52 protein-coding genes and 1 pseudogene (1 of these 53 only partly in view) are annotated in these 56,789 nt (G+C 64.9%); 28 read left to right on the forward strand and 25 right to left on the reverse strand.

The features are described from left to right. Window positions 1-312: 312 nt before the first annotated feature. The 4 genes from AC5V87_RS37970 to AC5V87_RS37985 form a co-directional block, all read right to left on the reverse strand. The gene (locus AC5V87_RS37970; protein ID WP_456842064.1) at window positions 313-1,239 is read right to left on the reverse strand and encodes a haloalkane dehalogenase; all 927 of its coding nucleotides are present in this window, start codon (window positions 1,237-1,239) and stop codon (window positions 313-315) included. Further along, on the reverse strand, window positions 1,236-1,826 hold the full coding sequence (locus AC5V87_RS37975; RefSeq protein WP_456842063.1) for a TetR/AcrR family transcriptional regulator: 591 nt from the start codon (window positions 1,824-1,826) through the stop codon (window positions 1,236-1,238). The genes AC5V87_RS37970 and AC5V87_RS37975 overlap by 4 nt, the downstream gene beginning before the upstream one ends. A 119-nt stretch (window positions 1,827-1,945) precedes the next feature. Then, window positions 1,946-2,242 (reverse strand): hypothetical protein, encoded by a 297-nt coding sequence (locus AC5V87_RS37980; RefSeq protein ID WP_495369511.1) that lies wholly within the window; start codon window positions 2,240-2,242, stop codon window positions 1,946-1,948. Between the two features lie 2 nt (window positions 2,243-2,244). Continuing rightward, a complete protein-coding gene (locus tag AC5V87_RS37985; protein ID WP_456842061.1) occupies window positions 2,245-3,639 on the reverse strand; it encodes an OmpA family protein in 1,395 nt (464 codons plus the stop codon). Between the two features lie 165 nt (window positions 3,640-3,804). Here AC5V87_RS37985 and AC5V87_RS37990 point away from each other — a divergent pair, with 165 nt between their 5' ends. Then, the gene (locus tag AC5V87_RS37990; protein WP_495369512.1) at window positions 3,805-4,863 is read left to right on the forward strand and encodes a polysaccharide deacetylase family protein; all 1,059 of its coding nucleotides are present in this window, start codon (window positions 3,805-3,807) and stop codon (window positions 4,861-4,863) included. Between the two features lie 140 nt (window positions 4,864-5,003). Then, on the forward strand, window positions 5,004-5,813 hold the full coding sequence (locus AC5V87_RS37995; RefSeq protein ID WP_495369513.1) for an SDR family oxidoreductase: 810 nt from the start codon (window positions 5,004-5,006) through the stop codon (window positions 5,811-5,813). 92 nt (window positions 5,814-5,905) lie between these two features. On the opposite strand, the gene AC5V87_RS38000 is transcribed toward AC5V87_RS37995, so the two are convergent. From AC5V87_RS38000 to AC5V87_RS38010, 3 genes are all read right to left on the reverse strand, one after another. After that, window positions 5,906-6,661, reverse strand: coding sequence for a VOC family protein (locus tag AC5V87_RS38000; protein WP_456842059.1), 756 nt, complete (start codon window positions 6,659-6,661; stop codon window positions 5,906-5,908). After that, window positions 6,658-7,446, reverse strand: coding sequence for an enoyl-CoA hydratase (locus tag AC5V87_RS38005; RefSeq protein ID WP_092220437.1), 789 nt, complete (start codon window positions 7,444-7,446; stop codon window positions 6,658-6,660). Before AC5V87_RS38005 ends, AC5V87_RS38000 begins: the two co-directional genes overlap by 4 nt. 139 nt (window positions 7,447-7,585) lie before the next feature. Beyond that, window positions 7,586-8,794: an ABC transporter substrate-binding protein gene (locus AC5V87_RS38010; RefSeq protein ID WP_495369514.1), complete on the reverse strand. Its 1,209-nt coding sequence runs from the start codon at window positions 8,792-8,794 to the stop codon at window positions 7,586-7,588. A 290-nt stretch (window positions 8,795-9,084) separates the two neighbouring features. Here AC5V87_RS38010 and AC5V87_RS38015 point away from each other — a divergent pair, with 290 nt between their 5' ends. After that, a complete protein-coding gene (locus AC5V87_RS38015; RefSeq protein ID WP_495369515.1) occupies window positions 9,085-9,945 on the forward strand; it encodes a thermonuclease family protein in 861 nt (286 codons plus the stop codon). Window positions 9,946-10,076: 131 nt separating this feature from the next. Next, complete coding sequence (locus tag AC5V87_RS38020; RefSeq protein ID WP_495369516.1) at window positions 10,077-11,468, forward strand: M48 family metalloprotease; 1,392 nt, start codon at window positions 10,077-10,079, stop codon at window positions 11,466-11,468. An 84-nt stretch (window positions 11,469-11,552) separates the two neighbouring features. Here the strand turns inward: AC5V87_RS38020 and AC5V87_RS38025 are convergent, their stop codons facing one another. Further along, complete coding sequence (locus AC5V87_RS38025; RefSeq protein ID WP_495369517.1) at window positions 11,553-12,881, reverse strand: MFS transporter; 1,329 nt, start codon at window positions 12,879-12,881, stop codon at window positions 11,553-11,555. Window positions 12,882-13,061: 180 nt separating this feature from the next. Here AC5V87_RS38025 and cyoA point away from each other — a divergent pair, with 180 nt between their 5' ends. The 7 genes from cyoA to AC5V87_RS38060 are packed head-to-tail and all read left to right on the forward strand — an operon-like array spanning window position 13,062 to window position 19,969. After that, on the forward strand, window positions 13,062-14,222 hold the full coding sequence (gene cyoA / locus AC5V87_RS38030; protein ID WP_495369518.1) for a ubiquinol oxidase subunit II: 1,161 nt from the start codon (window positions 13,062-13,064) through the stop codon (window positions 14,220-14,222). Window positions 14,223-14,233: 11 nt separating this feature from the next. Beyond that, on the forward strand, window positions 14,234-16,231 hold the full coding sequence (cyoB, locus tag AC5V87_RS38035) for a cytochrome o ubiquinol oxidase subunit I (RefSeq protein WP_495369519.1): 1,998 nt from the start codon (window positions 14,234-14,236) through the stop codon (window positions 16,229-16,231). Next, on the forward strand, window positions 16,232-16,861 hold the full coding sequence (gene cyoC / locus AC5V87_RS38040) for a cytochrome o ubiquinol oxidase subunit III (RefSeq protein ID WP_456842052.1): 630 nt from the start codon (window positions 16,232-16,234) through the stop codon (window positions 16,859-16,861). Next, complete coding sequence (cyoD, locus tag AC5V87_RS38045; RefSeq protein ID WP_456842051.1) at window positions 16,858-17,238, forward strand: cytochrome o ubiquinol oxidase subunit IV; 381 nt, start codon at window positions 16,858-16,860, stop codon at window positions 17,236-17,238. Before cyoC ends, cyoD begins: the two co-directional genes overlap by 4 nt. Beyond that, entirely contained in the window at window positions 17,235-18,083 is an 849-nt protein-coding gene (locus AC5V87_RS38050) for an SURF1 family protein (protein WP_495369520.1), read from the forward strand. The genes cyoD and AC5V87_RS38050 overlap by 4 nt, the downstream gene beginning before the upstream one ends. Beyond that, window positions 18,055-19,446: an ATP-binding protein gene (locus AC5V87_RS38055; RefSeq protein WP_495369521.1), complete on the forward strand. Its 1,392-nt coding sequence runs from the start codon at window positions 18,055-18,057 to the stop codon at window positions 19,444-19,446. The genes AC5V87_RS38050 and AC5V87_RS38055 overlap by 29 nt, the downstream gene beginning before the upstream one ends. After that, a complete protein-coding gene (locus AC5V87_RS38060) occupies window positions 19,436-19,969 on the forward strand; it encodes a response regulator transcription factor (RefSeq protein WP_027565016.1) in 534 nt (177 codons plus the stop codon). Before AC5V87_RS38055 ends, AC5V87_RS38060 begins: the two co-directional genes overlap by 11 nt. A 306-nt stretch (window positions 19,970-20,275) precedes the next feature. On the opposite strand, the gene AC5V87_RS38065 is transcribed toward AC5V87_RS38060, so the two are convergent. The 5 genes from AC5V87_RS38065 to AC5V87_RS38085 all read right to left on the reverse strand — a co-directional run bounded on the left by AC5V87_RS38065 (window position 20,276) and on the right by AC5V87_RS38085 (window position 27,141). Continuing rightward, window positions 20,276-21,091, reverse strand: a complete 816-nt coding sequence (locus AC5V87_RS38065; protein WP_495369522.1) for a CarD family transcriptional regulator — start codon at window positions 21,089-21,091, stop codon at window positions 20,276-20,278. Between the two features lie 345 nt (window positions 21,092-21,436). Then, the gene (gene fdxA / locus AC5V87_RS38070; RefSeq protein ID WP_456842047.1) at window positions 21,437-21,775 is read right to left on the reverse strand and encodes a ferredoxin FdxA; all 339 of its coding nucleotides are present in this window, start codon (window positions 21,773-21,775) and stop codon (window positions 21,437-21,439) included. A gap of 133 nt (window positions 21,776-21,908) precedes the next feature. After that, window positions 21,909-22,139 carry a S4 domain-containing protein gene (locus AC5V87_RS38075; protein ID WP_495369523.1) on the reverse strand — a complete coding sequence of 77 codons (231 nt, stop codon included), beginning with the start codon at window positions 22,137-22,139 and terminating at the stop codon, window positions 21,909-21,911. 111 nt (window positions 22,140-22,250) lie between these two features. After that, window positions 22,251-25,625, reverse strand: a complete 3,375-nt coding sequence (locus tag AC5V87_RS38080; protein WP_495369524.1) for a helicase-related protein — start codon at window positions 25,623-25,625, stop codon at window positions 22,251-22,253. A gap of 655 nt (window positions 25,626-26,280) precedes the next feature. After that, entirely contained in the window at window positions 26,281-27,141 is an 861-nt protein-coding gene (locus AC5V87_RS38085) for a DUF3108 domain-containing protein (protein ID WP_456843509.1), read from the reverse strand. Between the two features lie 467 nt (window positions 27,142-27,608). On the opposite strand from AC5V87_RS38085, the gene rpmB reads away from it, so the two are divergent. From rpmB to ftsZ, 7 genes and pseudogenes are all read left to right on the forward strand, one after another. Continuing rightward, on the forward strand, window positions 27,609-27,917 hold the full coding sequence (gene rpmB, locus AC5V87_RS38090) for a 50S ribosomal protein L28 (RefSeq protein WP_495369525.1): 309 nt from the start codon (window positions 27,609-27,611) through the stop codon (window positions 27,915-27,917). Between the two features lie 328 nt (window positions 27,918-28,245). Then, window positions 28,246-28,581, forward strand: coding sequence for a hypothetical protein (locus tag AC5V87_RS38095; RefSeq protein WP_495369526.1), 336 nt, complete (start codon window positions 28,246-28,248; stop codon window positions 28,579-28,581). Between the two features lie 300 nt (window positions 28,582-28,881). Further along, window positions 28,882-29,313 carry a hypothetical protein gene (locus AC5V87_RS38100; protein ID WP_495369527.1) on the forward strand — a complete coding sequence of 144 codons (432 nt, stop codon included), beginning with the start codon at window positions 28,882-28,884 and terminating at the stop codon, window positions 29,311-29,313. Continuing rightward, window positions 29,313-30,146 carry a DUF3800 domain-containing protein gene (locus tag AC5V87_RS38105; protein ID WP_495369528.1) on the forward strand — a complete coding sequence of 278 codons (834 nt, stop codon included), beginning with the start codon at window positions 29,313-29,315 and terminating at the stop codon, window positions 30,144-30,146. The genes AC5V87_RS38100 and AC5V87_RS38105 overlap by 1 nt, the downstream gene beginning before the upstream one ends. Window positions 30,147-30,432: 286 nt before the next feature. Next, window positions 30,433-30,624, forward strand: a pseudogene (locus AC5V87_RS38110) (phospholipase effector Tle1 domain-containing protein); the annotation flags it as partial. A 91-nt stretch (window positions 30,625-30,715) separates the two neighbouring features. After that, window positions 30,716-31,327 (forward strand): hypothetical protein, encoded by a 612-nt coding sequence (locus tag AC5V87_RS38115; RefSeq protein ID WP_495369529.1) that lies wholly within the window; start codon window positions 30,716-30,718, stop codon window positions 31,325-31,327. Window positions 31,328-31,377: 50 nt separating this feature from the next. Then, complete coding sequence (ftsZ, locus tag AC5V87_RS38120) at window positions 31,378-32,637, forward strand: cell division protein FtsZ (protein WP_495369530.1); 1,260 nt, start codon at window positions 31,378-31,380, stop codon at window positions 32,635-32,637. 386 nt (window positions 32,638-33,023) lie between these two features. On the opposite strand, the gene AC5V87_RS38125 is transcribed toward ftsZ, so the two are convergent. Then, window positions 33,024-33,680, reverse strand: coding sequence for a nucleotide exchange factor GrpE (locus AC5V87_RS38125; RefSeq protein ID WP_495369531.1), 657 nt, complete (start codon window positions 33,678-33,680; stop codon window positions 33,024-33,026). A 162-nt stretch (window positions 33,681-33,842) separates the two neighbouring features. Between AC5V87_RS38125 and AC5V87_RS38130 the strand changes: the two genes are divergently transcribed. Continuing rightward, window positions 33,843-35,174: a T6SS phospholipase effector Tle1-like catalytic domain-containing protein gene (locus AC5V87_RS38130; protein WP_495369532.1), complete on the forward strand. Its 1,332-nt coding sequence runs from the start codon at window positions 33,843-33,845 to the stop codon at window positions 35,172-35,174. A gap of 176 nt (window positions 35,175-35,350) precedes the next feature. Beyond that, window positions 35,351-35,596, forward strand: a complete 246-nt coding sequence (locus tag AC5V87_RS38135; RefSeq protein ID WP_235541726.1) for a PilZ domain-containing protein — start codon at window positions 35,351-35,353, stop codon at window positions 35,594-35,596. A 184-nt stretch (window positions 35,597-35,780) separates the two neighbouring features. On the opposite strand, the gene AC5V87_RS38140 is transcribed toward AC5V87_RS38135, so the two are convergent. From AC5V87_RS38140 to cobS, 5 genes are all read right to left on the reverse strand, one after another. Beyond that, window positions 35,781-36,188: a hypothetical protein gene (locus tag AC5V87_RS38140; protein WP_456842039.1), complete on the reverse strand. Its 408-nt coding sequence runs from the start codon at window positions 36,186-36,188 to the stop codon at window positions 35,781-35,783. Window positions 36,189-36,421: 233 nt separating this feature from the next. After that, window positions 36,422-37,534, reverse strand: a complete 1,113-nt coding sequence (locus AC5V87_RS38145) for an NADH:flavin oxidoreductase/NADH oxidase (protein ID WP_495369533.1) — start codon at window positions 37,532-37,534, stop codon at window positions 36,422-36,424. A 160-nt stretch (window positions 37,535-37,694) separates the two neighbouring features. Further along, complete coding sequence (locus AC5V87_RS38150; protein ID WP_495369534.1) at window positions 37,695-38,768, reverse strand: esterase-like activity of phytase family protein; 1,074 nt, start codon at window positions 38,766-38,768, stop codon at window positions 37,695-37,697. After that, complete coding sequence (gene cobT / locus AC5V87_RS38155) at window positions 38,765-40,669, reverse strand: cobaltochelatase subunit CobT (RefSeq protein WP_495369535.1); 1,905 nt, start codon at window positions 40,667-40,669, stop codon at window positions 38,765-38,767. Before cobT ends, AC5V87_RS38150 begins: the two co-directional genes overlap by 4 nt. Window positions 40,670-40,905: 236 nt before the next feature. Further along, a complete protein-coding gene (gene cobS, locus AC5V87_RS38160) occupies window positions 40,906-41,904 on the reverse strand; it encodes a cobaltochelatase subunit CobS (protein WP_018643488.1) in 999 nt (332 codons plus the stop codon). Between the two features lie 310 nt (window positions 41,905-42,214). On the opposite strand from cobS, the gene AC5V87_RS38165 reads away from it, so the two are divergent. Beyond that, on the forward strand, window positions 42,215-42,874 hold the full coding sequence (locus AC5V87_RS38165; protein WP_456842035.1) for a DedA family protein: 660 nt from the start codon (window positions 42,215-42,217) through the stop codon (window positions 42,872-42,874). 215 nt (window positions 42,875-43,089) lie between these two features. Here the strand turns inward: AC5V87_RS38165 and AC5V87_RS38170 are convergent, their stop codons facing one another. Further along, complete coding sequence (locus AC5V87_RS38170; protein ID WP_495369536.1) at window positions 43,090-44,319, reverse strand: citrate synthase; 1,230 nt, start codon at window positions 44,317-44,319, stop codon at window positions 43,090-43,092. An 84-nt stretch (window positions 44,320-44,403) separates the two neighbouring features. Between AC5V87_RS38170 and AC5V87_RS38175 the strand changes: the two genes are divergently transcribed. Further along, a complete protein-coding gene (locus AC5V87_RS38175) occupies window positions 44,404-45,498 on the forward strand; it encodes a citrate synthase/methylcitrate synthase (RefSeq protein WP_456842033.1) in 1,095 nt (364 codons plus the stop codon). Window positions 45,499-45,663: 165 nt separating this feature from the next. Further along, on the forward strand, window positions 45,664-46,719 hold the full coding sequence (locus AC5V87_RS38180) for a sensor histidine kinase (protein WP_495369537.1): 1,056 nt from the start codon (window positions 45,664-45,666) through the stop codon (window positions 46,717-46,719). A gap of 84 nt (window positions 46,720-46,803) precedes the next feature. On the opposite strand, the gene AC5V87_RS38185 is transcribed toward AC5V87_RS38180, so the two are convergent. Beyond that, window positions 46,804-47,439, reverse strand: coding sequence for a J domain-containing protein (locus tag AC5V87_RS38185; protein WP_456842031.1), 636 nt, complete (start codon window positions 47,437-47,439; stop codon window positions 46,804-46,806). Window positions 47,440-47,577: 138 nt separating this feature from the next. Between AC5V87_RS38185 and AC5V87_RS38190 the strand changes: the two genes are divergently transcribed. Further along, complete coding sequence (locus tag AC5V87_RS38190; protein WP_456843508.1) at window positions 47,578-47,847, forward strand: BolA family protein; 270 nt, start codon at window positions 47,578-47,580, stop codon at window positions 47,845-47,847. 58 nt (window positions 47,848-47,905) lie between these two features. On the opposite strand, the gene AC5V87_RS38195 is transcribed toward AC5V87_RS38190, so the two are convergent. Genes AC5V87_RS38195 through AC5V87_RS38205 form a run of 3 tightly spaced genes read right to left on the reverse strand, consistent with a single transcriptional unit; the run spans window position 47,906 to window position 51,009 of the window. Continuing rightward, a complete protein-coding gene (locus tag AC5V87_RS38195; RefSeq protein ID WP_456842030.1) occupies window positions 47,906-49,210 on the reverse strand; it encodes an HlyC/CorC family transporter in 1,305 nt (434 codons plus the stop codon). Between the two features lie 30 nt (window positions 49,211-49,240). Continuing rightward, window positions 49,241-50,389, reverse strand: coding sequence for a 3-dehydroquinate synthase (gene aroB, locus AC5V87_RS38200; RefSeq protein WP_495369538.1), 1,149 nt, complete (start codon window positions 50,387-50,389; stop codon window positions 49,241-49,243). Continuing rightward, a complete protein-coding gene (locus AC5V87_RS38205) occupies window positions 50,386-51,009 on the reverse strand; it encodes a shikimate kinase (protein ID WP_495369539.1) in 624 nt (207 codons plus the stop codon). Before AC5V87_RS38205 ends, aroB begins: the two co-directional genes overlap by 4 nt. Window positions 51,010-51,170: 161 nt before the next feature. Here AC5V87_RS38205 and AC5V87_RS38210 point away from each other — a divergent pair, with 161 nt between their 5' ends. The 4 genes from AC5V87_RS38210 to AC5V87_RS38225 all read left to right on the forward strand — a co-directional run bounded on the left by AC5V87_RS38210 (window position 51,171) and on the right by AC5V87_RS38225 (window position 55,642). Further along, the gene (locus AC5V87_RS38210) at window positions 51,171-51,317 is read left to right on the forward strand and encodes a hypothetical protein (RefSeq protein WP_014439243.1); all 147 of its coding nucleotides are present in this window, start codon (window positions 51,171-51,173) and stop codon (window positions 51,315-51,317) included. 17 nt (window positions 51,318-51,334) lie between these two features. Continuing rightward, the gene (gene xerD, locus AC5V87_RS38215; RefSeq protein WP_495369540.1) at window positions 51,335-52,321 is read left to right on the forward strand and encodes a site-specific tyrosine recombinase XerD; all 987 of its coding nucleotides are present in this window, start codon (window positions 51,335-51,337) and stop codon (window positions 52,319-52,321) included. Window positions 52,322-52,578: 257 nt separating this feature from the next. Next, window positions 52,579-53,541 carry an acetyl-CoA carboxylase carboxyltransferase subunit alpha gene (locus AC5V87_RS38220; protein WP_456842026.1) on the forward strand — a complete coding sequence of 321 codons (963 nt, stop codon included), beginning with the start codon at window positions 52,579-52,581 and terminating at the stop codon, window positions 53,539-53,541. A gap of 541 nt (window positions 53,542-54,082) precedes the next feature. After that, window positions 54,083-55,642 carry a L,D-transpeptidase family protein gene (locus AC5V87_RS38225; RefSeq protein ID WP_495369541.1) on the forward strand — a complete coding sequence of 520 codons (1,560 nt, stop codon included), beginning with the start codon at window positions 54,083-54,085 and terminating at the stop codon, window positions 55,640-55,642. A 215-nt stretch (window positions 55,643-55,857) separates the two neighbouring features. On the opposite strand, the gene secA is transcribed toward AC5V87_RS38225, so the two are convergent. Then, window positions 55,858-56,789, reverse strand: partial view of a preprotein translocase subunit SecA gene (gene secA / locus AC5V87_RS38230; protein ID WP_495369542.1) — the end only. It continues 1,909 nt past the right edge of the window; the window shows 932 of its 2,841 coding nt (coding positions 1,910-2,841); the start codon falls outside the window, past its right edge; it ends in the stop codon at window positions 55,858-55,860.

Genomic DNA, 56,789 nt, shown 5'->3' on the forward strand with positions numbered 1-56,789 from the left:
GTCCTGCCATGGAGGCGAGCTTTCAGACGCGGAGCTACACTAGCTGGCTTCGCAAGCGCACATGACGTCAGAGCTTTCTGGGAGCGCCTATGCTTCCACGGCGTCATGGCCGGGCTTGCCCCGGCCACCCACGCCTGCCTTCGGCGCGAAGAACGTGGATACCCGGGCCTTCGCCTCGCCGAAGCGGCTTCGGCCGCGCAGGCGGGACAAGCCCGGGTATGACGAGCCGCCGCCAAAGCGGCGCGCTTGTCCATCAGTCTAGCCGTAGGGACAGCAGTAGACGTTGGTCACTTCAGGCCTCTCGCCCCTCCCTCAAGCCGCGAGCTGCGGACGCATCGCCTCGATACCGGCGATCCAGCCTGCGACGGAGCGGCCGATCGCCTCGGGGTGATCTTCCTGGAGAAAATGCAATCCCGCGCCCAGCTGGACCAAGGAGCAATGCTTCAACGAGGCCGCAAACCGCTCGGCAAATTCCGGCGCAACGAGCGCACCGGGCTGAGCTGCAAACAGCAGCTTTGGGTATGATGATGCGGCCAGCGCCGCATGCGCGGATTGAAGCGTCGCATAGACATCGGCCGGCTCGCCCGCGATCGGCAGCTCGCGCGGGAAGGCGAGAATGGGGCGGCGGCTTTCCGGCGTCGGGAATGGCGCGCGATAGGGCGCCATTTCGTCCTCGCGCAGCTTGCGCACGATGCCGCCGGGCAGCACGCGCTCGACGAACGCATTGGCCTCGAGGATCATCGCCTCGCCTTCACCGGGCGTCCTGAACTTGCGAAACACGGCCCTCGCCGCCTCCGCATGATCCTGCTCCTCCGGCGCATCGGTGTGGTGGAAATCCTGCCAGGTCGGCATCGGGCGGATGAACTCCATGAAGGCAAGTCCGCGCACGAACTCCGGCCGGCGCGCGGCGAGATGAAATGCGAGCGCGGTGCCCCAGTCCTGCGCGACGAGATAGGCCGAGGAGATGCCGAGCTCGTCGATCAAGGCGTCGAGATAGCGGACGTGATCGGAGAAGCGATAGGCGATGTCGGGCTTGCCGGACTGGCCGAAGCCGATGAGGTCGGGCGCGATGCAATGCGCGAGCGGCGATACCAGCGGCAAAATATTGCGCCAGATGTGCGAGGAGGTGGGATTGCCGTGCAGGAACAGCGCGACCGGCGCGCCTGCCGCGCCTGCCTCGCGATAGGCCATGTTGCTCCCCAGGACGGACGCTGTGCGAATCTCGGTCTGCTTGGTCATGTCAGCTCCTTGAACACGGTTTGGAATGCGATGGTCTTGAATCGCTCGAGCGCTTTGGGATTGCGGTCGACCTTCATGCGCAGAATGGCGCCCTGCCAGGATGCGAGCAGGAAATCGGCAAGCTCTGCGGGCTCGAAATCCGAGGCGATCTCGCCGCTGGTCTGGGCATCCCTGATGCAGGCCGCGAACGGCACGCGCCATTCGGCAAAGATCTCGGCAAGACGAGCGCGTAGCAGCTCGCTGCTGCCGGTCGCCTCCAGGCTGAGATCGCCGATCAGGCAACCGCGGCCGTAGCCGTCGGCCTCGAGCCGGCCGGTGATGATGTCGAGATAGCGCTTCAGCCGCGCGCGCGGAGTCAGCGAGGTGTCCTCGAGCGCCTCGGCGACCAATCCCCTGGTGATGCCGAAATAGCGGTCGAGCACCTCGGAGGCGAATGCCTCCTTCGAGCGGAAATGGTTGGTGAATGATCCCTGCGGCGCGCCCGCCGCAGCGGTGACGTCGCGCACGCTAGTGCCATGATAGCCGGTCCGGAACATGACTTTCAGGCCGGCATCGAGAATGGCGTCTTTGAGTGAAGGCTTCGGCATGGGCCGTATAATACGTACGTACGTATTGTTGTCAAGCGCGAACTTGTCTTTTCGCAGCCCTTGGCGATCAGACCATTATCGGAGTGTGAGATCGGCCCGCTGCCGGACCCGCGGGCTCATCAGGCCGCAGGCATGCTCCGCGACACCACGCGGTCGCGCAGCCAGGCGCCGATGGTGCAGCCGACGAGATAGCAGGCAAACATGATCAGGCCGAGATCGAGCCAATAGCCGAAGCGGCCGGGGACCACATGCGTGAACGAGGCCGCAACCAGGGCTGCGGCAAGCACGGCGAGCCAGCGCGCGGTCACTTTCGAAGTGCCGTTGCCGCGCTGGACCACCGAGATCCAGCCCATGCAAAAGCCGAGCAGCAGCGAGCCGACCAGCCAACCCATGTGGAATGAGACGAGATAGGGCATCGTCACCTCACCAGAAATTCGATGCGGCGGTTCTGCGCCTTGCCGTCGTCGGTGTCGTTGCCGGCAAGGGGCTGCGTGGCGCCATAGCCGACCGCGGTGAAGCGGGTGGCGGGCAGGCCAGCCTTGACCAGATAGTCGATCACTGCCTGCGCGCGCTTCTCCGAGAGAGCCTGGTTGAAGGAATCCTCGCCGTCGGCATCGGTATGCCCGGCGACCTCGATGTCGGTGGTGGGGCAGCGCAGCGCAGTCTCGATGAGGTGATCGAGAATGCCGGCGGAATCCGGATCAATATCGGCGCGCTTCGTGGCGAAACGGATTTTGCCCTTGTTCAGGAGCTCGGTGAACAATTGCTGGCACACGGTGCCATCGACCGGGCCCGCGGCGGGCTTCACGGTGATCTCGGGCTTGTACTGCCAGTTCTTCGGAAAGTCCTTGCCGAGCCCGGCACGGATGTCGTTGGCGGCGCCTTCATAGAGCGCATCCCCCGACAGCTTCACCTCGCGATCGGAGACGACGAGCGTGCCGGTCGACAGCCGCGACAGCGCGCCGAGCGCGGCGACCACGGCAGTGTTGAACGAGCCGGGCGCGCCGATGCTGGCCTTGAGATTGTCGACCACCTTCTCGCCGAAGAATTTGCGCGACGCGCTGGTCGCGATCGCCGCATGCACGTTGTTGTCGGGCACGTAGCCGGTCAGCGTCACGGTCGCTGCGACCGGGTCCTTGTAGGCCTGGAAGATGTAAGGCGGCGCCTTGATATCGTTCGCCGCGACAGAGAAGCCCTCGGGCAGGTTCTTCAGCGCGGCGGCGATCGCCTCGCGGCCGCCGAGCTCGCGCGCCATACCAGACAGGCTGACCTTGGTGTCGGAGATCGTGATCTTGCCGTCCTTGAGCTTGCCGATCTGGTCGAGCAGCAACATCGCGGCCGCCTCGAACCGCGGCGGCGCCCCGCGCGCCAGGGCCATCTGATCGGCGACCTCGACCCCATTGACCTCCTTGCGGGCGGCCTCGGTCAGCCGCTGCTTCATCGACGGCAGCGGCGCGGAGCCCGACAGTGTCACCCGCACCACGTCGCGTTCGGCGTTCCACACGAAGGGCTTTGCTTCGGGAACAAGGCGGGTGAGGTCGTCGACCAGGCGCACGCCGGGAACCATCTCGACCGCCATCACGGCGTCGCGGCGCCCTTCCTCGGAAAACGCTTCCGCAGCCAAGCTGACGTCGCGACCGTCCACCGTGATCCGGGTCTTGTCCAGGACGGTGTCCTTGAGCGCCGCCGAGCTGCGGGACGAGAGGTCCGCCTCGACCGGCAAGGTATTATTCCAGGCCGCAAATCCCCACATGACGGCCAGGGGGATGAGCCCCGGCCACCATTTGCTGGCCCACCTGAAAAGCTTCTGCATTCGACGACCCGAACTCTGGAACCGGAGACAAAACAAACCCTTGGCGGGCTGTCAAACCGGAAATGGCGCCTTTCCGAAGGCCCTGCCGGACAATTGGAATAACTTTTTCTTCAAGGGTCCCACCCTAAGTTGAGGGCGGAATGCCCGGGGGTCGCCCAGCCTGCAATGAAACAACTCCGCAATAACGTCATCCGCGCCGGGCTGGGAGCACTCTATTTCAGCGGGGCGCACCACCTGTTGCGTCCGCTTCTGTCGGGCGTGGGCGCCATATTCATGCTGCACCACGTGCGGCCGGCCCGCGAGGGCGCGTTCCAGCCGAACCGGCATCTCGAAGTCACCCCCGAATTCCTGCGCGCCACGTTGTGCCATCTGCGCTCGCGCGACATCGACATCGTCAGCATGGACGAGCTGCATGAGCGGCTGCGGCAGGGCCGGTTCGACCGCCGCTTCGCCGCCTTCACGCTCGACGACGGCTATCGCGACAATGTGGACTATGCGCTGCCGGTGCTGCGCGAATTTGACGCGCCATTGGCCGTCTATGTCGCCAGCGATTTCGCGGAAGGATTGGGACAGCTGTGGTGGGCGGCGCTGGAGGCCGTCATCGCCAAGGCCGAGCAGATCGACGTCAGAATCGGCAAAGCCGCACTGCGCCTCGATGCGAGCACGCCCGCCGCGAAGCAGGCGGCGTTCGACCGCCTGCATGACTGGCTGCGCGCGCTGCCGGACGAGCACGATCTCAGGCGCGAGATCGAGCAGCTCTGCACGACATACGGCGTCGACATGAAGGCGCTTTGCCGCAGCCTGTGCCTCACCTGGGACGAGGTGAAGGCGTTTGCCGCCGATCCCCTGGTCACGATCGGCGCCCACACCATCAGCCATTGCAATCTCGCCAAGCAGGCAGAGGACCTTGCCGCGCAGGAGATGGCGGTGAGCCGCGCGCGGATCGAGCAGGCCCTGGGGCGCCCCGTGCTGCATTTCGCCTATCCCTATGGCGACCGCGAGGCGGCCGGGATGCGCGAATTCGCCCTTGCCGCATCCGCCGGCTTCAAGACCGCAGTGACGACGCGTCCCGGCATGCTGTTCGCCGAGAACGCCGACCACATGACCGCGCTGCCGCGCGTCTCGCTCAACGGCAATTACCAGGACACGCGGATCCTGCCGGTGCTGACCTCGGGTGCCGCGACCGCGATGTGGAACGGCTTTCGCCGGATCGCGGCGGCGTAGCTGCTCCATTGCGCACTAGGCGGGGACGACACCTAGTGAGTTTGAACCGGCCTCGCGCAACACGCTCAGCTCGGTGTCGCGCCTTTCTTGACTCCCCTCGCCTCCACGCCCACAACGAGCACCAACCCTAGGGAGGCACCATGTTCAACGACCTGTTCTCGCTCAAAGGCCGCATCGCGCTCGTCACCGGCGGCTCGCGCGGCATCGGCAAGATGATTGCGGCGGGCTTTCTCAGCGCCGGCGCGGCGAAGGTCTACATCACCGCGCGCAAGGCCGGGCCTTGCGAGGAGACTGCCAAGGAACTCTCCGCACGCTATGGCGGCGAATGCATCGCGCTGCCGATCGACATCTCGGCGGTCGCCGGCGCCGAGCTGCTCGCCGGCGAATTCAAGAAGCGCGAACCGAAGCTCGACATCCTCGTCAACAATGCCGGTGCCGCCTGGGGCGCCGAGTTCGACGAATTTCCGGAGAGCGGCTGGGACAAGGTGATGAACCTCAACGTCAAGGCGCCGTTCTTCCTGACCAAGGCGCTGGCCGCGCCGTTGCGCGCGGCGGCTTCCGCCGAGCGGCCGGCGAAGGTGATCAACATCGCCTCGATCGACGGCATCTTCGTCAACCCGATGGAGACCTATTCCTACGCCGCAAGCAAGGCCGGGCTGATCCATCTGACCCGGCGCATGGCGGTGAAGCTGATCTCCGACCACGTCGTCGTCACGGCGATCGCGCCCGGCCCCTTCCAGTCTGACATGAACCGCGCCGCGCGCGACCATGGCGACGAGGTCGCAACCCGCGTGCCCGCTGGGCGAATCGGCACCGACGAGGACATGGCGGGCGCCGCGATCTATCTCGCCTCGCGCGCGGGAGATTACGTGGTGGGCGCGACCATCGCGGTCGACGGCGGCATCGTCTATGCCAACCCCGGGATCAAGGGGAGCGGGTGGGATAGCTGAGGGGCTGCGGCATGTGCAGATTCCAGTTGCCGTTCTGGCGCCATCTCGTCATGGCCCGGGCATGACGACACAACGAGAAACTTCGCAGGTGATCAAGCAACAAGCCGGAAGGTCACCCCGCCCAGCAAAAACTCGTTGCCCGCAACGGCGAGCCCCTTCGCCTTGGCCGCATGCAACGCGCTTGCGACGTCGACCACCCGGAACTCCAGCGCGCTCATGATCTCGCTCCCGCCCTTCACGAAGCGAAAGGTGGCGTTGGGCAGCTTCAACTCGGCGTTGCCAGCCGCAACGCCGATGATCTTGCTCCAATGCTCCGCGAGCCCCTGCGGGTCCGGGCTCTGCATCTCCACCGCAGTCAGCGCCTGAGTCACATCCTTGCGGATGAACTTTTGCCAATCCGGCCCGGCGGGCGGGTACGGACCTAGAATGTCGTCGCTGCCTTGGGTGTGGTTGAACTCGATGAAGGCGGCGCGGCAGTCGCGAGGGTGGAGCTGGACGCCGTGATAGGGCGCGTGGTCAATGACGTTTGCGGTGCGCACGCCCATGGCGTTCGCATTGCGGCCGCGCTCATCCGGATCGTCGCAGCAGAAGATCGCCATGTAGCCGCCGCGGCCGCCGGTCTTCTCGATGAAGCGGCCTGCCGCGGTGCCGTTCTTGAACGGCGCCACCACCTCCAGCAGGATCGTGTCGACCGGGAGCAGCGCGTTCTCAAGGCCGTATTTGGCGACGTTGCCGTCGCGATAGCAGACCGAAAGGCCCATGATCTCCGCGATATGGGAGATCACGGGCGCAAGCTGCGGCGCGACCAGGCAGATCTGCCGCAGCCGCATATAGGGCGCCGCGGTCATGCGCCCTTGAAGGTCGGCTTGCGCTTCTCGACGAAGGCCTTTGCGGCCTCCTTGTGATCCTCTGTGTCGCCGCAGCGGGTATGATGGATCGCTTCGCCGTCGAAGCAATCTTCCAGCGCCAGATGCTCGGCATTGTTGATGTTGCGCTTGATGAAGCCGAGCGCGATCGAGGGGCCCTGCGCCAGCGATAACGCGAGCTCGTGCGCCGCCGTGTCGATCTCGGCGTCGGGCACGACCTTCGTCACCATGCCGATCGCATGCGCTTCCTTCGCGGTCAGCACCGGCGACATCAGATAGAGCTCGCGCGCCCGCGCGCTGCCGAGCAACTGGGTCAGGAAATAGGTGCCGCCGTAATCCCCGGAGAAGCCCACCTTTGCAAAGGCCGTCGTGATCTTGCAGGACTCGCTGGCAATGCGCAGGTCGCAGGACAACGCCATCGACAGACCTGCGCCGGCCGCGGCGCCGTCGAGCTGCGCCACCACGGGTTTCGGCATCTGGTGCAGGATGCGCGAGACCTCCATGCCGCGCCGCAGATTCGCCAGCTTCTGCTCGAACGGCAGCGGCGCGCGACCTGCCGCCATCGATTTGACGTCGCCGCCGACGCAGAACGAGCCGCCCGCGCCCTTGAACAGCACCGCACGCACCTCGGGATCATCGGCCGCGCGCCGCGCCGCCTCGACGAGGCCGGCCACCATCTCGGGGTTGAGCGCGTTCTTCCGCTCCGGGCGATTCATCGTGATGGTGAGCAGTCCGCCTTCGAGCTTTTGCAGGACCATGTCGTTCATGGGACGTCTTCCTTGTTGCTATGTACTTCGTTCGGGGGCTCGCGAAGCGAGAACTCTGGTGCGCAATTGCGCACCTGAGAACCTCGAGATCCCGGGCTCGCTCCGCGCCCGGGATGGTGTCGTGACTTACGTCACGCCGTCACTTCTTCACCAGCGGGCAGCGCGACTGCTCCAGCGACTGGAACGCCTCGCTGCCCGGCACGGTGGCGAGCAGCTTGTAATCGTCCCAGCGGCCCTTGGACTCCGACGGCTTCTTCACCTCGAACAGGTACATGTCGTGCACCATGCGGCCGTCCTCGCGGATCTTGCCGTTATGTGCGAAGAAGTCGTTGATCGGCGTCTCCTTCATCACCTTCATGACCGCGGCGGCGTCGGTCGTACCCGCCGCCTTCACCGCCTTCAGATAATGCGTGACGGAGGAATAGACGCCGGCCTGTGCCGAAGTCGGCGGCCGCTTGACGCGCTCTTGAAAGCGTTTCGAGAAAGCGCGCGTCTCGTCGTTCATGTCCCAGTAAAAGGCCTCGGCCAGCAGGAGGCCCTGCGCGGTCTCGAGCCCGATCGAATCGATGTCGGTGACGAAGGCGAGCAGCGGCGACAGTTTCTGGCCGCCCTTGGTTATGCCGAATTCGGCGGCCTGCTTGATCGCGTTGACAGTGTCGCCGCCGGCGTTGGCGAGGCCGATCACCTTGGCCTTGGAGGACTGCGCCTGGAGCAGGAACGACGAGAAGTCCGACGTGTTGAGCGGATGGCGCACGCTGCCGAGCACCTTGCCGCCGGTCTTGGTCACGACGGCGCTGGTGTCCTTCTCCAGGTCCTGACCGAAGGCATAGTCGGCGGTGAGGAAGAACCAGGTGTCGAGGCCCGACTTCACGGTCGCAAGGCCGGTCACATTGGCCTGGCCGAACGTGTCGAACACGTAGTGGATGGTGTACGGACCGCAGGCCTCGTTGGTGAGACGGATCGAGCCGGGGCCGTTGAACATGATGATCTTGCCTCGCGCCTTCGCGATCTCGCCGGCGGCGAGCGCAGTCGCGGAGGCCGCGACGTCGTAGATCATCTCGACGCCCTGATTGTCGATCATGTCGCGCGCGATGTTGGCGGACAGATCGGCCTTGTTGAGATGGTCGGCCGCCAACACCTGGATCTTGCGTCCCAGCACCTCGCCGCCGAAATCCTCCACCGCCATCTTGGCCGCGGTCTCGCTGCCAGGGCCGGTGATGTCGGCATAAAGGCTCGACATATCGAGGATGCCGCCGATCTTGAGCGGGGGCTTGTCCTGGGCTTGCGCGGCGGCGCTCGCACTCAGGGCAAACGCGGCGGCAAAAATGTGCGCCCAAACGTGCTTCATGGAAAGGACCTCCCGTTATCGCGCCGTTGCTCTGATGGCGGCTTGGTTATTGATGTTGCCGCGATCATGCCGCATGCGCGACAGCGCAGCAAGCGCGGCCGCTACGCAGCTTTCGTGACGGCACGCGTTTTCCGCAAAGCGGAATGGTCGGAAGACGCAAGACGTTGCCGCGTTGTTGTTTGCGAGCGAGCGTGAGGCAATGACATAGCATCGCGCGCCTGCCGTAGGGTGAGCAGAGGCGCTCTTCGCGCCGTGCCCACCAAGCGGCGCATCGAACCAAAGACGTGGGCATGCTTCGCTTTGCCCACTCTACGAGTGCCCCTTCGCCATTCACTACGTTTGAGTTAAGGTCACCGCGTAACGCAATCTCTCCGGGTCACGTGACGCGACTGCTTCATCTCATCGTCGCATTTTTTCTCGTCGCGGGTGACACGGCGTTCGCCGCGCCATGCCAATTCGACACGCAGGGCGAGGGCCGCGTCGCGGGAATCACCGATGCACGCAGCGTGCGTCTCGACGACGGACGCGAAGTGCGCCTCACCGGGATCGAGGCGACCGCAACGACCAGGCAGGCGCTGACATCGCTGCTCACCGGCCGCGACGTGATCCTGCGCGGCAGTGACGACACGCCCGACCGCTATGGCCGGCAAGGTGCACTGGTGTTCATCGGCGAGAGCGAGGTCTCCGTGCAGGCCATGCTGCTCGCCCAGGGCGACGCTCTCGTCTCCGGCGAGATCACGGACAAGGACTGCGCGGCGGCCCTGACGGCGTCGGAGGCCGCCGCCCGGCGCCAAAAAATGGGCAGCTGGGCTGACCCGTCGGCCATAAAAAACGCGGAAAGTTCGGACGATATTTTGGCCGGGATCGGGCGCTTTATGGTGGTCGAAGGCAAAGTCCTGTCGGTCCGGCAAGCTGGGGCAATGACCTACCTCAACTTCGGGCGGAACTGGACACGCGGCTTCGCCGTGACTATTTCAAAGCGCGTGTTACCAACCTTTGAGGGCGCGGGGATCTCCCTTAAGTCCCTGGAGAATCGACGGATTCGAGTCAGGGGCTGGATTGAGGGGACGACGGGGCCGCGTATCGATGTGCGTCTCTTGGGACAGGTTGAATTGCTGGGCGCAAACGAGCCTACTGGGGTAAGGCCTTAACGGCCGGGCACGGGTTAATCGACGTGAATGGGGTGCTAGAACGGCACGGACGAGGTGATTGCCGCCGCCTGCGGGCTGCGCCGGCCGCGCTTTGCCTGGCGCTGGGCGGGCTCCTCGCTGGTTGCGGCGACATGAATCGGTTCCAGACCGCAGCCGCGCCGCCGACGGTCGCCCTGCCCAAGCCGAAGCCGGCCGTCGCGCAGACCCCCGCCACCGAGAAGGAGCACGAGCGCATCCTGGCGAGCTATGGCGGCACCTATGACGACCCCAAGCTCGAGGCGCTCGTCAGCAAGACTGTCGACCGGCTGGTCGCGGCGTCCGACCGACCCGACCAGGGCTACAAGGTCACCATCCTCAATTCCGGCGCGGTCAACGCCTTCGCGCTGCCGAACGGACAGCTTTATGTCACGCGCGGCCTGCTTGCGCTTGCGAGCGACACCTCGGAATTGTCCTCCGTGCTCAGCCACGAGATGGCGCATGTGCTGTCCAAGCACGCCGCCATGCGCGAGGACCAGGCGCGCCAGGCCGCGATCGTCACCCGTGTCGTCACCGACATGAGCAACGATCCCGATCTCACCGCGCTCGCCCTCGCCAAGACCAAGCTCACCATGGCGAGCTTCTCGCGCAACCAGGAGTTCGAGGCCGACGGCATCGGCGTCGGCATTTCCGCCAAGGCGCATTTCGATCCCTATGGTGCCGCGCGCTTCCTCTCGGCGATGGAGCGCAATGCCGAGCTGAAGGCCGGCAAGACCTCGCTCGATCCGCGCGCGCAGGATTTCACTTCATCGCATCCGGCTACCCCGGAGCGCGTGCAGAACGCGCAGGCCATCGCGCGGCAATATTCGGCACCCGAGGGCTCCGAGCGCGAGCGCGAGAGCTATCTCGCCGCGATCGACAACCTCGTCTACGGCGAGGACCCGAGCGAAGGCTTCGTTCGCGGCCGCAGATTCCTGCATCCCAAGCTCGGCTTCACCTTCCAGGCGCCTGATAATTTCACGCTCGACAACACCGCGCAGGCGGTGATCGGCGTACGCGACGGCGGCTCGCAGGCGATGCGCTTCGACGTCGTGCGCGTGCCGGCCGAGCAGTCGCTCGGCGACTACCTCAATTCCGGCTGGATGGAGGGCGTCGAGAAGGCTTCGACCGAGGACATCACGATCAACGGTTTTCCGGCCTCCTCCGTCACCGCGAAGGGCGACCAGTGGCAGTTCAAGGTCTACGCACTGCGCTTCGGCAGCGACGTCTACCGCTTCATCTTCGCGGCCCGGCAGAAATCGACCGAGAGCGAGCGCAACGCGCGCGAGACCGTCAACTCATTCCGCCGCCTGACGCTCGACGAGATCCAGGCTGCGCGCCCGCTGCGCATCAAGGTCATCACCGTGCAGCCGGGCGACACCGTGGAATCGCTGTCCCACCGCATGGCCGGCGTCGATCATCCGGCCGAACGCTTCCGCGTGCTGAACGGCCTCGACCGCACCGCGCAGGTGAAGGTCCGCGACCGCGTGAAGATCGTCGCGGATTGACCGGCGCTAAGCGCGCGTCATCTCGGGGCGCGCTACGCGAACCCCGATATCGAGCCACAAGTAGCTATGCGTTCCGCGCGCCGATCAGCGGCCCGCGTCCATATCGCCGGCCTCGCGCTGGCCGCTGAGCCAGAGCGCGAGCAAGGTCCAGAATGCGCCGGACAGCAGATACGCACCCGAGGCGATGACGCCGAGATTGGTGGCGAGCAGCAGCGCGACCAGCGGCGCAAAGCCCGCGCCGAACAGCCAGGCCATATCCGAGGTCAGCGCCGAGGCGGTGTAGCGATAGGCCTGGCGGAAATTCGAGGCGATCGCACCCGAGGACTGGCCGAACGACAGGCCGAGCAGGATGAAGCCGATCACCATGTAGATGGTCTCGCCGAACGCGCCGGCGTCGAGCAGCTGCGGGGCAAAGCCGCTGTAGATCGCGATCGCGATCGCCGAACCCATCAAGAGCGACTTGCGGCCAACACGGTCGGCGATGATGCCGGAGACCACGATCGCGGCGACGCCGAACACGGCGGCGACGATCTCGATGATCAGGAAGCGCACCGGGCTCTCGCGGGTGAACAGGAACACCCAGGACAGCGGAAACACAGTGACCATGTGGAACAGGGCGAAGCTCGCCAGCGGCGCGAAGGCGCCGAGCATGATGTTCTGGCCTTCCCGCGCAAACGTCTCGGAGATGCGCGAGGGCTGCAATTCGCGGGTCTCGAACAGGGAAGCGTATTCTTCCGTCGTCACCATGCGCAGCCGGGCGAACAGCGCCACGACGTTGATGGCGAAGGCAACGAAGAACGGATAGCGCCAGCCCCAGTCGAAGAAATCATCGGCCGAGAGGTTGCCGGCGAAATAGGCGAACAGTGCGCTCGCCACGATCAGCCCGAGCGGTGCGCCGAGCTGCGGCACCATCGCGTACCAGCCGCGCTTCGACGGCGGCGCGTTCAGCGCCAGTAGCGAGGCCATGCCGTCCCAGGCGCCACCCCAGGCCAGACCCTGCGCGATGCGCGCCAGCGCCAGCAGCCAGATCGCGGCGACGCCGATGTCGTGATAGCCGGGCAGGAAAGCGAGCGCCACGGTGGCGGTGCCGAGCAGGAACAACGCCGAGACCAGCTTGGCGGTCTTGCCGTAGCTCCGGTCGATGGTCATGAAAATCACGGTGCCGATCGGCCGGGCCATGAAGGCCAGCGCGAAGATCATGAAGGAATAGAGCGTGCCGGTCAGCTCGCTCGTGAACGGGAAGACCAGGCGCGGGAACACGATCACCGAGGCGATCGCGAACACGAAAAAGTCGAAGAATTCCGAGGTGCGGCCGATGATGACGCCGATGGCGATCTCGCCGGGACTGGCCTGGTCGTGGCCGTGCTCGCCCGAGTGGAGGTCTGCCATTGCGGGGGTCTGTGCCGTCGCCATTCGTGCGCCCTTAACGTCCTGAAAACCAAAGCCGACCGCCCGGCGGACGCCAGGCAATCTGGGCCTGTCTGACCCAACATCCCGCAGTGCAACATTGGACAAATTGTCCAATGTCCGGATTGTTGCGCCGCAGCTACCCGTTGGCCCCGCAAAGGAAACTCATTTTCAAAGGCTCGGCCCGTGTCTCGTCTCAAGATCCTGGCGCTACTACCCCTGGCAGTCGCGCTCAGCGGCTGCAACTATATCGTGCTGGCGCCAGCCGGCGACATCGCTGCCCAGCAGCGCGACCTCGTCATCATCTCCACCGTCCTGATGCTCCTGATCGTCGTCCCCGTGATGGCGCTGACGGTGCTGTTCGCCTGGCGCTACCGCCAGTCCAACACCTCGGCCCGCTATGAGCCGGAATGGGACCACTCGACCAAGCTCGAGCTGGTGATCTGGTCGGCGCCGCTTCTGATCATCGTCTGCCTGGGCGCGCTGACCTGGATGGGCACGCATCTGCTCGACCCCTATCGCACGCTCGGCCGCATCCATGCCGACCGCGCCATCGACCAGTCCAAGGCCCCGCTCGAGGTCGACGTCGTCGCGCTCGACTGGAAGTGGCTCTTCATCTATCCGGACTACGGCATCGCCACCGTCAACGACCTCGCCGCGCCGGTCGATCGTCCGATCAACTTCCGCATCACCGCCTCCTCGGTGATGAACTCGTTCTACATCCCCGCGCTCGCCGGCCAGATCTATGCGATGCCGGGCATGGAGACCAAGCTCCACGCCGTGGTGAATCACGCCGGCACCTACAAGGGCTTTTCCGCCAACTACAGCGGCGCCGGCTTCTCCGGCATGCACTTCAACTTCCAGGGCCTCGACGACAAGGGCTTTGATGCCTGGGTCGCGCAGGCCAGATCGGCCGGCGGCTCGCTCGGCCGCGCCGAATATCTCCAGCTCGAGAAGCCGAGCGAGAACGAGCCGGCGCGCCGCTACGGCACGGTCGATGCCGATCTCTACCGCCTGATCCTCAACATGTGCGTCGAGACCGGCAAGATGTGCCAGAGCGAGATGATGGCGATCGACGCCAAGGGCGGCAACGGCCATGAGGGCCTGAACAACACCCTGCCGCTCACCTACGACAAGTACGCCCGCCGCGGCACTCCGTTCGGACCCGAGCCGACCTTCGTCGCCGGTACCTGCACGCCGGATGCGCCGCAGGGCCAGACCACGGCGGCGATCAAGGCGCCGCTCGACACCGCGCCGCTGCTCGGCGCCGGCCTGAAGCGGCCGACTTTCACGCCGCTGAAGTCCTCGTCCTTCTTCCTCGGACAGCGTCCGAAGTCAGACTCCTAAAGAGATCCAGCATGTCTCCTGATCTTCTCAAGCTCATCTTCGGCCGCCTCGGCTTCGATTCGCTGCCGCTGCACGAGCCGATCCTCGTCGGCACCTTCGCGGTGGTGGCCCTCGGCGGCGTCACGCTGCTCGCCGGCCTGACCTACTTCCGCCTGTGGGGCTATCTGTGGCGTGAGTGGTTCACCACCGTGGACCACAAGCGCATCGGCATCATGTACATGATCCTCGGCATCGTGATGCTGTTGCGCGGTTTCGCAGACGCTCTTATGATGCGTGCGCAGCAGGCGATGGCGTTCGGCGGCTCCGAAGGGTTCCTGCCCGCCCATCACTACGACCAGGTCTTCACCGCCCACGGCGTGATCATGATCTTCTTCGTGGCGATGCCGCTGGTCACCGGCCTGATGAACTACGTCGTGCCGCTTCAGATCGGCGCGCGCGACGTGTCGTTCCCGTTTCTGAACAATTTCAGCTTCTGGATGACGGTCGGCGGCGCGGTGCTGGTGATGGCCTCGCTATTCATCGGCGAGTTCGCCCGCACCGGCTGGCTGGCTTATCCGCCGCTCTCCAACATCGGCTACAGTCCTGACGTCGGCGTCGACTATTACATCTGGGCGCTGCAAGTCGCCGGCGTCGGCACGACGCTATCGGGCATCAACCTGATCTGCACCATCGTCAAGTTGCGCTGCCCCGGCATGACCATGATGAAGATGCCGGTGTTCACCTGGACCTCGCTCTGCACCAACGTCCTGATCGTCGCCTCCTTCCCCGTGCTGACCGTCGTGCTCGCGCTGCTCTCGCTCGACCGCTACGTCGGCACTAACTTCTTCACGAACGATTTCGGCGGCAGCGCGATGATGTACGTGAACCTGATCTGGATCTGGGGTCACCCCGAGGTCTACATCCTGGTTCTCCCCGCCTTCGGCATCTTCTCCGAGGTGACCTCGACCTTCTCCGGCAAGCGCCTGTTCGGCTACACCTCGATGGTCTACGCCACGGTCGTCATCACCATCCTGTCGTACCTGGTCTGGCTTCACCACTTCTTCACGATGGGCTCGGGCGCCAGCGTCAACTCGTTCTTCGGCATCACCACGATGATCATCTCGATCCCGACGGGCGCGAAGATGTTCAACTGGCTGTTCACGATGTATCGCGGCCGCATCCGCTACGAGCTTCCGATGCTCTGGACGATCGCCTTCATGCTGACCTTCGTGATCGGCGGCATGACCGGCGTGCTGCTCGCGGTGCCGCCGGCCGACTTCGTGCTGCATAACAGCCTGTTCCTGATCGCCCACTTCCACAACGTGATCATCGGCGGCGTGGTGTTCGGTGCGTTCGCCGGCATCAACTACTGGTTCCCGAAGGCGTTCGGCTTCAAGCTCGATCCGTTCTGGGGCAAGCTGTCGTTCTGGTTCTGGGTCACCGGCTTCTACCTCGCCTTCATGCCGCTCTATGTGCTCGGCCTGATGGGCGTGACCCGCCGCCTGCGCGTGTTCGACGATCCGTCCCTGCAAATCTGGTTCGTCATCGCCGCGATCGGCGCCGGCCTCGTCTTCCTCGGCATCCTGTCCATGCTGATGCAGTTCGCGGTCAGCCTGCTCAAGCGCGAGCAGCTCAAGGACGTCACCGGCGATCCCTGGGATGCGCGCACGCTGGAATGGGCGACCTCCTCGCCGCCGCCGGACTACAACTTCGCCTTCACCCCCGTCGTTCACGACAATGACGCGTGGTGGGACATGAAGAAGCGCGGCTACCAGCGTCCGCTCTCCGGCTTCAAGCCGATCCATATGCCGAGCAGCACGGGCACCGGCATCATCCTCGCCGGCTTCGCCACCGCGATGGGATTCGGCCTGATCTGGTACATGTGGTGGCTGGCGGCCGCGAGTTTCATCGCGATGCTCGCCGTCGGCATCGGCCATACCTTCAACTACCACCGCGACTTCGACATTCCGGCTGAGGACGTCATCCGGACCGAGGACGCGCGCACCAAACTGCTCGCCGGAGCCAAGTAAATGACCATTGCTGTCAAACCCACCCAATCGGGCGAGCCGCTGTTCTATCTCGCCGACGAACACCCGCATCCGGAAGGCTACAGCACCTCGCTCGGCTTCTGGATCTACCTGATGAGCGACTGCCTCATCTTCGCGATCCTGTTCGCCACCTTCGGCGTGCTCGGCGGCAACTACGCCGCCGGCCCTGCGCCGAAGGACCTGTTCGACCTGAACCTGGTCGCGGTGAACACCTCGATGCTGCTGCTGTCGTCGATCACCTACGGCTTCGCCATGCTGACGATGCAGCAGAACAAGATCGCCCAGACCCAGATGTGGCTGGCGATCACCGGTCTGTTCGGCCTCGCCTTCATCGGCATCGAACTCACCGAGTTCGCCCACATGATCCATGAAGGCGCTACGCCTCAGCGCAGCGCCTTCCTGTCCGCCTTCTTCACCCTGGTCGGCACCCACGGCCTGCACGTCTCCTGCGGCCTGATCTGGCTGGTGACGCTGATGGTGCAGGTCTGGAAGTTCGGCCTGATCGAGGCCAACCGCCGTCGCCTGATGTGCCTGTCGATGTTCTGGCACTTCCTCGACGTGGTCTGGATCGGCGTCTTCACTTTCGTCTATCTCCTGGGAGTTCTGCGATGAGCACCGATACCCACGCAGCCGGCGCGCACGACCATCACCACGGCGACGGCCACGCCCACGGCACGTTCTCTACCTATATGCTCGGCTTCGTGCTCTCGGTCGTGTTGACCGCCATCCCGTTCTGGCTGGTGATGAGCGGTGCGCTGCCGAGCAAGCAAATCACCGCGCTCGTGATCATGGCGTTCGCGGTCGTGCAGATCGTCGTGCACATGATCTACTTCCTGCACATGAACACCACCTCCGAGAACGGCTGGAGCATGATGGCGCTGATCTTCACCATCGTCATGGTGGTGATCGCGCTGTCCGGTTCGCTGTGGGTGATGAACCACCTCAACAGCAACATGATGCCGGTCCACCAGATGACGGGAATGAAGTGAGCGACGCGGGGGCCGTGACGGGCAAGGCAAAGGGGAGGCGCGGCGAGGCTACGCGCCCCTCCCTGTGGCTCACGGCCATCTCGCTCGCGGCTTTCGTCGTTCTGATCGCGCTCGGCGTCTGGCAGGTCGAGCGACGCGCCTGGAAGCTGGCGCTGATCGACCGGGTTGAGCAGCGCGTCCATGCCCCGGTCCAGCCGATCCCCGCGCCGGCGTCATGGTCTGCGGTCACCGCCGCGAAGGACGAATACAGGCACGTCAGCCTTGCCGGCCGCTTCCTGCACGACCGCGAGACGCTGGTTCAGGCCGTGACCGAGGAAGGTCCGGGCTATTGGGTGCTGACGCCGCTTCAGCGCGATGACGGCACGCAGGTCCTGGTCAACCGCGGTTTCGTGCCGACCGAGCGGCGCGACGCATCGACGCGCCAGGCCGGCAATCCCGACGGCGAGGTCGAGATCACCGGCCTCCTGCGCATGACCGAGCCCAAGGGCGGATTCCTCCGAAACAACGTGCCTCAGCACAACCGCTGGTATTCGCGCGATGTCGCGGCGATTGCGGCCGCACGCGGCCTCACCAACGTCGCGCCCTTCTTCGTCGACGCCGACGCCGGATCACAAACCGCTGGCGGGCCGATCGGCGGATTGACCGTGATCCGCTTTCCCAATAACCACCTGATCTACGCGCTGACGTGGTTTGCCCTGGCCTTCATGCTGGCCGGCAAGCTTTTTGTCACATTCGGCGGCGGGCTGTTCCGCCGCAAGCGCTTCGTCCACGAACCGGCTGGCGGCCCCGATGCCGCCGCCCGCAGGACGGGATCAGATGCTGGAACGATCGTCGAACAGGCCTGACGACGGAACAACGCCGACACTTGCCGCTGGCGCCGTCACGCTGCGATCGCAGGCGGACGCGCGCGGCGAGCTGATCGGCGCTGCGCCGACCGATGACGAAACCAACCGCAAGAACATGGCGCTGCTGATCCAGCTGCGCTGGACCGCGGTGATCGGCCAGATCGTGACCATCGGCGGCGTGCATTTCTGGCTCGGCATTCCCCTGCCCCTGGAGCGAATGGGCGCGGTGATCGGTGCGCTGGTGCTGCTCAATGTATCCAGCCTGATCTGGGTGCGCCATCGCGCCGCGATCTCCAGCAACGAGCTGCTGGTCGCCTTGATGCTCGACGTCGCTGCGCTCACCGCGCAGCTCTACCTCAGCGGCGGCGCCACCAATCCTTTCACCTCGCTGTTCCTGCTCCAGGTGACGCTCGGCGCGGTGCTGCTCGATGCGCGTTCGACCTGGTCGCTGGTCGCCCTGACCTGCGCCAGTTTCGTCTGGCTGACGATCGCCTATCGCCCGCTCGACCTGCCGCCAAACCCGCTGAGCGAAACCTATACGCTCACCGTCGCCGGCATGCTGCTGGGCTTCGTGCTCAATGCGGTGTTGCTGGTTGTGTTCGTCACCCGCATCAACAGGAATCTGCGACAACGCGATGCGCATCTGGCGGCGCTCCGCCAGCACGCGGCCGAGCAGGACCACATCGTCCGCATGGGCCTGCTCGCCTCCGGCGCCGCGCATGAGCTCGGTACACCGCTGGCCTCGCTGTCGGTGATCCTCAGCGATTGGCGCCGCATGCCGGATCTTGCCGCCGACCAGGAGCTCGCCGAGGACCTCTCGGAAATGGAGACCTCGCTGCAGCGCTGCAAATCCATCGTCACGGGCATCCTGGTGTCGGCGGGCGAAGCGCGCGGCGAAGGCTCCTCGCCGACCACGGCGACGGCGTTCGTCACCGCGCTGGTCGAAGAATGGCGCGACGCGCGCTCGGCGCGGACGCTCTATTTCGTCAACACCTTCGGCGAGGACGTCGCGATCGTCTCCGACATCGCGCTGAAGCAGGTGATCTTCAACGTGCTCGACAACGCCTATGAGGTCTCGCGCGACTGGGTCGAGCTCGTGGCCGAGCGCGAGGGCGACAATCTGGTGCTGGCAATCAGCGACCGCGGCCCGGGCTTCGCGCCGGAGATGCTGGCGCAGCTCGGCAAGCCCTATCAGTCGAGCAAGGGCCGCGCCGGCGGCGGGCTTGGCCTATTCCTGGTGGTGAACGTCGTACGCAAGCTCGGTGGCACCGTGACCGCCGAGAACCACAGGAAGCGCGGCGCCACCGTGCGCCTGACGCTGCCGCTCGCAACGCTCGCGATCGGAGGCAAGTTTGACGCCTGACCGCTCGCTCATTGTCGTGGAGGATGATGCCGGCTTCGCGCGCACGCTGAAGCGCTCGTTCGAGCGCCGCGGCTACGAGGTTGTGCTGGCGGCATCGATCGAAGAGGTCCGCAAGGTGCTGGAGGAGCGATCCTTCGGCCATGCCGTGGTCGATCTCAAGCTCGGCGGCGCCTCGGGCCTCGCCTGCGTCGAGCTGCTGCATACGCACGATCCGGAGATGCTGATCGTGGTGCTGACAGGCTTTGCCAGCATCTCCACCGCCGTCGAAGCCATCAAGCTCGGGGCCTGCCACTATCTCGCCAAGCCCTCCAATACCGACGACATCGAGGCCGCTTTCAACAGGGCCGAAGGCAACGCCGAAGTCGCGCTGGACACGCGGCCGACCTCGATCAAGACGCTGGAATGGGAGCGCATCCACCAGACCCTGATCGAGACGGATTTTAATATTTCGGAGGCAGCGCGGCGATTGGGGATGCATCGCAGGACGCTGGCGAGGAAGCTCGAGAAGCGGCCGGTGAAATAGGCTATCGCGCAGCGCGGCCGAGCCCAGGATGGGCGAAGCGATATCCGGGCTGCAAAAATGACCGGCCTGCTTCTGCATCTCGCCTCGCGGCGTGACAGTTGAGGTCAACACCGTCCTGATCGAAGCGCGCATTGACCTCGATGCGGCAGAGCTTCACGCGCGAGATCAACTTGGTCATTTGTGCGAGAGCTGCCTTGCGCACCTGCCTTCTCCCGGTTCACGGGGACCGATGATCCCAGGCCGCTCACAAGCAAAAGCCCGGCCGAACGGCCGGGCTTTTGATGTGCTTGCGCGTAACGAAGCTGCTTACGCGGCCTCGTCAGCGACGGTGGTGTCGTCGCCATCGGTATCGTCGGTATCGCCCTCGGCATCCGTATCGGCCTCGCCCTCGGCAGCTTCGGCCTTGGCATTGGCGCGGCGCGGGCTCTTGGCGAGCTGAGCCTCGATCTCCTTGACCGCTTCGGTCTCGGTCGAGTGCTGCACCACCGCGATCTCGCGGGACAGACGGTCGAGCGCCGCTTCATAGAGCTGGCGTTCGCTGTAGGACTGCTCCGGCTGCGACTCCGAGCGGTAGAGGTCGCGCACGACCTCCGCGATCGCGACGATATCGCCCGAATTGATCTTCGCTTCGTATTCCTGGGCGCGGCGCGACCACATGGTGCGCTTGACGCGGGCGCGGCCCTTGAGCGTCTCCAGCGCCTTCTTGACCAGCGCGGGCTCGGACAGCTTGCGCATGCCGACATTGGCGACCTTTGCGGTCGGAACGCGCAGCGTCATCTTGTCCTTGATGAAGTTGATGACGAACAGCTCGAGCTTCGCGCCGGCGATCTCCTGCTCCTCGATGGCCAGGATCTGGCCGACGCCGTGAGCGGGATAGACCACGAATTCGTTGGCCTTGAAGCCCTGACGCTGGGTCACGACCTTCTTTTCCTCGACCTTCGGCGCAGCAGCGGCCTTCACGGGCGGCTTGGCGGCAGCGACCGGAGCCTTGGCAGGCGCAGCAGCAACGGGGGCCTTCGACGCGGCGGGCTTCGCAGCATGAGCCTTAACAGCAGCGGACTTGGCAGCAACAGGCTTGGAAACGGTCGCTTTCGCGGCCGGCTTGGCAGTCTTGTGAGGCATTGCGCTTCTTTTGTTCTTCGAGGACTTTGCAGCCGGCGCCTTCGTCGCGGTCCGACCCTTGGATGCGCTACGGCTGGCCGCGGCGACTTTTTTGGCCTCCTTATGGGAAGCCCTCGCTGAAGTACTCTTTTTACGCGTTTTCTGTGACACAGCCTGCGCGCGGAAACTGCCACGCCCCTGTTCGACATTTTGGTTTCACGGGAACCCAGAGGGGCCAACGGGGCTGACGGGGTTCGGCTCAATGTGCCCAATATAGCACATTTCCCGCAAAAATCAATGATTTAGGGGCTTTTACGACTGGTTTTCGGCGCCGACGAAGGTATTAGGGTTAAGTTTGGCCCTGATTCAGTCTCCGGAGCCGGGGTTCGGAGAAAAATATTTCTCGAACTTGCCATCCATCCCGTCGAACTCCTTGGCGTCGGCGGGTGATTCTTTCTTCTGGGTGATGTTCGGCCAGCTCTTGGCGTATTCGGCGTTGACCTCGAGCCACTTTTCCAGGCCCGGTTCCGTGTCCGGCTTGATGGCGTCGGCGGGGCATTCCGGCTCGCACACGCCACAATCGATGCACTCGTCCGGATGGATGACCAGCATGTTGTCACCCTCGTAAAAACAATCGACCGGGCAGACCTCGACGCAGTCGGTGTACTTGCACTTGATGCAGTTTTCAGTGACGACGTAAGTCATCCAACGCTCCGAAAAGCTCTTTTAAAAGTCGCGGCTTGCCTAGCGCGGATGGCCCGGCGCCGCAAGGTCGGGAAGGCCCGATCATGACCGCTTTATGTGATTGATCGACCAAGAAATGAATTGGGCGGCGCAATTAATTGCGTTTTGCTTCGCTCAGCTCCTCGTAGAGCACGCGCGCCGAGGCGGCATCGCCGCGGCGCTCGTTGAAGGCGATGACCTTCAACACGCGCACGGTGCGATCGAGCGCGATGGTGAGGACATCACCGATCTTGATCGCATGGCCTGGCGATTTTTCGCGCGCGCCATTGACGCGGACGTGGCCGGACTCGACGAGCTCGGCCGCGGAGGTGCGCGCCTTCACCACCCGCGCGTGCCACAGCCATTTGTCGATGCGCTGCCGGTCCGTCGTGGCTCTATTCCTTCTGACGCGCTCTCTTCACGCGAACCGCTCCGCACTTCGCTTGAAAACGCTATGCTACTCCTTCCGCCCCGACAGCTGCTCCTTCAGCGCGGCGAGCTTGGCGAAGGGCGAGTTCGGATCGATGGGACGATCGCGCTCGCGCCGGTCGGCGCTCGAGGCGTAGGGACGCAGCGAGGGACCGGACTCGCGGTCGCGACGATCGCGGCCCTTGTCGCGGTCGCGGCCGCCGCGGTGCTCGCGCTCGCCGGGCTTGCCCTTGTTGCGATCGCGATCCTTGCCCTCGAAGCGGCGGTTGTTGTCGCCCCGCTGCTCGCGGCGCTCGCCGCCCCCTTCGTCGCGGCCCTTGCGGAAATCCCTGCCATCCCGGCGATGACCGCCGTGACGATGACCCGGCTTCGCGCCTTCGGCGGCTCCGCCGGGCGCGGCGCTCGCTGCAGCGGGCGCGCTGCCCGCTTCAGCACCGGCCTGCGGGCGCACCTGGTTGTGGTGACGCTGATGGCGATGGCGCTCGTGGCGCGGCTTGCGATCCTCGTGACGGCCGCCGGGACGCCAGACCTCGACGAGCTCGGGCTCGGCAGGCGCAGCCGCATCTGCAGATGCGGCAGCTTCGGTTGCAGCGGCCTCGGCGGGCGCGGCTTCGAGGCCGCTTGCCTCAGTTGCCTCAGTGGGCGCAACGGCTTCTTCCGCCGGCGGCGCGATGCCCGGAGCGTCTTCGGGCGTGACGGGAGCCTCGGGTGAGGCTTCGACCGCCGGCTCCTCGTGCGCAGGCTCGTCGTGCTGCTCCATGCCGGGCGCGTCTTCAACGGTGACGGCTTCAGCAGAGGGCGTATCAGAGGCGGCTGCCTCGGCCGGCAGACGGGCGACGGCTTCAGCGGCGATCTCGGTCGAGGTCTCCGCGCTGCCTTCACTGGGCGGCGTTTCGGCTGCAACGGTCTCCGCAGCAGGCGCCGCCGGCTTCACCGGCAGCGGCGGGCGCTTCTCCATGCGATAGCCGAGCGCGCGCAGCACGGACGCAAAGTCCTCGCCGGCGGAGCCGGTGAGCGAGGTCATCGCCTGCGTCACCACGAAGCTGCGGCCGTCGAACGCGCCGGCGGGCTTTTCGCCGGGCGAGTTCTCGCGCCAGGCCAGCGCCGGGCGGATCAGATCGGCAAGACGCTCCAGGATGTCGACGCGCACGGCGCGCTCGCCAGCCTGCTTGTACCCGAGCACGCGATAGGCATCGCGCGGCAGAGATTTGTCGACCGGGAACGAGGTGCGGCCGGACGAAGCCAGATGCTGCGCGCCCGAAAGCGAGGACAGATCGACATTGTCCTGCTTCAGCGCCCAGAGCAGCGCGGCGAGCGCACGCGCGGCTGGCTTGAGCAGGCCGGGGAAATAGATGTGATAGGCGCCGAAGCGGACGCCGTATTTACGCAAGGTCGCGCGCGAGGGCTGATCGAGATCCTTCAGCTCGCTCGCGATCTTCGGGCGCTCGAGCACGCCGAGCGCCTCGACCAGCTGATAGGCGATGCCCCGGGCAATGCCGGTGACGTCCTCGGCCTTCGACAGCTCGAACATCGGGCCGAGCAGCTTTTCGATATGCGTCTTGAGCCAGAGCTCGAGCCGGGCCTGCACCTTCTCGCGGGGGCCGCCGGTGAGGCGCTCGTCGGAGATGATGCGGATGCGCGGATGCAGCGCGTCGTCCGCGGCAGACAGCCGCGCCACGGCATCGCCGGTCCAGCGGATGATGCCTTCCGAGGTCAGCACGAATTGGTCATCCGGCGCATTGCCCAATTTCTCGGCGCGCGCATTGATCTCGCCGGCGAGCACCGCTTGCGCTGCAGCCTGCAAGGCTTTCGCATCGGAGCCGGCCTCCGCCGCATCCGGTGCAAAGGTGAAGCCATCGAGGCGGCCGATGACATGGCCTTCGACGATGACTTCGCCGGTCTTGCCGATTTCAGTATTCAAGCTCGTGTTCTCCCGGAGGCGGCGCATCAATACACTGGTCCGGCGATCAACGAAACGCTCAGTCAAGCGTTCATGGAGCGCATCCGATAATTTATTTTCGACCTCCCGCGCGATCCCCTGCCAGCGTTCGGGGTCTTTCAGCCAGTCCGGGCGGTTGGCAACGAAGGTCCAGGTGCGGATCTGCGCGATCCGGGCCGACAGCGTATCGATATCACCGTCGATGCGGTCGGCCTGGTCGACCTGGGCTGCGAACCAGGAATCGGGGATGCAGCCCTTCTGCATCAGGAAGCCGTAGAGCGTCGTCACCAGCTCGGCATGGGCGGCCGGCGACAGCTTTCGGTAATCGGGGACCTGGCAGGCCTCCCAGAGCCGCTCCACGGCGGCCTTGCCATGCGCGATATCGCGCACCTCGACGTCGCGGGCGGCATGGTCGAGCACGCGCATGTCCTCGGCAACAGGGGCGCGCGTCAGCGCGTCATGGCCGGGGGCAAGGTTCAGCGACACCTGGAGCGCGCCGAGCGAGGAGAAATCCAGCTTCGAGTTGCGCCATTGCAGCATCTTCACGACATCGAAGGTGTGGTTCTGGAGCGCGTTGACGAGCTCGGGCTCGAACGGCGCGCAGCGCCCTGTCGTACCAAAGGTGCCGTTGCGCGTGGCGCGGCCGGCGCGGCCGGCGATCTGCGCGAACTCGGCCGGGGTCAGGCGGCGGAACTGGTAGCCGTCGAACTTGCGGTCGGAGGCGAAGGCGACGTGGTCGACGTCGAGATTGAGGCCCATGCCGACCGCGTCGGTGGCGACGAGATAGTCGACATCGCCGTTCTGGAACATCGCCACCTGCGCATTGCGCGTGCGCGGCGAGAGCGAGCCCAGAACGACGGCAGCGCCGCCATGCTGGCGGCGGATCAGCTCGGCGATGGCGTAGACCTCGTCGGCGGAGAAGGCGACGATGGCGGTGCGGCGCGGCTGGCGTGTGATCTTGCGATCGCCGGCGAATTCGAGGCTGGACAGGCGCGGCCGCGTGATCATGGAGGCGCCGGGCAACAGCCGCTCGACGATTGGGCGCATCGTCGCGGCCCCTAACAGCAGCGTCTCGTCGCGGCCGCGGCGATTGAGGATGCGGTCGGTGAAGACGTGGCCGCGTTCGAGATCGGAGGCGATCTGGATCTCGTCGACGGCGAGGAAGGAGACGTCGATGTCGCGCGGCATCGCCTCGACGGTGGAGACCCAATAGCGCGGATTCTTCGGCTTGATCTTCTCCTCGCCCGTGACCAGCGCGACGCTCTCGACACCCGCGCGGTCGGCGATCTTGTTGTAGACCTCGCGCGCCAAGAGGCGCAGCGGCAGCCCGATCATGCCCGAGGGATGCGCCAGCATCCGCTCGATGGCAAGATGGGTCTTGCCGGTGTTGGTCGGCCCGAGCACCGCAGTGACGCCAGCGCCGGGCGCGCGCTCGGAAGCGAAGGGGGAGGAAGAGGAGGCCATGTCTATCGGATTAGGTAATGGCGATTTGGGCGAATGTCAGTGCTGGATGGGGCGAGCTGGGGGCTGATGCCTGTCGGCTACGCCTCCGGTCGCTGCGCTGCTGCGCCACCCTCCGCTGTCATGCCCCGGCTTGACCGGGGCATCCAGCACGCCGCAGCCTGCCCGCTCAATCACATCCGCCTCGGCGGACTGGATCGCCCGGTCAAGCCGGGCGATCACACCGGGCGTGTCGGAGCCGCCTTCCCAAACCTCGCGCAACTGTCTCACTTTGCGACGCTTTTCCCGTTCTCTTTAAGCTTCGGAACGACTCTAGAACGAATCGCGGCCGAATCGCTGACTCCCCGTTGAGTCCTGTTACGTTCACGCAACATGTCGCGGGACTCGTTTTGCGTGTGCACTAGATGGAGTTTTGGTGTGCCGCACAAGCGACGATTTGAGGACGCAAAGGCTTAAGTTGGGGACGGCGCCGAGTCGAATCAGAATCGGGGCGGAGTCAAACGGATTCGCAATTCTCGAGCCCTCGAAACAAAAATCGAAAACAACCCCATGCACAGTAGCCGCGCCTCGCGCCCATCTGGCGGGGTGGCGGCGGTTAAGAGGTTGAGATAGCTGGTGTTCTTACCCTGCCCTGGAGGGGGAGGGTGGGCAGCGGGAACTACTGCGTCTTCGCCACGCGCGGGGGCTGGGGCGAGGTGATGAAGCTGGTGGCTTCCAGCATCGCCGGCCCCAAGGGGGTCGGAACCTTCAGCCAGAACGGGACCAGGATTCGCGTGCCCGCCACCGGGGCGAACGCGATCTCGATATTGCGCTGGGCGGCCAGATATTTGATCACGGGGCGGTCGGGGATGTAGCCGGCGACGGGCACGAAATAGAGCGCGCAGACCACGACGGGGCCCCTGTACCCCTTCTCCGCCTTCACCGTCTCCATGCGCTTGAAATCGAGCTTGAGGTCGTAGCGCATGCGGCCGTCGAACACGGGGGCGGCGTTGTGGCAGGCCTCGGGCGTGACAGGATCGCCGGTGCCGGGCACGCGGAGCAGCGAGGCCGTCATCGGGTCCCAGACGCCGCGGCGATGCGCGTCGGTGACGACGATGCGGTCAGGATCGACCGGCGGCTCCGGCACGATGCCGAACTCCTTCACATTGCCCTTGTCGAGCGTGATGCGGATCTCTTCGGTCTTCTTCGAGGTGGTGGTGGAGGCCTGGTAGCCGGTCGCAACCAGCGCGCCGTTGACGACGCGCCCCTGCGAGGCGCCGGTGCCGGACCCGCCCGCGAACGATTTCAAGAGTCCCGTGGTGCCGCCACTGGCCGCGGCCGCGAACACGTCGTCGCCGATATCGATGTTCCAGGCGCCCTTGCCGACGGGAATGCCCGCCAGCGTCGCCTCATATTGCGCCTCGAGCTTGCCCTGCGCCGCCACCGGCTCGGCGCCCCACGCGAGCGCGAGCCCGCAAAGGGCCGCGAAGGCCAGCCGGCGAGCCGAGCGCGGCCGGGACGCAAGTCGGGGAAGTCTCAGCACGAAACGATCCAATCGGGGCGCGACGGCTGTTACTTAAGCCAAAAACCGCGGCGCACAATGTGTCCGGGCATCTCAAGCCTGGAACTTGAGCCGACTCTTCAAGCCCGATTGCGCCCTTTATGTGATGGTAAGGGGTTTCAATCATTGCCGTTTTGGTGATCGGGGGGGTGGCAAGCTCTTGCCACTTGTTCCCCTGTCATGCCCCGGCTTGACCGGGGCATCCAGTACCCCGCGGGGCCCTCGACTCCAACCACCGCCTCGGAGTACCGGATCGCCCGGTCAAGCCGGGCGATGACACCGAGGCTGGGCATAGTGCGCGCCCCCAAAACCCCGCCCAAAACCTTGACGTCCCGCCCCTTCCCCCCTATACGTCCGCCCGCTCCCTGCAAGGACAGAGAATTTGCCCCTGTGGCGCCCCGAATGGCGGCCGCAACTCATTGGGGGCTCGAACCAAGGATAATGCCATGTCTCGCCGCTGCGAACTGACGGCCAAGGGCCCCCTCGTCGGCCACAAGGTCAGCCACTCCAACATCAAGACCAAGCGCCGCTTCCTGCCGAACCTCGTCAACGTGACGTTCATCTCGGAAGCCCTCGGCCGTAACGTGCGCCTGCGCGTCTCCACCAACGCGGTCAAGAGCGTCGACCACAATGGCGGCCTCGATGCCTATCTGCTCAAGGCCAACACCGATGCGCTCTCCCCGCGCGCGGTCGAGCTGAAGCGCGCCATCCAGAAAAAGGTCGGCGACACTCAGCCTGCGAAGAAGGCCAGCTAAGAATTTTGGAATCGGGCGGGGGCTAAGTTGCGTCGCGTGGCGTAGGCTTAGCCAGTTGAGTTTTGCGTTGCGGCCGGATCGAAAGATCCGGCCGCTTTTGTTTTGGTATCGATAGCTGCGCTGAAAGTTCAATTGCAGATTGAACGATAGATGTCCAAGATGATTGGCAGGGGCTTACGGGCAGAGTTGTTATCGCGCATCGCCATATAAGACAAAGATGCCAAATCTCGATTGCTTCCTGAGCAATCGTAATGCGACGAGTGTTTGACCAGTGAATGCTCGGTGATCGCATAGGAGTGCCTGTAAGCCCCTTCTTATTGGGGGCCGAGTGTCATTACTGCTCAAGCTTAAAACAGCGAAATCATTGGACGATATCGCGAGCCTGTTAGGGTACCAACCGCAGGGGCTCGCCTACATCCTTTACAAGATTCCCGAGTCTGTGAAGTACACGACTTTCACCATAGCGAAGCGCAGCGGAGGGCTGCGCGAGATCAAGGCTCCCATTCCACATCTGAAGATTTTGCAGCGGAGATTGGCCAACCTGCTCAACAGCTGCCTGGGCGAAATAGAGAATGCGGGAGAGCGACGTCGGCCGATTTCGCATGGCTTCGTTCCTTCTCTATCCATCATTACCAATGCATCGGTTCACAAGCGACGTCGCTAAAGCGCAGAAAAGAAGAGGCACTCCACGGCTACGCGAAAGCTTTTTCACAAGTTCTTGTTCTACAAAAATTTCGTCGCTCTCGAAAGGCCGCTCATAATCACCGAAGGGAAGACCGACTCGATTTACTTGAGATGCGCGATACGAAGCCTCTCGTCTTTTCATGGAAAGCTTACAATCGATCGAGGCAGCAAGCCCCGGCTAAGCGTCAGCTTCCTTAACTTCACAAGCACCGTTCACGACGTTCTTCAGCTTGGAGGGGGTACCGGTGATTTCAAATTTCTAATGCTTCGATACAAGCAATTGCTTGATGAGTTCAAACACGCGCCGCTCATTCATCCGGTAATACTCCTGATCGACAACGACGATGGCGCAAGAGAAATCTTTAGCGTTGCGAAGCAACTCGGGGGCGCGGACGTATCCTTGGTATCCAGGGCAGCGTTCTACCGTATTTATGCAAATCTCTATTTGATCAAGACGCCGGAAGGGACCAGTCAAAATCCAAAAACCTGCATTGAAGACCTCTTTGATTTATCCGTTCGCAACACCCTACTCGGCGGAAAGAGCTTCGACCCGGACAAGAAGCACAATGAGGAAGGAAAATACGGCAAGGCTCACTTTGCGGAGAGAGTGATCCGGCCACAATCAACCGATATCGACTTTTCAAAATTCGAAATACTCTTAGACCGCATAGTCGCGGTGATCGAGGACTACGCGTCCGCGAAAGGCATTTGATGCCCAAGGTTTCTTACGTCGCTTACATCGATGAATCAGGAGATGATGGCGTCGCTAGCGTTCGTCCTATTGACCCGACAGGGGCAAGCGAGTGGTTCGTCTTGTCTGCACTAGTAGTTCGAGCAGAAGCACAGCGAGAGACCGTTTGGGTTCGCGATATTCTCAAGCAGATTCGCCTAGAGCAGCGCCGAACTCTACATTTCCAACCGCTTGACGATTGGAGACGTACCTTGGTTTGCGCCAACATCGCGACCTTGCCTGTTCGCTGCTTTGCAGTGATCTCGAACAAGGCCAATATGCATGGCTATCGAAACAAGAAGGCTGAAGCTGCCTCGGCCATTGCTGGCAGAACTTGGTTTTATTGGTGGGTAACGAGGCTGCTGCTCGGGCGCGTAAGCGACTATTGCGAGCGTCGCGCACTGAGAGATTATGGCGAGCCTCGTACCGTTAGGCTCGAGTTCGCCAGACGAAGGGGCTTAAGATACGCTCATCTACGAGCTTATCTTTATTGGCTACGGACGCAGTCCCAAGCAGGAGAGCTTTACCTACAACGTGGCGACCTCAAATGGTCGGTTATCGATCCGATCAACCAAGTTGCCGCCTACGACAGCAGCGAACGCGCAGGATTGCAATTGAGCGATTCAATCGCCTCAGCATTCTATCAATCGGTAAATGGGCCCTCTCCGGATATTTCATACGCACTCGCGCTAAAGCCGCGCATGGCACGTAGACCGGACGGTCAAATATTCGACTATGGGCTCAAGCTAATGCCCAGCGGTTACCTGCGGCGAGCAGGCTTGCAACAACGCAAGATATTCGAACTGTACAAATAGAGAGGCAGGCCCCCGGCCCCTGAGGACACCGCTGGAGTTGCAGACTCACCAGCGTGGTGAGACATCCATGCGGCTGTCACGCGAAGCGTGACTCGGGGTTATTCCGGCATTGCCTGCCAGCGTCTTTTTTAGTCGATTCTATACGCCTTTTTCAAGCACTTAATAACCCGTTGATAAGAAGCATCTTTTACGCACAAACTTAGTCCGAACTTCCCCGCCTTACTCGCTCCGGTAGCATCACCCGGAGGCGCATCCCGCGGAGCACGCGCACGACACTGACCGCAACACCTCACCGAAAAACCTCGTCACCTGCCGCGACGGCACCGGGAACGAGATTTCGGAGAACACCCCCAACGTCCTGAAGCTCCATCGCTGCCTGCGCAAGACCGACAGGACGCAACCGCGGCAGATGGTGTTCTGCGATCCCGGGGTCGACCCGCCGGCGGAGACCCGTAAACACCACCGCGCGCCCGTTAACCGTCCATTAACCAACGCAGCCTAGCCTGCGGTAATCGTCCAGCCATCATTAGCTCGAAATGCCTTCCCGGTTCGCTCCAGGAGAAGTGCCGATGTGCGTTGCGTTGTTGACGTATGCTGATCTCAGTGCCCGCCTGAATATCTCGCGCGAGGCCGCGCGGTCGCTGGCGAGACGCCGCCGGTTGCCGCGCTCGCGGTCGGATGACGGCAAGACGCTGGTGAGCGTCGATCTCGCCGAGCTCCGCTACACGCCCCGCCCGCGCCGGGCCCGCCCGGCGGACCACATCGATGCCTCGATGGCAAAGATCGAGGCGTCACCCGAACCGGTCTCCGCTTCGCTCGAAAACGCTCTAGATTCTTGTTCTGACGCGTTCTCCCTGCGCGAACCCGCCGCCACTTCGCGCGAAAACGCTATGGAGATCGAGGCCCTCAAGGCGGAGGTTGCGCGGCTCGAAGAGGTCGCAACCGCCTACAGGGCCGTGTTCGAGCGCGAGCGTGAGCGCGCCGATCGGCTGGCCGCCGAGCTGATGCAGGCGGCGGCCGAGACGGCGGCAGCCAATGCGTGGGCGGCACGACTGGAAGACGAAGTGGCGGACTTGCGGAGCGGTCGCCGCCCTGGCGGCGGGATCGCGGGACAGGCCGCGCTTCGATTGGGACATCTGGCCGCTGCGATCGTGCAGGCAGACCGCGCGGCTCGCAGGTAGCACTTGAACCTTTACCCATTCCCGGCCGCCGGAGCAAACGCGAGGACAGAATGACTGACATCACCGACATCCGCGAGATGAAGGCCCGCATCGTCGTGTTCGGCGTCGGCGGCGCCGGCGGCAACGCCGTCAACAACATGATCACGGCCGGGCTGCAAGGCGTCGAGTTCGTCGTCGCCAATACCGACGCGCAGGCGCTTGCCATGTCCAAGGCGACGCGCCTGATCCAGCTCGGCACCAATGTCACCGCAGGGCTCGGCGCCGGCTCGCAGCCCGAACTCGGACGCGCCGCGGCCGAGGAGGTCATCGATACGATCCGCGAGCATCTGACCGGCGCGCACATGGTGTTCGTGACGGCCGGCATGGGCGGCGGCACCGGCACCGGGGCCGCGCCGATCATCGCCAGGACCGCGCGCGAGCTCGGCATCCTCACCATCGGCGTCGTCACCAAGCCGTTCTACTTCGAGGGCCAGCGCCGCATGCGCTTTGCCGAAGCCGGCATCGAGGAGCTGCTGAAGACGGTCGACACCCTCCTGATCATCCCGAATCAGAATCTGTTCCGCGTCGCCAGCGCGAAGACGACGTTCGCCGATGCCTTTGCCCTTGCCGACCAGGTGCTCTATTCGGGCGTCGCCTGCATCAGCGACCTCATCGTCAAGGAAGGCCTGATCAACCTCGATTTTGCCGACGTTCTCTGCGTGATGCGCGAGAAGGGCAAGGCCATGATGGGGCGGGGCGAGGCGTCCGGCGAGAAGCGCGTGCTCGCGGCCGCCGTGGCGGCGATCTCCAATCCGCTGATCGAGAACCCCTCGATCAAGCGCGCCAGCGGCCTCATCATCTCCATCACCGGCGGCAAGGATCTCATGCTGTACGAGGTCGACGAAGCCGCCACCCGCATTCGCGACGAGGCCGACCCGGACGCCAACATCATCGTCGGCGCCTCGTTCGACGAAAGCCTCGAAGGCATCGTCCGCGTCTCGGTGGTGGCGACCGGGATCGACAATGTCGACCCGGCGCACGAGGCGCCGGCGGTGGAAACCGCGCTCACGCAGCTTGCCGGCCGGCTGCGCAACGACGGCCGCCGCATCGCCGATCGCATCGAGCGCAGTGCTGGCCTTCCGCACGTGGACAGCCCGCCGCTCCGTCCGCAGCCGCATAACCCAGTGGGGCCACCGGCAAGGCCGAATCCGGACTATGCGCGCCAGGCGACGCCGCAGCCGCTCGATCCTTACGGCCGATCATCCCCGCGCAACATGGCCGACGAAAGCATTCTCGACATCCCGGCCTTCCTGCGCCGCGCCGCCAATTGAGCGTGTCGCTACTAGGCGGCTCCAGAGCGCGATGAGATCAAGTTCGGTCCTCTGTCAGAGGTCCACCTCTGCCAGCGGGGAGAAGTCGGATCGCGCCTAGCGATGCGAAGGGGGCCGCTACGCTCAGTGAGACCGTATCTCTCTCCCGCGGATCGCATCTTTCGATGCGCATCACCCTCTCCCCTTGTGGGAGAGGGTGGCTTCGCGATAGCGAAGCCGGGTGAGGGGTTCTCTCCGCGCGTGAGGCTGTGGGTTCGTGGAGAGATACCCCTCATCCGGCGCCATAGCCGAAGCCTCGCTTCGGCGTTCTTAGGAACGGCGGTCGAAGGCCGCCTATGCCACCTTCTCCCACAAGGGGAGAAGGGAAAGCAGGCCACTCGCCACGTTCACGCGGCCGTGCTGCGCGGGTTCTCCGCGGCTTCCCTTTTTTCCGTCTCCTTGTCGCGAGACAGCCAGGCCGGAAAGCGAAGCAGGCGATCGCCCGCCTCTTTTGGCGGCTCGATGGGCGCCTCACTGGCCGAGCTCGGGAGGTCCAGCACGGCGTGTCCTGTTCGCACGGCGTCCGCCCGCTGGTCCAGCTCACGCAACAGGGGATCGAGCACGGTGTCGATTTCGGTCGCCACCGACACCAGGAAGCTCTTGAGCTCGCCCGCCTCGGGCACCACGGCCGAGGCCTGCTCGATCGCCTTGGAGAGGCCGTCGACGACAGGCGTAAACGCGCCGGCGGCTTGCATGATTCGGGTTTTTATCGCTTCGATTTCGCCGAGGACGCGATCACGCTCCCGCCTGTTCTTCTCCTCCGCAAGGCGGGCTTCGATCTCGGCGATCTGAGCCGTCAAGGTGGTGGCTTCGGATGCGAGTGCATCGCGTCTTGCGCGCGCGCGATCGAGATCGCGGCTGAGATTGTCCACTAGATCGTCCTTCCCGAACATTGCTTTGCTCCGTAGGACAGCCGTGGCGCGAACCGCCAGCCGCTCAAGCGAGCCAAAGGCTGGACCGGCCGAAAAAGGCAGCAATTGCGGTCGCGTCACATGGGCCGACATGGTGACCCCCAGTCGTCCCCATTAGGCGCCGGCATGGTTAATGACTGGTTAATGTCAACAGATGATGCGGGGCGACATGCGGCCCCATTGCCGGCTTCGTCTCCTCGCTGCCATCCAGTTCCGCTATACTCGCCCAGGTCGCATCAGCCGGAGGCGCATCCGATGGACCAGGCGCACGACACCGACCGCAAAGCCGAGCCGAAAAACCTCGTCATCTGCTGTGACGGGACCGGCAACGAGATTTCGGAGAACATCTCCAACGTGCTGAAGCTCTATCGCTGCCTGCGCAAGACCGACAAGACGCAGCCGCGGCAGATGGTGTTTTACGATCCCGGGGTCGGCACGGTGACGGAGCCGACGACCTGGAACCGCTGGAAGGCCAACATCAACCTGGTGCTGGGGCTCGCCACCGGCTACGGGCTCGACGAGAACGTGCTGTCGGCCTATTGCTTCCTGATCGAGCATTACGCGCCGGGCGACCGCATCTATCTGTTCGGCTTCTCGCGCGGCGCCTACACCGTGCGGGTGCTGGCGGGGCTGATTCACAAGATCGGCCTGATCTCGCCGGAGCAGGCGAACCTCGCAGGCTCGGGCCTCGTCGCCTACAAGCAATATTCCGGCACCGGGCGCGGCAACGACATCTCCGACCTGCAGGACGTCACGGTCGACGACCAGGGGCCGCTGCCGAAGGACACGTTCGACCTCGCCGCGCAGTTCGCGCGCATCACCTCGACGCGCTGGCCGACCATCCACTTCATCGGCGTCTGGGACACGGTGGCGAGCGTGATCGTGCCGCGGCGCGACAATTTCTTCTTCGTGTTCAGCTTGGAGGAGCTCGCCTTCACGCTGCGCAATCCCAGCGTCAAGATCTTCCGGCAGGCGATCGCGATCGACGAGCGGCGCTGCATGTTCCGCCTGAAAGAGTACGAGGAGCCGCAGGAGTTCTGGCGCAACCGCTATGTGCCGGACGAGAAGAAGGAGCAGCAGGACATCCTGCAGGTGTGGTTCGCCGGCGTGCATTGCGATGTCGGCGGCGGCTATCCGGAGGCGGAGAGCGCCGAGTCGAAATATCCGCTTGTGTGGATGATCGAGGAGGCGGCGAAAGCGGGCCTGAACTTCAACCCGCGCACCGTGAACCAGCTCGCCTGGGGCGTGCCGCGCAAGAACTCGCCGTTCAAATACGTCGAGCCGGCTTACACCGGCAAGGCGGGCGCGCTGCACAATTCGATGACGGCGGCCTGGCGCGTGCTGGAATATCTGCCGAAGAGCGCGAAGTACAAGGAATGGCCGGAGCGGAAAGTGTTTGCCGGCTTCTACATCCCCGATTGCGAGCCACGCGTCATCCCCGAGGGCGCGCATGTGCATGAGAGTGTGCTGAAGCGGATGGCGGTGGAGCCGGACTACCGCCCGGTGAACCTGCCGAAAGCGTACATCACCGTGCCGATGCCGGTGCCCCCGCATGCGGACGGGGCGGTGCCGGAGCACGTGGCGTGAAGGCTCTTACCCTCCCATGGAGGGGGGAGGGTGCGCACCTCGCTACCGCCGGTTTCTCCATTGGCCGCCACTTTTCGTTAAAATTCTCCGGCCCGCCTTAGCGTCATCGCATCAACTCCTCTGCATCATCCTGCACAGAGCCCGCCTTAAGCAGCGGAATTGGAGGAGATGTGCCAATGCATCCGCGCAAGTTCGTCCGCGTCAAACCCGCAGGCCTCGTGTCCCGCCAGGCCAAGATCATCACCGACCCGCGCGCGCCGGTCATCAACTGCACGCTGATCGACTATTCGCCCGGCGGCGCCTGCGTCGATCTCGGCGGGCAGGTGAAGATCCCCGATAGGTTCGAGCTCTTGCACGTCAACACCAAGAAGCGCTGCCGCATCGCCTGGAAGCGCGGCACGCGGGTGGGTGTGGTGTTTTGAGATAGCGAGCCGCGCCGCTTACCCTCCCCTGGAGGGGGAGGGTCGGTCGCGCGCAGCGCGAGCGGGGTGGGGTGATCTCTCCATTCGGGCAGTCCTCGTGGGGAGAGATCACCCCACCCCGCTGCGCATTCCGCTTCGCTCCATGCCCAGCGACCCTCCCCCTCCAGGGGACGGTAAGTGCCATCTACTTCCGCATCCTCGCCTTCGTGCCCGCCACGATCTGCATGGCGACGCCGGCGATCCAGCCGAGCAGAGCGAGCCAGGTCCAGGCGATGTGGGGCTCGAGCCGCAGCACGATCACGGCGACGGAGGCGAGCGCGGTGATGGTGGCGCAGAGCGTGCCGGCGGCGCTCAAGAATTCCGCGGCGTCGATATGGCTGTGCGCGTCGTCGAAGGGAAGCTGCGGCGTGTCGATACCGAGATAGAAGCCGACGAAGCCCAGCAGCATCATCGTCAGCAGGAAGCCCTGCGTGGTGAGGTGCGCGATCGACGAGCCGACATAGGCGCCGACGAACAGCCCGCACGCCGCGCCTGCCATCGCAAGGCCGACGCGCTCGAACACATGGGCGGTCTTCCGGACACGAAACCGCATGGGCGGGCCTCCGTGATGTCCCCGGTAAGGTTAGGCCAGTTTTGCGGACCGCGAAAGCCGAGGAGTTTTACGGATGCGTGAGGTCGCGAGATGGTGAGGCGGACGACGGGCGCCACATAGTCCGCCGTCGACCCTGCGAAAGCAGGGACCCATAACCACAGGAAGCAGTTTTGCGAGGACTCGAAATGAAGTTGTCAACGCGCGTTTGCGCCTCATCGCGCCTCACTGCGCCTTCACCGCGCCCCGAACGTCGTCCTCCCAAACAGCGCCTTCTGCGTCGAGGGCTGCGAGCGCCAGTATTGCGGCGGGGCTTCGACTTCGCCGCCGAGTTCGGCGGCGGCGTGCCAGCCCCAGCGCGGGTCGTAGAGCATGCCGCGGGCGAGCGCGACCATGTCGGCCTTGCCGCTGGCGACGATGTCCTCGGCCTGCTTCGGGTCGGTGATGAGGCCGACCGCGATGGTCGGCAATCCGGTCTCGCGCTTGATGGCCTCGGCAAACTGCACCTGATAGCCCGGGCCGAGCGGAATCTTCTGTAGCGGCGAGACGCCGCCGGAGGAGGCATCGATCCAGTCGATGCCGCGCGCCTTCAGCGCGCTCGCGAACTCGATGGTCTGACCAAGGTCCCAGCCGCCCTCGACCCAGTCGGTCGACGACACCCGCATGCCGACCGGCTTGTCGTGCGGCACGACGGCGCGCACCGCGTCAAAGACCTCGAGCGGGAAGCGCATGCGGTTCCGCAGGCTGCCGCCGTATTCATCGGCGCGCTTGTTGGAGATCGGCGACAGGAACTGGTGCAGGAGATAGCCGTGCGCGCCGTGCAGCTCGATCGCGTCGATGCCGATACGCATCGCGCGCTTTGCCGAATCGACGAAGGCATCGCGGATACGCTTGAGGCCCGCGGCATCCAGCGCCAAGGGCTCGGCCTCGCCCTCCTTGTGCGGCACCGCTGATGGCGCCACCGTCTGCCAGCCGCCGTGCTCGACCGGGATCAGCTGGCCGCCGTCCCAGGGCCGCGCGCTCGACGCTTTGCGGCCGGCATGGGCGAGCTGCATTGCCACCGCGGTGGAGGAATGCTTGCGCACGGAAGCGAGGATCTGCTTCAGCGCGGCCTCGCAGGCATCGCTGTAGAGCCCGAGGCAGCCCGGCGTGATGCGGCCGATCGCCTCGACATGGGTCGCCTCGATGCAGAACATCGCCGCGCCCGACAGGCTGAGATTGTTGATGTGGGTGAAGTGCCAGTCATTGGCGACGCCGTCATCGGCCGAATATTGGCACATCGGCGACACCACGACGCGGTTCTTCAACGTCAGGCCGCGCAGCTTGATCGGGGAAAACAGGGCGCTCATGCGGGGAGTTCCGGGGGATGGAGGGATGGAAGCGATTGCATGAAGTTTAGTCGGTGGATGGCGAATTGCGAGTTGCGCGGGCGGCATGGCGGCTAGCGGCGGCATGCATTGCGGGTGTCATGTGGTCAATGAGAACACCGTCGCCACAAACTCGGCGCGCCTACTCCACCAGCGTGAACTGCAGCAGCAGTGTCCGTTGCAGCAGCGAGAAATTGTCGTCAGACACCAGCGTCAGCACGGTCTCGCCCTCGGCGGTGACGTGGGTGTCGATGCCTTCCATGTTGTCGATCTCGTGGCCGAGATCGGCGGCGAACAGCGCGGGGCCGTCGACCACCGCGCCAGGCGCGATGGACTTCAAGGGAATCGACCGGATGCGGATGTTCACGCCGGTGAACCAGGAGAATTTGCGCTCGAGGATGAGGAACTCGCCGCTGGGCAGCAGCACGGCATCGCTGATGTCGAACTTGTCGGTGCGGCGCACGCCGAACTGGCCGGGCGTGGGACCGCCGATCAGGAACGCGACCAGATTGCCGTCGGCATCGAGTCCGCGCTCGGAGAAGGCGATCAGGGTGCCGGCCAGCGGCTGGCCTTTCGGCACGAAGACCAAAGCCTCCAGCCCCTTGTTGGTCGGCAGCTTGCGGATCGCCGCCGGCGTCGGCACCACCTCGCCGCGCGCCTGCGTACCGCCCTTGGCGAAGTCGAAGCGCATGATCTGGTTGACGCGCTCGAGCCCGACATAAAAGACACTGCCGTCACGCGCGAGCGACTCGGTGTCGTACCAGTAGCGCGTCTCGGTGATCGGCCTGCCTGCCGCATTCAGCATCGGCGCCGCCTCGACATTGTCGAGCGCGACCATCTTGCCGCTGGAATAACGGATGCTGCCGGTGAACCAGCTGCCCTGGTCGGACAGCGCGAGGAAACGCTCGCCCTTGCTATCGAGAAAACGGAGCGCGGACAGGCCGCCGAAACCGCGATGCGGCGAGGTCAGCACGAGGCCGCTGCGATATTCCAACGATCCGAAGCGCACGCGCGAGCGGTCGCGTGGCTCGAACGAGGGGATCTGCCGCGCATTCACCTCGATGCTGACGGGCGCGGTGACGGCGTGCTCGACTTGCGCCGGGCGAGGCGCCGGCTCGGTCGTGGCCTGCGCCTGCGCCAATCGGGGCAGCGTGAGGATAGAACATCCCGCCGCCGCGTGGCCAAGAAAGCTGCGGCGGGATGGCTGCGTGCTCACGAATGCAATTTGCGTCGCGGGCGACCGGCCGGCTGGGTTGGTGCGGTGTTGGTCTCGCTGAAGAGCTCGGCGAGCTTCTCGGTGATGGCGCCGCCGAGTTCTTCCGCGTCCACGATCGTCACCGCGCGGCGATAGTAGCGCGTGACGTCATGGCCGATGCCGATCGCGATCAGCTCGACCGGCGAGCGGGTCTCGATCTCCTCGATGATGTGGCGCAGGTGCCGCTCGAGATAGTTGCCGGCATTGACCGACAGCGTGGAATCGTCGACCGGCGCGCCGTCCGAGATCATCATCAGGATCTTGCGCTGCTCGGGCCGGCCGAGCAGGCGCTTGTGGGCCCAGTCCAGCGCCTCGCCGTCGATGTTCTCCTTGAGCAGACCCTCGCGCATCATCAAGCCGAGATTCTTGCGTGCACGGCGCCAGGGGGCGTCGGCGGACTTGTAGATGATGTGGCGGAGATCGTTGAGGCGGCCGGGATTGGCCGGCTTGCCGGCGGCAAGCCACGCCTCGCGCGATTGCCCGCCCTTCCAGGCGCGCGTGGTGAAGCCCAAAATCTCGACCTTGACGCCGCAACGCTCCAGCGTGCGCGCCAGAATGTCGGCGCAGGTGGCGGCGACCGTGATCGGGCGTCCGCGCATCGAGCCGGAATTGTCGAGCAGCAGCGTGACGACCGTGTCGCGGAACGTCGCCTCCTTCTCGTGCATGAAGGACAGCGGGTGATAGGGATCGGTGACCACGCGCGACAGGCGCGCGGGATCGAGGATGCCCTCTTCGAGGTCGAACTCCCAGGCGCGGTTCTGCTGCGCCATCAGGCGGCGCTGCAGCCGGTTGGCGAGGCGGGCGACGATGCCCTGCAGATGCGCGAGCTGCTTGTCGAGATAGGCGCGCAGGCGCTCCAGCTCGTCATGGTCGCAGAGGTCTTCGGCGGAGATGACTTCGTCGAATTTCGGCGCGAAGGCGTGGTATTCCGGTCCGCGCGGCTCGTTCCTGCCGTGCGCGTTCGGACGCGTCGCCTCGCCCGGCGTCTCGTCGTCGCCGAGCTCGCCGTCGTCGAAGGTGTCGGAGGTCGAGGCCTGCGCGCTTTCCATCGCGCTCTCGCTCATCTCCTCGCTGGAGGCCTGCGCCTGGTCGGCGCTCATCTCCTGGGCGGCATCGGAATCGGGCGAGCCTTCGGCACCGGACTGATCGTTGTCGCCGTCCTGGTTCTCGTCGTTCTCGTCATTGTCCTCGCTGTCGGCGCTGCGCTCGTCGCCGAGCTCGAGCGCCGAGAGCAGATCGTGCACGGCATCGCCGAACCGGGTCTGGTCCTCGACCACGCCGTCGAGCCGGTCGAGCCGCTTGCCGATCTTGTCCTCGAGGATAGGCCGCCAAAGATCGACCATCTTCTTGGCGGCCGTCGGCGGCGCCATGCCGGTCAGGCGCTCGCGCACCAGCATCGCCAGCGCATCGGCCAGCGGCGCGTCGGCGCGGTCGGTGATCTCGTCGAATTTGCCACGGTGGAAATGGTCGTCGAGCATCGCGGTGAGGTTTTTGGCAACACCGGCCATACGGCGTGCGCCGATCGCCTCGACGCGGGCCTGCTCGACCGCCTCGAACACGCCGCGCGCCTGCGGATTGCCGGGCATCAGCTTGCGGTGCACCTTGGGATCATGACAGGCGAGCTTGAGCGCAATGGAATCGGCGTGGCCGCGCACGATCGCCGCATCGCGCTTGGTCAGTTTCCGCGCCGGCTCCGGCAGCCGCGCCTTGCCGGGGGCAAGGCCGGGGCGCTCGGCGGCGAACGAGACATCGAGCTCGGGCGATTTGGCGATCGCCTTGAGGCAGGAAGCCACCGAGCGCTTGAACGGCTCGGTCGGCGCTTCCTTCGCGTTCCGGAATTTGGAGTTGGAGGTGGTGCTCATCTCGATCTCACCGTCGTCCCAAGCTCACTTGAGCTGTCGTCCCGCGAACGCCGGGACCCATAACCACAGGACGTCGCTTGGCGAAGGGTGGCAACTGATAGCTCGCGCAACAACCACGGCCTGTGCTTCTCGCGACGAGCGCAAGCGCTCGCGCGGGGATCCCGGATCTGCGCTCCGCCCTGGACAACGCTTCGCGTTGCCAAGAGCTGGGCTTGTCCGGGACGACATCTCACACCTCAGCTCAGCGCCACGTTGACTGCCGATTCCGGCAGCTCCGCATTGAAGCAGCGCTGATAGAACTCGGCGACCAGGGGACGCTCGAGCTCGTCGCACTTGTTGAGGAAGGTGACGCGGAACGCGAAGCCGATATCGCCGAAGATGTCGGAGTTTTCCGCCCAGGTGATCACCGTGCGCGGGCTCATCACCGTCGACAGATCGCCATTGGCGAAGGCGTTGCGGGTGAGATCGGCAAGGCGCACCATCTTGTTGACGATGTCGCGGCCTTCCTGGGTGCGATAGTGCTTGGCCTTGGCCAGCACGATCTCGACTTCCTCGTCATGGCTGAGATAGTTCAGCGTGGTGACGATCGACCAGCGGTCCATCTGACCCTGGTTGATCTGCTGGGTGCCGTGATAGAGGCCCGAGGTATCGCCGAGGCCGACCGTGTTGGCGGTCGCAAACAGGCGGAACGCGGGATGCGGCTTGATCACCTTGTTCTGGTCGAGCAGCGTCAGGCGTCCGGAGACTTCGAGCACGCGCTGGATCACGAACATCACGTCCGGGCGGCCGGCGTCGTATTCGTCGAACACCAGTGCGACGTTGTTCTGCAGCGCCCAGGGCAGGATGCCGTCACGGAATTCGGTGACCTGCTTGCCGTCGCGGACGACGATCGAGTCCTTGCCGACGAGGTCGATACGGCTGATGTGGCTGTCGAGGTTGACGCGCACGCAGGGCCAGTTCAGGCGGGCGGCGACCTGCTCGATATGGGTGGATTTACCGGTGCCGTGATAGCCGGTCACCATCACGCGGCGATTGCGGGCAAAGCCGGCGAGAATGGCGAGCGTGGTGGCGCGGTCGAAGCGATAGTCGGAATCGACTTCGGGCACATGAGGATCGACTTCGGAATAGGCCGGCACTTCGAGATCGCTGTCGATCCCGAACACCTGGCGCACCGACACCTTCATGTCGGGCAGACCGGAAACTTCCTCAACTTTGGACATGGCGGCGGTCGTCATCAATCCTCCGAGGTCCCGGGCGGTCCCGAAACCGGTTATTCGCACGTTGGCTGCGGCTGGGTGCTGAAAATCAACCTATCAGAGACAACGAGCCGGCAGAAGCCCGCGCGCCAATCAAAGTTCCGTCGTCTTTTCATTTAGATAGGTCAGGAACGCAGTTTTTGGAGGGCTGCCTTGCGAATCATGCCGAATTTCGCGCCGGGACGGGTGCCATGACCGCGAGAATGGCACTTTTACCACCCGTCCTTACTTGTGTAGGGTCCCGCCCCCCGGGGTGAACCCAAGTCCAACCGACCGCCACAGAGACGACGTGACGTCCTTTCTCGATCCGCTCATCTCCTTCGTCTCAGTCCATGCGTGGCTGGCCTATCTGACCCTGTTCCTGGCGGCGCTGCTGGAAGCCGTGCCGGTGGTGGGATCGGTCATTCCGGGCTCGACCATCATCCTGGCGCTGAGCGCCCTGGTTCCGGGCGGTGAGCTGAAGCTGCAATGGGTGCTGCTGGCGGCCGCGCTCGGCGCCGTGCTGGGCGACGGTTCGGCCTATTGGATCGGGCACCGGCGCCAGCGCGAGATCCTCACCGCCTGGCCGCTGACCAATTACCCGCGCGTCGTCGCCGAGAGCGAAAGCTTCTTCGAGCGCTTCGGCACCTGGGCCGTGTTCTTCGCCCGCTTCGTGCCGCCGATTCGCGCCTTCGTGCCGGTGACCGCCGGTGCGCTCGGCATGGCGCCAGCACGGTTTTACGTGGTGAATATCCCGGCGATCCTGGCCTGGGCCCCGGCGCATGTGCTGCCGGGCGTGCTGGCGGTGTCGGCCTTCCACCAATATTTCGGCGTGCCGCACCACGGGCATCCGTTCAAGCACATGTGGATCTTAACGGTGGTCGGCGTTGCGATCGTGGTGGGCGTGGCGCTGTGGATCTATCGCCGGCGAAATGGTGGCGGTGTCGCGACGGTGAAGCCGCGAGCTTAGATTTTACCCTCCCCTTGAGGGGGAGGGTCGGCGCCCGTTGAGCGCAGCGAAACGGGCGACGGGGTGGGGTGATCTCTCAGCACGGGCAGTCTTCGCGTGGAGAGATCACCCCACCCCGCTCGCGCTTCGCGCGATCGACCCTCCCCCTCCAGGGGAGGGTAAGAGCCGGGCCTGCATGTTCGGGACGCGCGTTGCGCGTTCCTCACCATGAGGGTCTAGCTCTTGGACTCCGCGCCTGCCGCCCGCCTCCCCGGTGCCGGCCCGACATACCTCGCCCTTGGCCTGATCAACTTCCCGAACTGCAATTGCTCGCTGGCATGGGCGATCCAGCCGACGCTTCGCGCCATCGCGAACAGGGCGAGCTCGCTGCCGGCAGGCAGCCGCAGCGCATGCACGAGCACAGCCAACGCGTAATCGATATTCACGAGCTCGCCGGTCGCCTCGATGATCCGCTCCGGCACTTCGCGGGTGAATTTTCGCGGCGCGCCGGCGCGGGCCAGTGCATTCAGCAGCGATTGCGCGCGGGGATCGCCGCGCTTGTAGACGCCGTGGCCGAAGCCGGCAAAGCGCTCGCCGAGCGCGACGCGCTCGCGCACCATGGGCTCGACGTCGCGGTCGATCAGCGTCTTGACGAGCTGCGAGGCCAGCACGCCGGCGCCGCCATGCTTGGGGCCTTTCAGCGCGGCAAGGCCCGCAATCACTGAATCATAGAGGTTGAGGCCCGTGGACGCCGCACAGCGCGCGGTGAAAGTCGAGGCGTTCAATTCGTGATCGGCGAGCAGCACGAGCGCGCGGCGGATCAGATCCGGCGCGTGCTTGTTGTCCGCCGCCCAGGCGCGTCCGACCTGCTGGTGCAGCGGCTCCGCCGACGGCTCGGCATTGAGTATGGTCGCAACCAGCAGCCGGAGGATGCGTGCGCCGACCATGGCGCGGCCATCCGGGGCGCGGGTGAACGCACGAGGATCGGCGCTGGCGGCGAGCGCCAGCACGGCAATGGCGCGATCGATCGGCGCGGCGCGGCGCGCAGCTTCCGCGATCGCGCGCATCTCGTCGGAAATCTCTGGCTGATTGTCCGGCGCGAAGGGATCGACGTCGGAGACGTCCCACAGCAGCGTCGCGGTGTGCTCCAGCGTGTCATTCTCGGCGAGATCGACGCAGTTCACGCCACGGTAGATGGCGCCCTCCTCGGTGATGGTCGATATCTCCGTGTCCATCACCGGCAGATCGGCATCGAAGCTGCGCAGGCCGCGCGGCTCGGGCGATGGCACCCGGCGCTCCTTCAGCGCGCGGACGTCCTCGGCGCGGTAACGGTTCTTGCGCGAGTCTGGCGTCGGCTCGGAGCGGATCAGGCCGCGGCTGACATAGGCGTAGAGCGTGGCTGGCGAGATCGCGAGCTCGGCCGCTGCTTCGCGGGCGGAGAGGTAGAGTTCCCTGGAATTTTTCATATTGATTTATGTAATCAAGATTGATCAATCCGTCGAGGGGCCTGATGTTTTCTTCTGTGCAGCGCAAAAAGGGAGATTTGGGTCATGAACATCCACCTCACCAAAAGTCAGATCGGGCTGGACGGCATTCCTGCGGCCGAGACCGTGCTGAGCCATGTCGATGGCGAGCGGGGCGAGCTGATCATCGCCGGCGAGCATGTCGGCCGCCTCGCCGCCGTCTCGAGCTTCGAGGGCGTCACCGCCCGCCTCTGGAATGGCGCCAGCAAGACCACCCTCACCGAGGCCAATGTGCGGGCGAGCCTGGGCGCGGCGCGCGAGCGCGCCTTCGCACGGCTGCCCCAATTGCTCGCAGCGAGCCAAGGCATGGGCATCGTCGACGGGTTTCGTGCGGCGGTCGCGGGGCTGCGCGCCGAGCCCGGGCTCGAGCACGAGGCCACCATCGTCGGCGCGTTTCCGGTGATCGCGGGCGCGCTGGTCCGGCGCGCGAAAGGGCTCGATCCGGTCGCGCCCGATCCGGACGTGAGCCACGCCGCCGATACGCTGCGCATGTTGCACGGACGCGCGCCTGCCGCGCGGGAGGTCACCGCGCTCGATGCCTATCTCGTCACCGCCAGCGACCACGGCATGAACGCCTCGACCTTCACCGCGCGCGTCGTTGCATCGACGCAGGCCGATCTGTTTGCCGCCGTCACCGCCGGCTATTGCGCGCTGACCGGCCCGCTGCATGGCGGCGCGCCGGAGCCGGTGCTGGAAATGCTGGACGCCATCGGCAGGCGCGAGCGAATCCAGCCCTGGGTGGACGCGGCGCTGGCGCGCGGCGAGCGGATGATGGGCTTTGGTCACCGGATCTATCGCGTGCGCGATCCGCGCGCCGACGTGCTCAAGACCGCGGTCGAGGCGCTGGCGTCCAACGGCACCGATCTGCCGTTCGCCGGCGAGGTCGAGGCCTATATCCGCGCCGCCCTGCGCAAGAAGAATCCGGAGCGGCCGCTGGAGACGAATGTGGAGTTCTTCACCGCGATCCTGCTCGATGCGCTGGCGATCCCACGACAGGCCTTCACGCCGATCTTCGCGGTGGCGCGCAGCGCAGGTTGGACCGCGCATGCGCGGGAGCAGCAGCGCACCGGGCGACTGATCCGGCCGAGTTCGTCCTATGTCGGGGTGATGCCGGAGGCGTGAGACCGCCAGGGAACCAAAAGGAAAGGCGACAGCGGAGCTGCGCTCCGCTGTCGCACCCGAAGTCCTGATCTACGGCAGCTGGAGGAGCCGGTACGTCTCAGACGAGCACCTTGGAACATCCGCGCGTCCAGCGCATTGCCTGATCTGGCCCCGCAGAGGAATGCAATGCTGGACTTGTTTGGACAAGCGGACGAGGCCAGGATTGGCGAGATCGCCGCCGGCCATGCGGCAAGCCGGCTCGAAGCGGGAGCCGATTCCGAGAGGCGGTTCCGGGACCTGCTCCAGGCGCTGCCCGCCGCCATCTACACGACCGACGCGACGGGCCGCATCACTTTCTTCAATCAAGCTTGCATCCACTTTGCCGGACGTACGCCGAAAATCGGCGAGATGTGGTGCGTGACGTGGAAGCTCTATCTCCCCGATGGCACGCCGCTCCCCCACGACGAATGCCCGATGGCCGTCGCGCTCAAGGAGAACCGGCCGGTGCGCGACGTCGAGGCTGTGGCCGAACGGCCGGACGGCTCCCGGATCTGCTTCATGCCATATCCGACGCCGCTGCGCGACGGGCGCGGTCAACTGGTTGGCGCGGTGAACATGCTGGTCGACATCACCGCCCGCAAGGAAGCCGAGCAACGGATGATGCTGCTCACATCCGAGGTCGACCATCGCGCCAACAATCTGCTTGCGGTGTCTCAGGCCATGCTGCGGCTGACCAAGGCCGATACCGCAGAGGAATTTCGGGCCGTCTTTGCGGGCCGGCTCAGCGCCCTTGCCAACGTGCAAAGACTGTTCTCGGCGTCGCGCTGGACCGGCGCTAATCTGAAAACCATCGTGGAAGAGGAGCTCCGGCCGTACGCAAGCCCGGACGGCGAGCGGATCAGCATCGCGGGAGAGGAGGTCCATCTGCCGCCGACGCTGGCGCAGTCGATCGCAGTCGCGCTGCACGAGCTGGCGACCAACGCCGCCAAATATGGCGCGCTGTCGATACCTTCGGGCCGGCTGGAGATCCGCTGGGAGACCACGGGCACAGAATCTCTCGTGCTGCACTGGTCGGAGAGCGGCGGTCCCCGGGTTGACGAGGCGCCGAAGCGCAAGGGCTTCGGAATCGGCGCGGTCGACGGCATCGTCCGGATGTTGCAAGGACGGGTGACCCGGCAGTGGCGCCCGGAAGGACTGGTTTGCGAATTGTCCCTGCCGGAAGCGTCGATGAGAGCGCGATGAGATTGGGATGCAGCGTCGTCGCGCTTCACCTCGTTGCTTGAGCACGATCCTTCCGGAAGACCTCACGGTTTTCCGGATCCCGCCCTACGCCTCGCGCACCACGGTCTTCAGATAATTATACGCCTTGATGATCTCGATCAGGCGATCCTCGGTCGAGCGGTCGCCGCCGTTAGCGTCAGGGTGGTGCTGCTTGACCAGCGCCTTGTACTTGGTCTTGACGTCGGCGAGCGTGGCGTCGGGGCCGAGGCCCATGACCTGGAGCGCCTTGCGCTCGGCGTTCATCACCTTGCGCGTCTCGGCCTTGGGCTGCGCGTCGGGGCCCTTGCGCCAGCTGGCGCGGCCGTTGATCTCGCTGAACATGCTGAATGGATCGAAGGCGCCGTCGATCTCGGCTTCCGATCCCTTCTTGACGCCGCCATTGGCGCCCATCTTCCAGGTCGGGCGGTGGCCGGTCAGCGCATCCTTCTGATAGCGCGCGACCGCGTCAGCATTCATGCCGGAGAAGAAATTGTAGTTCTGGTTGTACTCGCGCACGTGGTCGAGGCAGAAGTGCCAGTACTCGCGCTGGTTCTCGCGCCCCTTCGGCGCACGGTGCGAACCCTTGTTCTGGCATCCGGCCCATTCGCAAGCGACCACGGTCTCGCGCGGCTTCGCTTCCGGCTGCTTGCCGCGCGGCTTGACGCGAATGGAGTCGAAGAACTTTGATGAATCGATCGGCATGGCTGACTTTGACTACGCAATGCAAAAACCTTCAAGTCTTGACATTGCAATTAGGACGAAACCCCGCAGCATTTCGGCGTTTTCAGAACGGCCGCCGGCGGCATTGACGGGGTGCGATCGCGTACCTTAATGGCACTCATGGTCATGAAAGATACTATCAGCAACAAGTTGCAGGAAGCTTTCACGCCGGAAAGCCTGCGGGTCGTCGACGAGTCACATTTGCATGAGGGCCACGCCGGCCATCGGCCAAGCGGCGAGACGCACTTTCGCGTTTATATCGTATCTGAAGCCTTCAAAGGGAAGAGCCGGGTCGACCGCCACCGCATGATAAATTCGGCGCTGGCCGCGGAACTTTCCGGCAGCGTTCACGCGCTCGCGATCCACGCGCAGGCGCCGGGGGAAAATTAGCTCCGTCATTCCGGGGCGGCTCGAAGAGCCGAACCCGGAATGACGATCCAAGAAGGACTTAAAACGACGTCCCCGCCCGCCTCGGCTTCGCCTCTTCCATCTCGGCCTCGCGCGGCACCGGTGAAATACGGAGCGCGGTGATGCGGTTGCGTTCGCGGCGGAGGACGCGGAAACGGAAGCCGTGAAAGGTAAAACTTTGGCCGCGGTCGGGGATCGAGCGCGCCTCATGAATGACGAGGCCGGCAACCGTGGTTGCCTCTTCGTCGGGCAGATGCCAGTCCATGGCGCGGTTGAGATCGCGGATCGGCACCGAGCCGTCGACCACCACCGAACCATCTGGCTGGGCGCGCACGCCGGCGACGACGACGTCGTGCTCATCCGAGATATCGCCGACGATCTCCTCCAGAATGTCTTCCAGCGTTACGAGGCCTTCGACCTCGCCATATTCGTCCACCACGAGCGCGAAATGGGTCTTGCGGCGGCGGAAGGCCTTCAGCTGCTCGGAGACGGGGCGCATCTCCGGCACGAACCAGGGCGGCAGCGCAATGGTGGAGACGTCGATGCGCGAGGTGTCGCCGTCGGAGGCGCGGATCGCACGCAACAGGTCCTTGGCGTGGAGCACGCCGATGATGTTCTCCGGCTTCTCGCGCCACAGCGGGATGCGGGTGTATTCGGTCGCCAGCACCTCGCGTACCAGCTCTTCCGGCGGCAGGTCGGCGTTGATCATCATCATCTCGGTGCGATGGATCATGACGTCGGAGACCTGGAGCTCGCGCAGGTCAAGCAGGCCGCCGAGCATGTCGCGGTCCTGCTTCTCGACCTTGCCCTCGTGATGCAGGAGGTCGACCGCGCCGCGCAGGCGCTCGGTCGGCGACAGGATCGCCTGGTGCTCGCCGGCAAGGCCGAACAGGCGCATCAGGACACGCACGATGACTTCGACGATTCTGAGCAGCGGCCCCAGCACATACATCGTCAGCCGCATCGGGCGCGCGACCGCGAGCGCGATGCGGTCGGGCGCGTTGATGGCGATGGTTTTCGGTAGCACCTCGGCGAAAATCACGACCAGCGCGGTCATGACGCCGGTGGCATAGAGCACGCCGACATCGCCGAACCAGGAGGTGAAGATGCCGGTGGCGAGCGCGGAGGCGCCGATATTGGCGATGTTGTTGCCGAGCAGCAGCGCGCCGATCAGGCGCTCGCGCATGTCGAGCAGCTCAGAGACCACGTCGGCGTCGTGATTGCCCTGCTTGGAGAGCCTGAGCATGCTGGCGCGCGAGGCGCCTGTCAGCGCGGTCTCGCTCGCGGCAAAGAAGCCCGAGACCAGCAGGCAGATGATGACGATGGTGAAGCCGAGCCAGTCCATGCACCACTCGAAAAAATGATCAGCCGCGCATCAAGCCTTTTGCGCGAGCTTGTCCTTGAGGAAGTCGCGCACCGGAGCCGGCTCGACATCCTTGGCGATGACGGCGCGCCCCACGGCCTCGAGCAGGATGAAGGTGAGCTTGCCGCGCTTGACCTTCTTGTCCTGCGCCATCAGCGCCATCAGCGCGTCGGCGTCCGCAAGCCCTTCCTGCGCGAAACCCGCGATGTCCTGCAAGCGCGTCGGCAGGCCCGCCTCGATCAGATGACGCTCGACGCGCGCCGCTTCCGCCTCGCCGATCATGCCGAGCTTCGCCGAGAACTGCGCCGCCAGTGTCATGCCGATGGCGACGCCCTCGCCGTGGAACAGGCGATCGGAGAAGCCGGTCGCGGCTTCCAGCGCGTGACCGAACGTGTGGCCGAGATTGAGCAGCGCGCGCTCGCCGGTCTCGCGCTCGTCGCGCGAGACGATTCCGGCCTTCGCCCGGCAGGAGGTCGCGATCGCATGCTCGCGCGCCGAGCCGCCCTTGAAGATGTCGGAATGGTTCTTCTCCAGCCAGGTGAAGAAGGCCTCATCGCCGAGCACGCCGTATTTTGCGACCTCGGCATAACCGGCGCGGAATTGGCGCGGCGACAGCGTGTCGAGCACGGCGGTGTCGGCGATGACAAGCACCGGCTGGTGGAAGGCGCCGAGCAGGTTCTTGCCCTGCGGCGAGTTGATGCCGGTCTTGCCGCCAACGGAGGAATCGACCTGCGCCAGGAGCGAGGTGGGTACCTGCACGAAATCGACGCCGCGGCGCAGGATCGCCGCGGCAAAGCCGGCGAGATCGCCGACCACGCCGCCGCCGAGCGCGATGACGAGATCGTTGCGCTCGATCCTGGCGGCGATCAAGGATTCGCTGACCTTCTCGAGTCCTGCGTAGGTTTTCGAGATCTCGCCTTCCTCGACCACGATGCGCGAGGTCGGAATGCCGCTGGCCGCGAGCGAGGCTTCGGTCGGCTCGAGCCAGTATTTTGCGACGGTGCGATCGGTGACAACAGCCGTGCGGACACCGGGACGCAACGCGGCAACGCGTTCGCCGAGCGAAGACAGCACGCCGCGGCCGATGACGATGTCATAGGCGCGATCGCCGAGCGCGACGTCAACATTGACAGGGTCGGAGTGTTTCAACGGCGCGGTCATCGTGCGGTACTCGCGACGTCGGCAGGTGGCTGGGCGGACTGCGCCCCGCAGAGATGGGCGTACAGCATCTCGATGGTCTCATCGACGATCTTGTCGTGCGGCACGTCGCGCGAGGCGATGGTGAGGTCGGCATTGCCATAGATCGGCTCGCGCTCGGTGAGCAGACGCGTCACGGTTCCCTCGGGGTCGGGCGTCTGGAGCAGCGGACGGTCGGCGCGGCGGCGGACGCGGCGCATGATCACGTCGTGGTCGGCCTTGAGCCAGATCGAGATCGCTTTGGCCGCGATGCGCTTGCGCGTCTCCTCGCGCATGAAGGCGCCGCCGCCGGTGGCAAGCACCAGCGGTCCACCCTCGAGCAGCCGCGCGATCACGCGGGCCTCGCCGTCGCGGAAATGCGGCTCGCCATGGCGCTCGAAGATCTCGGGTATGGTCATGCCGGCCGCCGCCTCGATCTCGGTGTCGGCATCGACGAAGGGCAGCTTGAGCCTGAGAGCGATGCGGCGGCCGATGGTGGATTTGCCCACCCCCATCATGCCGACGAGCACGATCGAGCGCGCGCCGAGCGCCGACAGGATGCCGGCCTCGGGGGACGCAGGAATCGGCAAGGCGGCGTCGGACATGAATTTCGCTCTGGATCTCGCTCAATCTGCCGCCAAAGGCGGCATGGTTTGGCCACCTATACGACCCCGCAGGGGGCCTCGCCAGAGGACTCTTGCCACGAAACGGCGAACATGTTGGATGATTTCATTGGTTAATTCGCTACGCCCGAGACCCTATCCCGATGCCCAGCCTGTTCCGCTTCCTGACGGTCGTCGCCGTGATCGCCGGCATCGTCTATGGCGTGGTATTCGCGCTGGCGAACTTCGTCAGCCCCAAGTCGCGGGAAATGACGGTGACGATCCCGCCGGATAAGTTTCTCAAGAAATAGGAGCTAGCCTGACGGGCATGCGCGCCAAATCTTCCGCCAGCACGCCCTCAGATGCCAAGCTTACCGGCCTGTTCCTCGACATGCTCGCCGCGGAACAGGGCGCCGGCCCCAATACGCTTGATGCCTACCGCCGCGACCTCACCGATTTCTCGGAATTTCTGGGCCGGATCGGCCACAGTTTCGCGGACGCGGAGACGCAAACGCTGCGCGACTACCTCGCCGACCTCGACACCCGCGGCTTCAAGTCCACCAGCGTTGCCCGGCGGCTGTCGGCGATGCGGCATCTCTATCGCTTCCTGCTGAACGAGCGGATCCGGAGCGACGATCCCGCAGCGATCCTGTCCGGCCCCAAGCGCGGCCGTGGCCTGCCGAAGGTTCTGTCGATATCAGATGTCGACCGCATGCTCCGCCGCGCCAAGGAACTGAGCGAGGCGGCGGAGGCATCGCCCTCGAAACGGCTGCGCGCGTTGCGGCTCTATTGCCTGCTCGAGGTGCTCTACGCCACAGGCCTGCGCGTCTCCGAGTTGATGGCGCTGCCGCGCTCGGCGGCCAAGCGCGACGCCCGCATGATCGTGGTGCGCGGCAAGGGCAACAAGGAACGCTTGGTGCCGCTCAACGAGGCTTCGCGCCAGGCGATGGCGGATTATCTCAGCGCAATGGAAGCTGCCAAGGAAAACAACAAGGGCGCGAAGAAAAAGGACGGCCTCGCCGCCACGAAATGGCTGTTCCCCTCCTCCGGCGAGAGCGGACACCTGACGCGGCAGCATTTTGCCCGCGACCTCAAGGAACTCGCGGTCGCCTCGGGCTTGCAGGCCCGGCTCGTCTCCCCGCACGTGCTGCGCCATGCCTTCGCCAGCCACCTGCTCCACAATGGCGCCGATCTGCGCATCGTGCAGACCCTGCTCGGCCACACCGACATCTCGACCACGCAGATCTACACCCATGTGGTCGAGGAGCGGCTGAAGAGCCTGGTGCGCGATCTGCACCCGCTGGCGGAGAGGTAAAGAGGTCTCGTGCCCCGGACGCGGCGCAGCGCCACTTCGGCGGTACGCTGCAGCGCGTCCCGGACACGAGATCGGGGTCGGGACTGCAACCGAAACCGCCTTGACTTCGGCCACATCTCCGCAGAAAGAGCCGGGGCCTTTCGAGTGATCTGGCGCGTTTCCTGAGCGCACAGGTCAAGCCCTTGAAGAAGCTACACTTCTCTCCTCGAGCTCAAATCCGCTTCGCCGCCTCGCCCGATCCTTCCTATATTGAGTTGATGCAAGACCAGATGCGCAGCTATCTCGATTTCGAAAAGCCCGTCGCCGAGCTCGACTCCAAGGTCGACGAATTGCGCGCGCTCGCCGCCACCGGCACCGATATCAGCGATGAGATCGCGCGGATCGAGGACAAGGCGGCGCAGGCGCTGGCCGACCTCTATCTGAACCTGACGCCGTGGCAGAAGACGCTGGTCGCGCGGCATCCGCAGCGGCCGCATTTCAACGATTTCATCAAGGGCCTGATCACCGAATTCACCCCGCTCGCCGGCGACCGCAAGTTCGGCGAGGACGAGGCGCTGGTCGCCGGCTTCGGCCGCTTCCGCGGCGAGCCGATCTGCGTGATGGGCCAGGAAAAGGGCGATTCCACCGACAGCCGCATCCGGCACAATTTCGGCATGGCGCGGCCTGAGGGTTATCGCAAATGCGTGCGGCTGATGGAGATGGCCGAGCGCTTCGGCCTGCCGGTGCTGTCGCTCGCCGATTCCGCAGGCGCCTATCCCGGCATCGGCGCCGAGGAGCGCGGCCAGGCCGAGGCGATCGCGCGCTCGACCGATGCGTGCCTGGCGCTGACCGTGCCCAACGTCGCGATCATCACCGGCGAGGGCATGTCGGGCGGCGCCATCGCCATCACCACCGCCAACAAGGTGCTGATGCTGGAGCACGCGATCTACAGCGTGATCTCGCCGGAGGCCGCCTCCTCCATCCTTTGGCGCGACGGCACCAAGGCGCAGGAAGCCGCCAACAACATGAAGATCACCGCCCAGGATATGCTCCGCTTCGGGGTGATCGACGCCATCTTGAAGGAGCCGGTCGGCGGCGCCCACCGCGACCCCGCCGCCATGATCGCGACCACGGGCGAGGCGATCGCCAAGGCGTTCGACGAGCTCCGCGGCCTCGATGGCGAGGCGATCCGCAAGCAGCGGCGGCAGAAATTCCTCGATATCGGCCGGAAACTGGGGTGATTTGGCCCGGTTTCGGTGCCGTAGGGGTAGGTAAAGCGACGCGCGCCTACCATTCCACACCATACGAACAGCTCGTGGACTACCGACGCCGTCATTCCGGGGCGCCCGCAGGGCGAACCCGGAATCTCGAGATTCCGGGTTCGGTGCTTCGCACCGCCCCGGAATGACGAGCCCCAGCCCCGGTAACCCCGCGTTAACCCTTTTTTGCCCAAATCGGCGATCTCCGTACCGTTTTGGCCGAAAGGCCCTGTTAAGGCCCAAGGTTGCGTCCATTTAGTTCCTGTTGACCATGCCACTGGGCCAACGGCCTCGTGATCCCGCCTCGGGTTGCGGCCGCATGACCCAGAGGTTAGAATTTTAATCAATGGCTTCAGGGCATAAGCGCTGGAGCGTGGTCTGAACGAGCCCGTCATGGCGGGTCGGTTTCCGGTCAGGTCATGCGCCAGACGAAGTGGGGTTCGCGCTCTCTGCCCGGCACGGTGTGGGGTCCATCTTGATTTCTCGTTCGCTTGCTCGCGCGCTCTTGGCGTCTGTTGCGCTGATGACGGCCGGCGTCCTGCTGACCGGCTGCGATACCGACCAGGTCTCGCTCGCGACCAATGCCAAGGCCAACCAGCCGGTGCCGCCAAAGCTTCTCGCCGCGATGGCCGAGAAGGACATGGATCTGCAATCGCCGATCCTGGTGCGTCTGTTCAAGCAGGAGGCCGAGCTCGAGGTCTGGAAGCAGACCCGCTCCGGCCAGTTCGCGCTGCTCAAGACCTATCCGATCTGCCGCTGGTCGGGTGACCTCGGCCCCAAGGTGCGCGAAGGCGACCGCCAGGCGCCGGAAGGATTCTATTCGATCAATCCGAGCCAGATGAATCCGCAGTCGGCCTATTACCTGTCCTTCAACACGGGTTACCCGAACGCGTTCGACAAGGCGCTGGGCCGCACCGGCTCGCAGCTGATGGTGCATGGCGATTGCTCCTCGCGCGGCTGCTACGCGATGACCGACGAGCAGATCGCCGAGATCTATTCGCTCGGCCGCGAATCCTTCTTCGGCGGCCAGAAGGCGTTCCAGCTGCAGGCCTATCCGTTCAAGATGACGCCGGTGAACATGGCCAAGCACCGGAACAATCCGAACATGCCGTTCTGGAAGATGATCAAGGAAGGCTATGATCATTTCGAGGTGACGCGGCAGGAGCCGAAGGTCGATTTCTGCGAGAAGAAGTACGTGTTCGACGCGGCAAAGCCGGCCGACGCCAAGCGCGATCCGGTGTTCGACGCCTCCGCAAAATGCCCGGCCTATGTGATCCCCGAGGACATCGCCAGCGCGGTGCGCGAGAAGCAGGCCAAGGACGAGGCCGAATACGCGAAGCTGGTTGCCAAGGGCACGCCGGTCGCGCGCATGAACACCGGCATCGACGGCGGCATGAACAAGATCTTTGCCGCCAAGATTCCGGAGGGCTCGACCGGCCTGTCCGAGAGCGCCGAAGGCACCACGCTGCAGATGCTGGCGATGGCAAAGGCGCCCGGCACGATCCCGGGCCACGTCAATCCGCCCAAGCCGAACCTGGATGCGGTCGCAAGCGCGTCGCAGGAGGAGCCAGTCACGGCCAGCAGCGCGCCCGCGGCCAACATGCGCATCGCCGCGGCTCAGCCGGCCGAGAAATCCCAGGAAAAATCCCAGGAAAAATCCCAAGAGAAATCCCAGGAGAAATCCCAAGGCGGCTTCTTCTCCAATCTCGGCCGCAAGATGGGCCTCGGCACCGCCGACACCACGGCGACGACGACGCTTCCGCCGCAGGCCACCGCGTCAGTTGCTCCAGCCGCGACCACCACGACGGCGCCGACCGCAGCGTCCCGGCTGAAAGCCGCAGTGACGAGGTTCGTGCCGGGCCACGACAAGTCCAAGGACGCGGCGAAGGACGCGCCGAAGCCGGCGGTGGCTGCAAAGCCGGCCGAGCCAGCGAAGCCCGACACCCGCCTCGCCGCAACGCGGCCGGAGCTGAAGCCGTCAGTGGCGTCGGACAGCGCGAGTGGCAGCGCGCCGATGATGGCCGGCGCGGCACCGGTGGTGCAGTCGAACTCGTTCGACAGCCGGTTCTCGGCGATGAAGTAGGCAGAGGCGAGATTTACTCGTCCTTCGCGGCGTTCTTCGGCGTGTGCTGCCTTTGGAGAGCGGAGAATACGCGAGCTCGCGCCTACAACCTCGTCATTGCGAGGAGCCCTTGCGACGAGGCAATCCAGAGTCCCGCCGCGGGCGCATTCTGGATTGCTTCGCTGCGCTCGCAATGACGGAGAATGAGGCGACGGTGTCGCGCCTCACTCAAAGCTCTACGCATAGCGCCCGTGGCAGTGCTTGTACTTCTTGCCGCTGCCGCAGGGGCAGTCCTCGTTGCGGCCGACCTTGCCCCAGCTCGCCGGGTTCTTGGGATCGCGCAAGGCTGCGTCGGTGGCCTGCGGGGCGAGGGTGACGCTGGCGAGGGCCATCTCGTCTTCGCCGGTGTTCGGGTCGAACTTGTGCGCTTCCATCGCCGGCAGTACCGGTGCCTCCTGCTCCGGCGGAACGATCTCGACGCGCATCAGCTGCGCCGTGACGGCCTCGCGCAGGTGAGCGCTCATCTCCTGGAAGAGATTGAAGGCTTCGGTCTTGTACTCCTGCAACGGATCGCGCTGGCCGTAGCCGCGCAGGCCGATGACCTGGCGCAGATGATCGAGCATGATCAGATGCTCGCGCCAGAGATGGTCGAGGGTCTGGAGCAGAATGGTCTTCTCGACGTAGCGCATCACGTCGGGGCCCCATTGCGCGACCTTGGCGGCCATGTGCTCGTCGGCCTTGGTCTCGATACGGGTCAGCAGCTCCTCGTCGGCGATGCCCTCTTCCTTGGCCCAGTCGTCGACCGGCAGGTCGAGATCGAGCACGCGCTTTAACTCGTCCTTGAGGCCGGCGACGTCCCACTGCTCGGCATAGGCATGCTCGGGCACGTGCTTGGCGACGAGGTCGTCGATGAAGACGTGACGCATGTCGGTGACGGTCTCGGCGACGCTGTCGTCCTTCATCAGGTCGACGCGCTGGTCGAAGATCACCTTGCGCTGGTCGTTCTGGACGTTGTCGAACTTGAGGAGGTTCTTGCGGATGTCGAAGTTACGCGCCTCGACCTTCTGCTGCGCCTTTTCGAGCGCCTTGTTGATCCAGGGATGGATGATCGCCTCGCCCTCCTGCAGGCCGAGACGCTGCAGCATGCTGTCGAGACGGTCCGAGCCGA

This window comes from Bradyrhizobium sp. SOJA106 (assembly GCF_059448745.1).

Excerpts from the sequence above, each read along its gene's own strand:
- AC5V87_RS38190 (WP_456843508.1), top strand. The coding sequence starts at position 47,578 with ATGGTCATGAAAGATACTATCAGCAACAAGTTGCAGGAAGCTTTCACG.
- AC5V87_RS38195 (WP_456842030.1), bottom strand. The coding sequence starts at position 49,210 with ATGGACTGGCTCGGCTTCACCATCGTCATCATCTGCCTGCTGGTCTCG.
- AC5V87_RS38220 (WP_456842026.1), top strand. The coding sequence starts at position 52,579 with ATGCAAGACCAGATGCGCAGCTATCTCGATTTCGAAAAGCCCGTCGCC.
- AC5V87_RS37970 (WP_456842064.1), bottom strand. The coding sequence starts at position 1,239 with ATGACCAAGCAGACCGAGATTCGCACAGCGTCCGTCCTGGGGAGCAAC.
- xerD (WP_495369540.1), top strand. The coding sequence starts at position 51,335 with ATGCGCGCCAAATCTTCCGCCAGCACGCCCTCAGATGCCAAGCTTACC.
- AC5V87_RS38180 (WP_495369537.1), top strand. The coding sequence starts at position 45,664 with ATGCTGGACTTGTTTGGACAAGCGGACGAGGCCAGGATTGGCGAGATC.
- AC5V87_RS38025 (WP_495369517.1), bottom strand. The coding sequence starts at position 12,881 with ATGGCGACGGCACAGACCCCCGCAATGGCAGACCTCCACTCGGGCGAG.
- AC5V87_RS38105 (WP_495369528.1), top strand. The coding sequence starts at position 29,313 with ATGCCCAAGGTTTCTTACGTCGCTTACATCGATGAATCAGGAGATGAT.
- AC5V87_RS38015 (WP_495369515.1), top strand. The coding sequence starts at position 9,085 with ATGCTTCGCTTTGCCCACTCTACGAGTGCCCCTTCGCCATTCACTACG.
- AC5V87_RS37990 (WP_495369512.1), top strand. The coding sequence starts at position 3,805 with ATGAAACAACTCCGCAATAACGTCATCCGCGCCGGGCTGGGAGCACTC.
- AC5V87_RS38010 (WP_495369514.1), bottom strand. The coding sequence starts at position 8,794 with ATGAAGCACGTTTGGGCGCACATTTTTGCCGCCGCGTTTGCCCTGAGT.
- ftsZ (WP_495369530.1), top strand. The coding sequence starts at position 31,378 with ATGACTGACATCACCGACATCCGCGAGATGAAGGCCCGCATCGTCGTG.
- AC5V87_RS38055 (WP_495369521.1), top strand. The coding sequence starts at position 18,055 with ATGCTGGAACGATCGTCGAACAGGCCTGACGACGGAACAACGCCGACA.
- AC5V87_RS38210 (WP_014439243.1), top strand. The coding sequence starts at position 51,171 with ATGCCCAGCCTGTTCCGCTTCCTGACGGTCGTCGCCGTGATCGCCGGC.
- AC5V87_RS38140 (WP_456842039.1), bottom strand. The coding sequence starts at position 36,188 with ATGCGGTTTCGTGTCCGGAAGACCGCCCATGTGTTCGAGCGCGTCGGC.
- AC5V87_RS37975 (WP_456842063.1), bottom strand. The coding sequence starts at position 1,826 with ATGCCGAAGCCTTCACTCAAAGACGCCATTCTCGATGCCGGCCTGAAA.
- AC5V87_RS38125 (WP_495369531.1), bottom strand. The coding sequence starts at position 33,680 with ATGTCGGCCCATGTGACGCGACCGCAATTGCTGCCTTTTTCGGCCGGT.
- AC5V87_RS38225 (WP_495369541.1), top strand. The coding sequence starts at position 54,083 with ATGACGGCCGGCGTCCTGCTGACCGGCTGCGATACCGACCAGGTCTCG.
- AC5V87_RS37995 (WP_495369513.1), top strand. The coding sequence starts at position 5,004 with ATGTTCAACGACCTGTTCTCGCTCAAAGGCCGCATCGCGCTCGTCACC.
- fdxA (WP_456842047.1), bottom strand. The coding sequence starts at position 21,775 with ATGACTTACGTCGTCACTGAAAACTGCATCAAGTGCAAGTACACCGAC.
- AC5V87_RS38005 (WP_092220437.1), bottom strand. The coding sequence starts at position 7,446 with ATGAACGACATGGTCCTGCAAAAGCTCGAAGGCGGACTGCTCACCATC.
- rpmB (WP_495369525.1), top strand. The coding sequence starts at position 27,609 with ATGTCTCGCCGCTGCGAACTGACGGCCAAGGGCCCCCTCGTCGGCCAC.
- AC5V87_RS38130 (WP_495369532.1), top strand. The coding sequence starts at position 33,843 with ATGGACCAGGCGCACGACACCGACCGCAAAGCCGAGCCGAAAAACCTC.
- AC5V87_RS38080 (WP_495369524.1), bottom strand. The coding sequence starts at position 25,625 with ATGGCCTCCTCTTCCTCCCCCTTCGCTTCCGAGCGCGCGCCCGGCGCT.
- AC5V87_RS38175 (WP_456842033.1), top strand. The coding sequence starts at position 44,404 with ATGAACATCCACCTCACCAAAAGTCAGATCGGGCTGGACGGCATTCCT.
- cyoC (WP_456842052.1), top strand. The coding sequence starts at position 16,232 with ATGACCATTGCTGTCAAACCCACCCAATCGGGCGAGCCGCTGTTCTAT.
- cyoD (WP_456842051.1), top strand. The coding sequence starts at position 16,858 with ATGAGCACCGATACCCACGCAGCCGGCGCGCACGACCATCACCACGGC.
- AC5V87_RS38205 (WP_495369539.1), bottom strand. The coding sequence starts at position 51,009 with ATGTCCGACGCCGCCTTGCCGATTCCTGCGTCCCCCGAGGCCGGCATC.
- cobT (WP_495369535.1), bottom strand. The coding sequence starts at position 40,669 with ATGAGCACCACCTCCAACTCCAAATTCCGGAACGCGAAGGAAGCGCCG.
- AC5V87_RS37980 (WP_495369511.1), bottom strand. The coding sequence starts at position 2,242 with ATGCCCTATCTCGTCTCATTCCACATGGGTTGGCTGGTCGGCTCGCTG.
- AC5V87_RS38020 (WP_495369516.1), top strand. The coding sequence starts at position 10,077 with ATGAATCGGTTCCAGACCGCAGCCGCGCCGCCGACGGTCGCCCTGCCC.
- AC5V87_RS38145 (WP_495369533.1), bottom strand. The coding sequence starts at position 37,534 with ATGAGCGCCCTGTTTTCCCCGATCAAGCTGCGCGGCCTGACGTTGAAG.
- AC5V87_RS38000 (WP_456842059.1), bottom strand. The coding sequence starts at position 6,661 with ATGACCGCGGCGCCCTATATGCGGCTGCGGCAGATCTGCCTGGTCGCG.
- AC5V87_RS38065 (WP_495369522.1), bottom strand. The coding sequence starts at position 21,091 with ATGCCTCACAAGACTGCCAAGCCGGCCGCGAAAGCGACCGTTTCCAAG.
- cobS (WP_018643488.1), bottom strand. The coding sequence starts at position 41,904 with ATGACGACCGCCGCCATGTCCAAAGTTGAGGAAGTTTCCGGTCTGCCC.
- AC5V87_RS38185 (WP_456842031.1), bottom strand. The coding sequence starts at position 47,439 with ATGCCGATCGATTCATCAAAGTTCTTCGACTCCATTCGCGTCAAGCCG.
- cyoB (WP_495369519.1), top strand. The coding sequence starts at position 14,234 with ATGTCTCCTGATCTTCTCAAGCTCATCTTCGGCCGCCTCGGCTTCGAT.
- AC5V87_RS38115 (WP_495369529.1), top strand. The coding sequence starts at position 30,716 with ATGTGCGTTGCGTTGTTGACGTATGCTGATCTCAGTGCCCGCCTGAAT.
- AC5V87_RS38170 (WP_495369536.1), bottom strand. The coding sequence starts at position 44,319 with ATGAAAAATTCCAGGGAACTCTACCTCTCCGCCCGCGAAGCAGCGGCC.
- aroB (WP_495369538.1), bottom strand. The coding sequence starts at position 50,389 with ATGACCGCGCCGTTGAAACACTCCGACCCTGTCAATGTTGACGTCGCG.
- AC5V87_RS37985 (WP_456842061.1), bottom strand. The coding sequence starts at position 3,639 with ATGCAGAAGCTTTTCAGGTGGGCCAGCAAATGGTGGCCGGGGCTCATC.
- AC5V87_RS38135 (WP_235541726.1), top strand. The coding sequence starts at position 35,351 with ATGCATCCGCGCAAGTTCGTCCGCGTCAAACCCGCAGGCCTCGTGTCC.